Origin of the sequence: Roseibium aquae (assembly GCF_008711285.1) — a bacterium.
Lineage (GTDB): Bacteria > Pseudomonadota > Alphaproteobacteria > Rhizobiales > Stappiaceae > Roseibium > Roseibium aquae.
Window position 1 is genome coordinate 1 of the sequence record NZ_VXDC01000021.1, and the last position, 41,716, is coordinate 41,716.

The 41,716-nt window shown below is 63.1% G+C and carries 33 protein-coding genes; 26 read left to right on the top strand and 7 right to left on the bottom strand.

The genetic code is table 11. From position 1 onward, the window contains the following. Positions 1 to 130 precede the first annotated feature (130 nt). From F0184_RS19625 to F0184_RS19640, 4 genes are all read left to right on the top strand, one after another. Positions 131 to 982, top strand: a complete 852-nt coding sequence (locus F0184_RS19625) for a peptidoglycan-binding protein (protein WP_208998577.1) — start codon at positions 131 to 133, stop codon at positions 980 to 982. Positions 983 to 1,025: 43 nt separating this feature from the next. Then, complete coding sequence (locus F0184_RS19630; RefSeq protein ID WP_150497851.1) at positions 1,026 to 1,238, top strand: hypothetical protein; 213 nt, start codon at positions 1,026 to 1,028, stop codon at positions 1,236 to 1,238. Between the two features lie 127 nt (positions 1,239 to 1,365). Continuing rightward, positions 1,366 to 1,740 carry a VOC family protein gene (locus F0184_RS19635; RefSeq protein ID WP_150497852.1) on the top strand — a complete coding sequence of 125 codons (375 nt, stop codon included), beginning with the start codon at positions 1,366 to 1,368 and terminating at the stop codon, positions 1,738 to 1,740. A 33-nt stretch (positions 1,741 to 1,773) separates the two neighbouring features. Further along, the gene (locus F0184_RS19640; protein ID WP_150497853.1) at positions 1,774 to 2,469 is read left to right on the top strand and encodes a helix-turn-helix transcriptional regulator; all 696 of its coding nucleotides are present in this window, start codon (positions 1,774 to 1,776) and stop codon (positions 2,467 to 2,469) included. A gap of 57 nt (positions 2,470 to 2,526) precedes the next feature. On the opposite strand, the gene F0184_RS19645 is transcribed toward F0184_RS19640, so the two are convergent. Continuing rightward, on the bottom strand, positions 2,527 to 3,207 hold the full coding sequence (locus F0184_RS19645) for a DUF1194 domain-containing protein (protein WP_150497854.1): 681 nt from the start codon (positions 3,205 to 3,207) through the stop codon (positions 2,527 to 2,529). A gap of 201 nt (positions 3,208 to 3,408) precedes the next feature. On the opposite strand from F0184_RS19645, the gene F0184_RS19650 reads away from it, so the two are divergent. The 10 genes from F0184_RS19650 (at position 3,409) to F0184_RS19695 (ending at position 13,653) form a co-directional block, all read left to right on the top strand. Beyond that, positions 3,409 to 3,660 (top strand): PepSY domain-containing protein, encoded by a 252-nt coding sequence (locus tag F0184_RS19650; RefSeq protein WP_208998578.1) that lies wholly within the window; start codon positions 3,409 to 3,411, stop codon positions 3,658 to 3,660. Between the two features lie 33 nt (positions 3,661 to 3,693). Continuing rightward, a complete protein-coding gene (locus F0184_RS19655; protein WP_150497855.1) occupies positions 3,694 to 4,362 on the top strand; it encodes a response regulator transcription factor in 669 nt (222 codons plus the stop codon). Then, positions 4,352 to 5,764: an ATP-binding protein gene (locus tag F0184_RS19660; protein WP_150497856.1), complete on the top strand. Its 1,413-nt coding sequence runs from the start codon at positions 4,352 to 4,354 to the stop codon at positions 5,762 to 5,764. Before F0184_RS19655 ends, F0184_RS19660 begins: the two co-directional genes overlap by 11 nt. Before the next feature lie 122 nt (positions 5,765 to 5,886). After that, entirely contained in the window at positions 5,887 to 6,327 is a 441-nt protein-coding gene (locus tag F0184_RS19665) for an RT0821/Lpp0805 family surface protein (RefSeq protein ID WP_150497857.1), read from the top strand. Positions 6,328 to 6,505: 178 nt separating this feature from the next. Continuing rightward, complete coding sequence (locus F0184_RS19670) at positions 6,506 to 7,990, top strand: hypothetical protein (RefSeq protein ID WP_150497858.1); 1,485 nt, start codon at positions 6,506 to 6,508, stop codon at positions 7,988 to 7,990. Positions 7,991 to 8,144: 154 nt separating this feature from the next. After that, positions 8,145 to 9,284 (top strand): c-type cytochrome biogenesis protein CcmI, encoded by a 1,140-nt coding sequence (ccmI, locus tag F0184_RS19675; RefSeq protein ID WP_150497859.1) that lies wholly within the window; start codon positions 8,145 to 8,147, stop codon positions 9,282 to 9,284. Positions 9,285 to 9,348: 64 nt separating this feature from the next. After that, positions 9,349 to 9,789: a cytochrome c maturation protein CcmE gene (ccmE, locus tag F0184_RS19680; protein ID WP_150497860.1), complete on the top strand. Its 441-nt coding sequence runs from the start codon at positions 9,349 to 9,351 to the stop codon at positions 9,787 to 9,789. A 45-nt stretch (positions 9,790 to 9,834) separates the two neighbouring features. Beyond that, the gene (locus F0184_RS19685; RefSeq protein ID WP_150497861.1) at positions 9,835 to 11,832 is read left to right on the top strand and encodes a heme lyase CcmF/NrfE family subunit; all 1,998 of its coding nucleotides are present in this window, start codon (positions 9,835 to 9,837) and stop codon (positions 11,830 to 11,832) included. 4 nt (positions 11,833 to 11,836) lie between these two features. Next, positions 11,837 to 12,310, top strand: coding sequence for a cytochrome c-type biogenesis protein (locus F0184_RS19690; RefSeq protein WP_150497862.1), 474 nt, complete (start codon positions 11,837 to 11,839; stop codon positions 12,308 to 12,310). Positions 12,311 to 12,405: 95 nt separating this feature from the next. Continuing rightward, positions 12,406 to 13,653: a bifunctional alpha/beta hydrolase/OsmC family protein gene (locus tag F0184_RS19695; protein ID WP_150497863.1), complete on the top strand. Its 1,248-nt coding sequence runs from the start codon at positions 12,406 to 12,408 to the stop codon at positions 13,651 to 13,653. 11 nt (positions 13,654 to 13,664) lie between these two features. Here F0184_RS19695 and F0184_RS19700 read toward each other — a convergent pair whose 3' ends face one another. The 3 genes from F0184_RS19700 to F0184_RS19710 form a co-directional block, all read right to left on the bottom strand. After that, positions 13,665 to 14,669, bottom strand: coding sequence for a DUF2336 domain-containing protein (locus F0184_RS19700; RefSeq protein WP_150497864.1), 1,005 nt, complete (start codon positions 14,667 to 14,669; stop codon positions 13,665 to 13,667). 72 nt (positions 14,670 to 14,741) lie between these two features. Beyond that, the gene (locus F0184_RS19705) at positions 14,742 to 15,821 is read right to left on the bottom strand and encodes a DUF2336 domain-containing protein (RefSeq protein WP_172972172.1); all 1,080 of its coding nucleotides are present in this window, start codon (positions 15,819 to 15,821) and stop codon (positions 14,742 to 14,744) included. 170 nt (positions 15,822 to 15,991) lie between these two features. After that, complete coding sequence (locus F0184_RS19710) at positions 15,992 to 16,198, bottom strand: hypothetical protein (protein WP_150497866.1); 207 nt, start codon at positions 16,196 to 16,198, stop codon at positions 15,992 to 15,994. Between the two features lie 207 nt (positions 16,199 to 16,405). On the opposite strand from F0184_RS19710, the gene F0184_RS19715 reads away from it, so the two are divergent. The 5 genes from F0184_RS19715 to F0184_RS19735 all read left to right on the top strand — a co-directional run bounded on the left by F0184_RS19715 (position 16,406) and on the right by F0184_RS19735 (position 23,962). Beyond that, positions 16,406 to 17,068, top strand: coding sequence for a glutathione S-transferase (locus tag F0184_RS19715; RefSeq protein WP_208998579.1), 663 nt, complete (start codon positions 16,406 to 16,408; stop codon positions 17,066 to 17,068). A gap of 131 nt (positions 17,069 to 17,199) precedes the next feature. Next, positions 17,200 to 18,732, top strand: coding sequence for a Do family serine endopeptidase (locus F0184_RS19720; RefSeq protein WP_150497867.1), 1,533 nt, complete (start codon positions 17,200 to 17,202; stop codon positions 18,730 to 18,732). A 143-nt stretch (positions 18,733 to 18,875) separates the two neighbouring features. Beyond that, complete coding sequence (locus F0184_RS19725) at positions 18,876 to 19,562, top strand: response regulator transcription factor (protein WP_150497868.1); 687 nt, start codon at positions 18,876 to 18,878, stop codon at positions 19,560 to 19,562. Then, complete coding sequence (locus F0184_RS19730; RefSeq protein WP_150497869.1) at positions 19,546 to 21,000, top strand: sensor histidine kinase; 1,455 nt, start codon at positions 19,546 to 19,548, stop codon at positions 20,998 to 21,000. The genes F0184_RS19725 and F0184_RS19730 overlap by 17 nt, the downstream gene beginning before the upstream one ends. Next, positions 20,957 to 23,962, top strand: coding sequence for a bifunctional [glutamine synthetase] adenylyltransferase/[glutamine synthetase]-adenylyl-L-tyrosine phosphorylase (locus F0184_RS19735; protein ID WP_150497870.1), 3,006 nt, complete (start codon positions 20,957 to 20,959; stop codon positions 23,960 to 23,962). Before F0184_RS19730 ends, F0184_RS19735 begins: the two co-directional genes overlap by 44 nt. Before the next feature lie 383 nt (positions 23,963 to 24,345). On the opposite strand, the gene F0184_RS19740 is transcribed toward F0184_RS19735, so the two are convergent. The 3 genes from F0184_RS19740 to F0184_RS19750 all read right to left on the bottom strand — a co-directional run bounded on the left by F0184_RS19740 (position 24,346) and on the right by F0184_RS19750 (position 30,433). Then, a complete protein-coding gene (locus F0184_RS19740) occupies positions 24,346 to 26,718 on the bottom strand; it encodes a sensor histidine kinase (RefSeq protein WP_150497871.1) in 2,373 nt (790 codons plus the stop codon). Between the two features lie 165 nt (positions 26,719 to 26,883). After that, entirely contained in the window at positions 26,884 to 29,526 is a 2,643-nt protein-coding gene (gene pepN / locus F0184_RS19745; RefSeq protein ID WP_150497872.1) for an aminopeptidase N, read from the bottom strand. Between the two features lie 70 nt (positions 29,527 to 29,596). Next, positions 29,597 to 30,433, bottom strand: coding sequence for an alpha/beta hydrolase (locus tag F0184_RS19750; protein WP_172972173.1), 837 nt, complete (start codon positions 30,431 to 30,433; stop codon positions 29,597 to 29,599). 234 nt (positions 30,434 to 30,667) lie between these two features. Between F0184_RS19750 and F0184_RS19755 the strand changes: the two genes are divergently transcribed. The 7 genes from F0184_RS19755 to F0184_RS19785 all read left to right on the top strand — a co-directional run bounded on the left by F0184_RS19755 (position 30,668) and on the right by F0184_RS19785 (position 41,148). Beyond that, positions 30,668 to 31,864, top strand: coding sequence for a CaiB/BaiF CoA transferase family protein (locus F0184_RS19755; protein WP_150497874.1), 1,197 nt, complete (start codon positions 30,668 to 30,670; stop codon positions 31,862 to 31,864). 254 nt (positions 31,865 to 32,118) lie between these two features. Beyond that, complete coding sequence (locus F0184_RS19760) at positions 32,119 to 33,954, top strand: adenylate/guanylate cyclase domain-containing protein (protein WP_150497875.1); 1,836 nt, start codon at positions 32,119 to 32,121, stop codon at positions 33,952 to 33,954. Positions 33,955 to 34,036: 82 nt separating this feature from the next. Further along, entirely contained in the window at positions 34,037 to 34,801 is a 765-nt protein-coding gene (locus tag F0184_RS19765; RefSeq protein ID WP_150497876.1) for a substrate-binding periplasmic protein, read from the top strand. A 154-nt stretch (positions 34,802 to 34,955) separates the two neighbouring features. Then, the gene (locus F0184_RS19770) at positions 34,956 to 36,842 is read left to right on the top strand and encodes an ABC transporter ATP-binding protein (RefSeq protein WP_150497877.1); all 1,887 of its coding nucleotides are present in this window, start codon (positions 34,956 to 34,958) and stop codon (positions 36,840 to 36,842) included. Next, entirely contained in the window at positions 36,839 to 38,731 is a 1,893-nt protein-coding gene (locus tag F0184_RS19775) for an ABC transporter substrate-binding protein (protein ID WP_150497878.1), read from the top strand. The genes F0184_RS19770 and F0184_RS19775 overlap by 4 nt, the downstream gene beginning before the upstream one ends. Before the next feature lie 201 nt (positions 38,732 to 38,932). Next, positions 38,933 to 39,958 (top strand): ABC transporter permease, encoded by a 1,026-nt coding sequence (locus F0184_RS19780; protein ID WP_150497879.1) that lies wholly within the window; start codon positions 38,933 to 38,935, stop codon positions 39,956 to 39,958. After that, positions 39,955 to 41,148 (top strand): ABC transporter permease, encoded by a 1,194-nt coding sequence (locus F0184_RS19785; protein WP_150497880.1) that lies wholly within the window; start codon positions 39,955 to 39,957, stop codon positions 41,146 to 41,148. Before F0184_RS19780 ends, F0184_RS19785 begins: the two co-directional genes overlap by 4 nt. The last annotated feature ends 568 nt before the right edge of the window (positions 41,149 to 41,716 follow it).

The following is a 41,716-nucleotide window of genomic DNA, read 5'->3' on the forward strand; positions in this document are numbered from 1 at the left end:
CATCGATCCGGATCACGTTGCTCATCTCTTTGCCGTCGTCGTCATCAGTCATGCCATGCTCCCTTCAATCAGAATAAAGGGAACCGTACCAACCTGAAAATGTGCGAAAAATTTTGTACGTTATCGATTTGTGAGCCGGGCCTATCGGGATCCAGCCGGTGTGATCACCATCGGGTACGGGTTCACCATGGGAAGCCGGATTTTCAGCGAGTGGTGGCGCGGCCGGCACCGCGCCCCGCTGCGCATGGGCGGGAAGATCCCGCGTTCGGCGGCGAACGGGCTATTGCGCACGCTGCTCGACCATGAATACGGCCCGCCGGTGGCCCGCGCCCTGCCGGGGCTCAGCCAGAGCCAGTTCGATGCCTGTGTGTCGGTCGTCTACAATCTCGGTCCCCGGGCGCTGGATTGGAAATGGGCCCGGGCCCTGAAGGGGGGTGAAATCGCGCGGGCGGCCGCGTTGCTGCAATCGACGGGCGTGACGGCGGGTGGCCGGCGCCTTTCGGGGCTGGTCAAGCGGCGGGCGGCGGAGGCCCGGCTTCTGGCCCATGGGGTTTATGGCGCGCCGCGCACAGCGGCGATGGTTGTCGATCCGGATGTCCGGGCCCTGCAGGAGACGCTGAAACGGCTGGGCCACGATCCCGGCCCGCTCGACGGCTTGTTTGGCCCGAAGACACGGGCGGCGGTCAAAGCGTTTCAGCGGACCATCCGAGGCTTGAAGGTCGATGGCGTGCCGGGGCCGGCCACGCGGGCGGCGCTTGCCCGCGCGCGCCAGGACCGGCTGACACAAGTCCTGACGGCGATTGCCGCCCTGTTGACGGCGGCAGGGACCGGCGGTGCGGGTTTCCCGCTCGGCGCGGTCTTGAGCGCATCTTGCGCCGTCTTCGCTCTCGGCTGGCTTTCCGCCATCGTCTGGGCCCATCGCGGCCGCCTGTTGTGCGGAAAAACACAGGGCGGGCGCGCCGGACCGAAATGGCCCGGCTGATCCGCTTCCTTCTCCCACCACACTCGAAAATGGAGCCAGTGCAATGACAGGATGGAAAACGGCCGCGGTGAATGGCGGCGTCGTGGTGACAATGGTTCTTGGCGAAATCCTGAGCCGGTTGTCGTCCGTGGACTGGCATCAGGTCCTGCCGGAAGGATCAGCCGGTTACATGGTCGCCGCGCTGGGCATCGCCAATCTGGTTTTGCGGCATGTGACCTCCGGTCCGGCCGGCTGGCGCAAACAGGCCTGGCGCTGAGGCCAGCAGGTGCGCGCGGCAGACGGGAAGGGGGCATGGCGGATCCCCCGCCAACGCTCCTGACACAAGGCTGGCAGGAGGCGTATCGTAGGCTGACCTTGTCGCATACCAGTCAAGGAGACCATCCATGCCCTTTCAACCCGAGCATTTTGCCGTTTGGTTCGAGCTTCCCGTAACCGACATGACCCGCGCCACCACCTTTTATGAAAAGGTTTTCCAGACCGAATTGAAGCTGGTGGAGGACATGGGCCCCAACCCGTTCGCCATGTTTCCGGTGAAGGCCGACAGCGGGGTCTCCGGCCACATCTATCCGGGCAAGCCGCCTGCCCGGGGAAGCGGGCCGACGATCCACCTGGCGTGTCCGGATGGATTGGAGGCTACGATGTACCGTTTCATCGAGGCGGGCGGGGAAATCGTCTCGGACCCGATCGGAATTCCGGCTGGGCGGTTCGTCTATGCGCTTGATCCCGACGGCAATTCCATCGGATTGTTCAGCGCCTGAGGCGCTGGACCCAACGAAAGATCGACTTTGGCCATGAGGCGTGCCGACCGTCTTTTCCAGATCATTCAATATATGCGCGGCGGGCGGCTTGTCCGGGCCCGTCAGCTGAGCGAGTGGCTGGAAGTGTCGGAGCGGACCATCTATCGGGACATCGCCGACCTTCAGGCCAGTGGGGTTCCGATCGATGGTGCGGCGGGCGTCGGGTACATCCTGCGCGGCGGCTACGACTTGCCGCCGCTGATGTTTTCCCGCGATGAGATCGTGGCCCTGGTGGCGGGCGCCCGGCTGATCCGGGCATGGGGCGGGGCGTCGATGGCCCTGGCCGCCGAGGAGGCTCTCGTCAAGATCAATGCGGTCCTGCCAGATGCGGTCAGAACCCGGACGGAAGATATCGAGATCCACGCGTTCGCGCCTGAAATGACACCCGACGTGCGGTCCCGGATCGATTTTTTCGAAAGCGCTGCAGCGGCCCGGAAATCCGTCTCGATCGCTTATGCCGATGCGGCCGGAAGCCCCACGACCCGGGTGGTGCGGCCGTTGGGCTTGTGGTTCTGGGGCAAGGTCTGGACGCTGGTCGGGTGGTGCGAATTGCGCCGCGACTTTCGCATGTTCCGCCTGGACAGGATGTCGGCGATCGCGGAGACGGGAGACATCTTCCGCGCCGAGCCCGGCAAGACCCTGACCGATTTCTACCGGCTGATGGAGGCCGAAGGGCATGGACGCCCATGACCGGACCCCCATGACCTCACGTGCGTGACCTGACGTGCGTGACCGCCCGCCCGTGATCTAAGGCTTGGCCGCCGCGAATTGATTGCCTCGGATTTCCCGCAGAAGTTTTCGTGTCATGGCCGTCTTGTAGTCGTCGAAATCCCGCGTGACCTCCATGAAGGCGGCGGGCCCGTGCAACACTTCGCGGGCATAGTAGTCGGTGGTGCCCTCAACCTCGCTGACCACGAGCGCGTTGACGGTGATGCCGGCAAAGTCGAAGGCGCTGTAGGCATTTTGCGGGCCGAAGCCTTCATTGTTGATGCCATCACCCGCGACGTCGATGACCCGGCGCCTGCACTGTTCGGGTGCCTGTTTGAGCACGACCGATGCATGGCCGAGTGCATAGCCGAGCGCGGTGGGAAACTCGGTCTCCGATCTTGAGGTTGCGGCCAGGGCAGTGGCAGCCGCCCGCGCGCTGCCCGCATCCGTGAGGAACGTCCAGTCAACCTGTGTCTTTTGCTTGTGCCGCCCGCTCCACTCAAAACTGTGAAACCAGATCCCGCCGACGCTTTCGATGGCTGAGATGACCTCGGGGTCGTTCAGTGCACCGGCCACACCGTCCAGCTGAAGCCGGTGCTCGCGGGCGTCGACGCTGGCGGACACGTCCATCGCCATGACCAGCGCAAGACTGCAGGCGGTTGCCGGAACCGCGCTCAAGCCGGCGCCCAGGGCGAAAACCATGATACCAAGCGCCCGCATGCCCTGTCTCCTCCACTGTGCCACCGCAGCAAAGATAGAGCTTTGACCGTGATCGGACAAATCCACGGGCCTGGCGCGGGCATCTGGTGGCCAAACGCCCTTGGCAAATCATCGCCGTTCAGGTCATGTTCAGGCAGGAACCGATAGAACGGGCCGACAACGTACCAGTCTCATCGGACCCGCAACCTTGGAAGTCATCACGTGACACGTCTGCTTGTTCTTTTCTGCTCGGCTTTTCTGATCTCGACCGCCGCCGGAGCGGCCTGCCTGTCCCAGGCGGAGGCGCGCGCGGCGGTGGCCAGTGGTCAAGCCAGGTCCCTTGCATCCGTTCAAGGCCAGGCTGGCGGGGAGATCGTGAAGGCGCAGCTGTGCCTCGAGGGCGGACGCTACGTCTACCGCCTGTCGGTTCTGGTGAATGGCAAGGTGACCACGAAGGTGATCAGTGCCAACTGAGCCCGCCACATCCTGAAGGAGGCCGAGCCGCCCATGCGCCTGCTTGTTGTCGAAGACGACGCCGACCTGAACCGCCAGCTGACAACCGCCCTCCAGGAGGCCGGATATGCGGTGGATACCGCCCTGGACGGCGAGGAAGGCCACTTTCTGGGCGATACCGAACCGTATGACGCCGTCGTGCTCGATATCGGCCTGCCGAAAATGGACGGACTTTCGGTCCTGGAAAGCTGGCGCCGGGAAGGCCGGTCGATGCCCGTTCTGATCCTGACGGCGCGCGACCGGTGGTCGGACAAGGTCGCCGGCATCGACGCGGGCGCGGACGATTATGTCGCCAAGCCCTTCCACATGGAGGAGGTGCTGGCGCGGGTCCGCGCGCTGGTGCGCCGCGCCGCCGGTCACGCCTCCAACGAGCTGACCTGCGGTCCCGTGCGGCTGGACTTGAGGGCCGGACGGGTGACCCTCGACGGTCATCCGGTGAAACTGACGTCTCATGAATACCGTCTGTTGTCCTACCTGCTGCACCATCAGGGAAAGGTCATTTCCCGGACGGAACTGACGGAACACCTGTACGAACAGGATTTCGACCGGGATTCGAACACGGTCGAGGTGTTCGTCGGACGGCTGCGCAAGAAGATCGGGCCGGACATGATCGAGACCATCCGCGGGCTGGGCTACCGGCTGGGGGCCGAACGTGACGGATAGCACCGGAGCCGCCCCGGGGGATGCCCCTCGCGGCAAGCCGGCGCGGCAACCGTCTCTGGCAACCCGTCTGGTCGCAGTCGCGGCCATCTGGTCCGCGCTGACGCTGATTGCCGCCGCCTTTGTCCTTGTCGAGCTCTACCGGACCGCGGGCGAGCGGGCCTTCGATGCCCAGCTCGATGTCTATGTGAAATCTCTGCTCTCCGATCTTGTCGCGGAAGGCGAGACGGCTGCCGCGCCCACCACCCTTGAGGCGCCGCGGATGCTGGGCGAACCCAGATTCTCGCTTCCCTTGTCCGGCTGGTACTGGACGATCCGTGATGCTGGAACGGACGCTGTGACTTTCGCCTCGCCCTCGCTGGTCGGGGATCCGCTGGTCCTGCCCGCGCCGGACGGGGAGGGGACCCAAAGCGGGTTCACGCCTGGTCCCACCGGCGATGAGGTCAGATTCATGCAGACGGTGATCGAGGTCGGCGGTGAGCCCAGAATCATTGCGGTCGCCATCGCGACCGAGGATTTCCGGGCGGAAGTCGCGGGCTTTGCCCGGCAGGTTGCCATCACGCTGTTTGTTATCGGCCTCGGCCTCGTGGGCGCGGTTTTCTTGCAGGTGCGGGTCGGTCTTCGGCCGCTGGGGCGGCTGCGGGAGTCGTTGTCCAGGGTGCGGCTTGGCGAAGCGGAGCGCATTGATCAGGACCTGCCGCTTGAGATCGCCCCCCTGGCCATTGAACTGAACGCCCTGATCACGTCGAACCGGGAGATCGTCGAGCGGGCGCGGACCCATGTGGGCAATCTGGCCCATGGCCTGAAGACCCCGCTCAGCGTGATCGCCAACGAAGCCCGTGCCCATCCCGGGCCGTTCGCGGACAAGGTCGGCGAGCAGGCCGGGATCATGCAGACCCAGATCCAGCATCATCTGGACCGGGCGCGCATGGCCGCCCAAAGGCGCGTGATCGGTGTTTCGTGTGTTGTTGATCCGGTGATGGAACGGCTCGTTCGCGCGATGTCGAAGATTTACCGCGATAAGGTCGAAACCCTGGAGTGGAGCGGTGCGCAAGCCCTGAAATTCCGCGGCGAGCAGCAGGATCTTGAGGAAATGGCCGGAAACCTTCTCGACAACGCCTGCAAGTGGTCCGCGGGAACGGTCCGGGTTTCCGCCCGGGCCCTGACCGACGAGGGCGGCCGCGACATGGCGGAGATCCGGGTCGAGGACGATGGTCCAGGATTGAGCGAAGAGGAGTGCCGCGAAGCGGTCAAACGGGGGCGGCGGCTGGACGAGACGGTGCCTGGAACCGGACTGGGGCTTGCGATCGTGGCCGATCTGGCCGCCCTTTATGGCGGGCGGCTGGATCTGGGCCGGTCGGAGCTTGGCGGCCTTGAAGCGCGTTTGCGCATCCCCGCGTTGTGACGGCGTTTCGCGGTTTCACTGTTTGAAGGCCTTCCCCGAAACTTTGTGAATAAAGCGGCTCAGTTCAGCCACAAATGCGGTTTACAAGCCATTATCGACGCAACGCGCTTTTGGAGATTCGCATGCCGGCCCGCACTGTCCAGGCCATTCTGCTCTTGGCAACGCTCACGGGGTGTTCCGCCCTTTCCGCGTCCGACCGCAGCGCCGCCGGCTATGGCACCTCGTTCGGCGCGCAAGGAATGACTGTGGCCGATGAAGAGGCAAGCACGGCGATTGCCGTGCTTCAGAACGGAGAGCTGGGAGCGGCGTTGACGGAAACCGACTGGCGCGCGGCGGCGCAAGCCCAGAAACAGGCGCTGCGCGCCGACGGCGTCGGGGCCGCGATTTCCTGGCGCAATGCGCGCACCGGGCGTAGCGGCGAAGTGCGGCCGGGACCTGTTTATGTGGTCAACGACACGACTTGCCGCGAATTCACGCATGAGATGCAGATCGACGGGCGGCAGATGCGCGCGCGCGGGACGGCCTGCCGGGGGGACAATGGGGTTTGGCAGACCCTGTCATGATTGCCGAGCTTCGGCGGTAGGCGACCGGGCAGCCGTCCATCCGCCTCAATACCCTAACGCCTTCCGCGCGTTTTGAAAATCGGGACCGGCCACACCTGCTGCAACCGAAACGTCAACACTTGATTAAGCAAGATTGCGGTATCGTCTGCAAGTTTTTTCAGCAGATCGAAAAATCGGCATGACGGCATCCGGAGTTATTGCGCACAAGATCCAGTCCTATTTGAGCGGGCTCAGCCCCCGGGCCGTGGCAAGTCTTGTTCGCAAACTTGAAAGTGCGCGTGCGGCGGGGTCCCAGGATCCTCATCTCGACCTCATTCTGGCGGCGTCCGCCAAGTTTTTGCGCGCAACGGAGGTCAAGGAAACGCTCTCTCACGACGGAACGCTGCGGCGCGACCAGGTCCAGCGGCTGTTTTTCGAGCCGATCGAGGAATTCCTGATCAACGAAAACCTGCCCAACCGCCAGGAAGGCCGGATCTACCGCCCGATCCTGCCGCGCATTTGGACCTGGCTGACCCGCGACCTTCTGCCCGGAGACGTGAAGACGGTGCTGGCGGCGGCCGAGAACAGCAGCGTGACCGACGATCGGCTGCACGCACTGGTGCAGGCGCTTCGGGCGAGGTCGGTCGATGCGATCGGGACGGCGCTGCATGGCCAGAACGCGAGCGACAAGGAGCGGCGGCGCATCGTGATGGAGATGGGCGGAGAGCGGGGCCTGTCCGAACTGCGCGACACGTTCAAGATCCTGGAGGCGGAAAAATGGCTGGTGCCATTCCTGAAGACCGTGCCCAAATCCTTGAACCACAATCGCTTCAAAGGCGACATGGACGTCCTGAAACTGGTGTCGTGCTGCGCGGAGCGGTATCCCGATCACCTTGCCCTGGTCGCTGCCGCGCTGCTTGAGCGCTCCGAGCAACCGGCGGCCCTGTGCCGGTTCGCGGGACGCCTGGCCCATACGGACGATCCGCGGGTGATCGCGGAGTCGAAATTCGCCCCGTTCGTGGATGTGGTCCTGTCCGAGGCCGAGCGGCTGAATGTCCTGGCCCTCAACCACCGGCAGAACAATCCGGACCCGGTGGCCTTTTCACAGGCCTTGACCGACTTCCACCAGCTTGTTCATCAGGTCGAACTCGATATCGATCTGACGCAAACCCTGGCATGGCGCAAACGGCTGTCCGGCAGCAAACGGGCGCTGTCGGATGTGGTCGCCCGCGAGCTCAGCGGCGCGCCGGGCGCCGTTCGTAGGGCCTTGCAGGTTCCCATGCTGGATCCTGACGGCAGCTTCCAGGAGGACCAAGACACCATCGACGATGCGGTCCGGGCCCTCCGAGTGGTGGTGATGGTCAAACAGGCACCCGATACGTTTGCCATGAACGAAATGGGCAAGCGCACCCGGCAGGCGGTCGAGCAGACTCTCGAGATCATGACGCGCTCGCTTCTCAACGACCTGCCTATGACATCCGGCGGGCAACGCGAGGCCCATGTATCGGCGGTCGACGCCGCGATCATGCTGTCCGAGATTTTCTACGGCAGTGACTTTGCCGCGCAGTTGCGCAGGCGCCGCCACAACGCGCTGCGCCAGGCCGACGATTTGCAGAGCGGCGCGATTCTGCCAGCCAAATCCGGACAGCCGGCCCGGCACCCGGCGTTTGCCGCGCGCCCCTAGAGTGGCGGTTCTGTTTAAAAAAGACCAACAGCGTCAACGGTCCTTGTAGATCCGGGCTTTTCCTTAGACCGGCTGTTTTCCGGGGCCGCGACCTGCCGTCACAGCCGGATTTTCTTGCCTTTCCCATCCGGTCAATGTCTATATTGCACTCATTATGATGCTTTGGATTTTGATCGCGGCGATGACGGCCGCTGCCGCCCTCTCGATCTTGCTCCCGCTGTCGCGGCGGCACGGGGCCGGGGAAGGTGTGCCGAAAGTGGCGGCTGACGAAGCCGTGTACCGGGAACAGCTTGATGAGGTCGAGCGCGATCTGGATCGCTGCCTGATCGATCCGCCGGCCGCCGAGGCCGCCCGCACCGAGATTGCCCGAAGACTGCTGGCGGCGAACGAGCGCAGAAAGTCCGGCAGCGGCAAACCGGGATCTCCGATAGGTGTGCGAGTCGGCAAGGTTATCGCCATTGTCGCGCTGCCGGTTTTCACACTTGGCCTGTATATGGTGTTGGGCTCGCCGGGCATGCCGGACCAGCCGCTCGCCGCCCGTCTTGCGGAACCGCCGGACGGTCAATCGGTCGAGGAACTCGTGGCGCGAGTGGAGCGCCATCTGGCGCAAAACCCGCAAGACGGCCAGGGATGGGCCGTGATCGCGCCAGTCCTGATGCGCATGGGAGATCCGCAAGGAGCCGCGCGGGCCTATGCCAATGCTGTTCGTCTTCTGGGTCCGACGCCCGAGCGGGTCACCGATATGGGCGAAGCCATGACCATGGCGAATGACGGAATTATCAGCGCCTCTGCGCGTGCCGCCTTTGAGCAGGCTGTCGAACTGGACCCCGCGGCGGTGAAACCGCGCTTCTTTCTCGCGCTTGCGCTCGGGCAGGAAGGGCGGACCGAGGACGCCATCGCGGCCTGGCAGTCCCTTTTGGACGGGGCGAACCCGGATGCCTTGTGGGTGCCGGCCGCGCTCGATGAACTGGCCAAGCTCGGCGGCGACATGCCCGAATTCGCCGACCAGCTTAGCGGGCCCACGCAGGAGCAGGTCGAGGCCGCCTCCAATATGGCGCCTGAGGATCAGGCAAGCATGATCGCCGGAATGGTGCAGGGGCTTGCGGACCGTCTGTCCAGCGAGGGGGGAAGTCCGGATGAATGGATCCGGCTCATGCGTGCCTACAGTGTGCTGGGCGACAGCTCCAAAGGACGGCAGGCTTACGAAAGCGCCGTCCTGGCCTACGGCGATCAGCCTGCGGATTTGGCAAAAATCAATGCGGCGGCGCGTGAGCTTGGCTTAGGTGAATCCTGACCGGGGCTCTGCCACGGACAGAACACGGGCGGAGAGGCCCGTTAGCGGACGGACGTGAGATAGGATGACACGGAAACAACGGCGTTTAACGATTATTGGCGGTGCAGGGGCCGTTCTAGCGGCCGCGCTGGCGCTGATCATGGTCGCGTTGAACGACCAGATCGTCTTCTTCCAGAGCCCGACTGACATCGCCCAGGAAGCTGTTCCCCATGGCCAGCGGATCAGGCTCGGTGGCCTCGTGGAGGCTGGAACGATCGAGCGGCATGAGAATGCGACCGTCTATTTCCGGGTCACGGACACCGAAAACACGGTCACGGTCACTTATACGGGCATTCTTCCGGACTTGTTTCGCGAGGGGCAGGGTGTGGTCACCGAGGGTGTGATCCGGCCCGATGGCGTGTTTGAAGCCGACACCGTGCTGGCCAAACATGACGAGAACTACATCCCCGTGGAGGTCGCGGAGGCCTTGAAGGACAAGGGCCATTGGCAAGGCGAAGCGCAATAATCGCCTGTCATCCGGAGGGAAACAACAGGAACGCGAGACATCATCATGATCGTTGAAATCGGCCACTATGCACTGGTCCTTACCTTTGCACTGACCCTTATCCAGTCTGTCGTTCCCGTCTACGGCGCGATCAAGGAGGACGAACGGCTCATGGCGATCGCCTCGCCCGTGTCCATGGCCATGTTCCTTTTGGTCCTGCTGTCCTTCATCGCGCTAACATATGCTTACCTTGCGTCCGATTTCTCGGTTCAGAACGTTTGGGAAAACTCCCATTCAGCCAAGCCGCTGATCTACAAGATCACCGGAGTGTGGGGCAATCACGAAGGGTCGCTGCTGCTCTGGGTGCTGATCCTGGTGTTTTTCGGGGCCCTGGTCGGCTTTTTCGGAGCCAACCTCCCGGCGCCCTTGCGGGCCGCGACGCTTGGTGTTCAGGGGTGGGTGACGGCCGGCTTCGTGCTGTTCATGCTGGCGACGTCCAACCCGTTCAACCGCATTCCGAATGCACCGATGGAGGGCAACGACCTCAATCCGTTGTTGCAGGATATCGGCCTCGCGATCCATCCGCCGCTCCTGTATATCGGCTATGTGGGCTTTTCCATTACCTTCTCCTTCGCGGTCGCGGCCTTGATTCTTGGCCGGATCGACGCGGCCTGGGCCCGCTGGGTGCGTCCGTGGACGCTGTTGGCCTGGTGCTTTCTGACGCTCGGCATCTCGATGGGGTCCTACTGGGCCTATTATGAGCTGGGCTGGGGGGGCTGGTGGTTCTGGGATCCGGTGGAGAACGCCAGCTTCATGCCGTGGCTCGCGGGTACCGCGATGCTGCACTCCGCCATCGTCATGGAAAAGCGGGACGCACTGAAGGTCTGGACCGTTCTGCTTGCCATCTTCACCTTTTCGCTCTCGCTGCTCGGCACGTTCCTGGTGCGTTCGGGCGTGTTGACCAGCGTTCATGCCTTCGCGGTCGATCCGGCGCGCGGCGTGTTCATCCTCGTGCTGCTCTGCCTGTTCATCGGCGGTTCGCTTTCCCTGTATGCCTGGCGCGCGCCGCTCTTGAAGCAGGGCGGCCTGTTCGCGCCGATGAGCCGCGAGGGCGCGCTTGTCTTCAACAATCTGTTCTTGACCGCGGCCACGGTTGCGGTTCTCGTGGGCACGCTTTACCCGCTGGCGCTCGATGCGGTCACCGGCGAGAAGATCTCTGTCGGTCCGCCCTTCTTCAACCTGACCTTCGGACCGTTGATGATCCCGCTTCTGATGGCCGTGCCCTATGGCCCGATTCTCGCCTGGAAGCGCGGGGACCTGCTCGCCGCGACCCAGCGTCTTTACGCAGCGTTCGGTCTGGCGATCCTGTTCACCCTCGTCACCTTCTGGATGTGGGGCATGGACCGGGTTCTGGCGCCGCTCGGTGTGGGCCTTGCCGTGTGGGTCATGGCCGGGTCGATCGCGGAAATCGTCACCCGGGTGAAAGTCGCCGAAATCGGGTTCGGCCGCGGTTTTGCACGGTTGAAAGGTCTTCCCGGATCGGCCTGGGGCACCGCGACCGCCCATTTCGGGATCGGCGTGACGGTGCTCGGTATCGTGACCTCCACCGCTTTTCAGGATGAGAAGGTTCTGACCATGGCCCCGGGCGACACGGTGGACGTGTCCGGATACGCCCTCACATTCGACGGTCTCGCTCCGAGCCGGGGCGCGAACTATGTCGAAGACGTCGGCCATTTCACGGTTCGCAAGGGCGGTGTGGTGATTGCCGAACTCGAGCCTTCCAAGCGGCTTTACACAGCCCGGCAGTTCCCGACGACGGAAGCGGGCATTCACACGCTGGTTTTGTCGCAGATCTATGTGTCCCTCGGCGAGCCGCGCGACAATGGATCGATTGATGTCCGGGCCTATTACAAGCCGCTCATTACCCTGATCTGGATCGGGACCTTGTTCATGGCTCTCGGCGCGGTCTTCTCCATGGCGGACCGGCGTTTGCGGGTGGGCGCGCCCAAACCGGCCGCAAGGCGGGACCGGACAGACGGCGCCGCGCCAGCGCCGGCGGAGTGACACCATGCTGCGATCGATCTTCGCCTTGCTCTTGTGTGCCGCCGTCGGGCTGGGGTCCGCGCTTGCCGTGACCCCGGACGAGGTGCTGGACGACCCGGTTCTTGAAGAGCGGGCGCGGGACCTGTCGCGCAACCTGCGTTGCATGGTGTGCCAGAACGAGTCGATCGACGAAAGCAATGCACCGCTGGCCAAAGACCTGCGCGTTCTCGTGCGCGAACGGCTGGTGGCTGGCGACAGCAATGACCAGGTGATCGACTTTCTGGTCGGCCGGTATGGGGAATATGTTCTGCTGAAGCCGCGTTTCGCAGCCCATACGCTTGTCTTGTGGGCCGCCGCGCCCGTGGCGCTACTGGCCGGCATTGGCGGGCTGATCATGGTCGTGCGCCGCCGCCGGGACAGGTTCAACCCTGTCTCAGCGCCGCCTTTGGATGCGGACGAACAGGCCCGGCTGGACGCGCTGCTCAAGACCAAGGACTGACGGCGCTCACACCGGCAACACCATCGTGTGAGTTGAAGGTCCGGCCTGGCCGGCCTACGTCAGGGGCGCTTCGAGACAAAGCCGGGAGAACCGCCATGGCGCATCGCCGCCCCCTGAAAGTCGAATTCGATGGCGCCCACGGCGCCAAACTCGCCGCGCGGCTCGACCTTCCCGCCGGGAGCATCCGTGCGTTTGCCCTTTTCGCGCATTGCTTTACCTGCTCCAAGGATATTGCCGCCGCGCGCCATATCGCAGAGGCATTGTCGGCCGAGGGCCTTGCGGTCCTCAGATTTGACTTTACCGGACTTGGCGGCAGCGGCGGGGATTTCTCCTCCACGGATTTTTCCTCGAATGTCGAGGACCTCAAACGGGCGGCCGATTATCTGCGCGGCAGCTTTGCCGCACCGCAATTGCTGATCGGACACTCTCTTGGCGGCGCGGCCGTGCTGGCGGCGGCCGGTGACATCCCCGAGGTGCGGGCAGTGGCGACCATCGGCGCGCCGTCGGATGCCGACCACGTTCTTCACAATTTCCACGGTCACATTGACGAAATCAGGGACAAGGGCATCGGCCAAGTGGATCTCGCCGGGCGGGTCTTCACCATTCGCAAGGAGCTTCTCGAAGACCTTGAGAAACAGAAGGTTCGCGAACGCGTGTCCCATCTCAAGAAGGCCTTGCTTGTCTTGCACGCCCCGCTCGACGAGACGGTCGGGATCGACAACGCAACCGAGATCTTTGTGGCTGCCAAACATCCCAAGAGTTTCGTGTCCCTGGACAAGGCCGATCATCTGCTCAGCCGGGAAGCGGATGCGGCCTATGCCGCCCGTGTGATCGCCAGTTGGGCGTCGGGATATCTGGATGAGGAAGCCGTGGCCACGCAGGATCCTGTCCTTGAGGGTGTCGAGGTGGTTGAAACCGGGCTTGGCAGGTTCCAGGCCATGGTGGCCACCGGCAGTCACAGGCTGATCGCCGACGAGCCGGAAAAGGTGGGCGGGTTCGACAGCGGACCGTCGCCCTACGATTATCTGTCCGCGGCGCTGGGCGCGTGCACGGTCATGACCTTGCGCATGTATGCCGAGCGAAAGCAACTGCCCGTCACGCGCATCGCCACCACGGTCAATCACGGCAAGGTGCATGCCGCCGATTGCGCGGACTGCGCGCAAACGCTCCGTGACAGGGGCGGGCGTATCGACCGGTTCGAACGGGTGATCACGCTGGAAGGGGACCTCGATGAGGAGACCCGCGCCCGGATGCTGGAGATCGCCGACAAATGCCCGGTTCATCGCACGCTTGAGGCCGGCGCCGCCGTGGTTACCCGGGAAAGGCGTCCGGACGAGACCTGACCCGGCTGCGGTCAGGCCGCTTCCTTCGGGCTTTCCTTGCGGGCATTGAGCTTGATCTTCATGAGCGACACCAGCCGCCGCGCGTCCGTCTGGTCGAGCATGTGATAGTTGGTCACCCATTTGGTTCCCGTGCTTTCGGGAAACCGCAGGTGCTTGCAGCGCGCCTTGCACACGGCGGCATATTCGGTGTCGTTGATGCCCACGGACCGGCATATGCTTGCGACCCCGGTCGCATCGTACCGGATCATGAGCTCGTGGACGTATTTCAGCTCCAGCCCTGAAAAGACGGACAGCAGGCGGACCACTTCGAGAAGGTTCTTTTCCTGGGCGAGGGCGGAGATCGCTTGGCCAAGCGTCGCCCGCTTCAGACGGATCCCCGCGAGCCATCCCTTGGCATCCATGCGGGTCGGTTTTTTCTGCAAGGGTTCGCCCGAGGCCGCCTGCTTGTCATCCCGGAACAGATCCTCGATCAGCTCCTGGTTCGATTTGCGCAGATGGCGGATCCGGTCGCCAAGCTGGGTGGGAAATTCCCTGACAATCCGTTCGAAATCCGTTTCGCCGATTTCCGCGCCGAGGTTGGAGGCGACCGCCTGGTGAACCTCCTTGTTGCCGCGACTCAACAGAACCTTGGTGACGTTCGCGCTCAAATATTCCCGCTTCGACAGGGCCAGAAGATGTTCCTGGCCCATTGTTTCGGCGATGTCGACCATCATCTCCTGGCTCAGGGACTGCGACTGTTCCAGAATCGCCCGGGCAATCGGCAACTCGTCCCGCGCCATTTTGCCAACAAGGCTGGCCGAAGTGGATTTGACGGTCGCCAGTCTGTCGGACACGAGCTGCCGGTCCGACGGCTTGAGCGAGTTGTAGATCCCGTCCAGAACGCCGTTGTAAACCTTGATCTCGTCCTGCCGCTCGGTTTCCGATCTTTGCTGATACAGCCGGGTCACGTGCTCGACCAGTTCACTGCGCTTTTCAGGCGATGTGTCCTTGGCAAGATTGATAAGGTGATCGAGCATGTGATGGTGCCGCCGTGTTGGGTCGCCTCACCTTACGCCAAAGCTCTAAAATGAAGGTAAAGCGCGCAGCGGTCAGGCGGCCTGGCTTTCCATCGACTTGAGCTGGAGCTTGATGATGGCCAGTGCCCGCCGCGCGTCGGCCTCCTTCAGGACGCGAAAATCGGCAAGCCATTTCTCACCGGCCGATTCCGGGAGTTTCATTTGCCGGCATCGCGCCCTGCACAACGCGCTGTAACCCAGGTCTCCAAGTCCGCAGGCCTTGGAGATGATCGCCAGTGCCTCGCCGTTCCTCCGGCTCATCCCGTTTTTGATGTAAGCCCGGTGGATCCCGGACATCTCGGACAGAAGATGGACGACATCCTCCAGCGCATTCGAGAGCGCCAGGCGCGTGATCACCTTGTCGAGCGAGCGCTGTCCACGGCGGATATCCTGCAGATAGGCTTTTGCCGCCACACTGCGTCCACGGGTCTTGACCTTGTGCTCAGCGATGATGGCACCGGCGCTGCGGAAAAGATCCTCGACGATCTGTGCGTTGGTGTCGAGCAGGCTGCGCAGCTTGCTGGCCGCCTCGTCGGACATCTGCTCGAAAAGGCCTTCGCGCTGTTTTTCATCAAAATCGGGGCGCACGCACAAGGTCTCGCGCAAGGTCGGATCGGATTCGGCGCGTTTGACCAGCATCCGTTCCCCCCATTTGGAGAAGGCCGCGCCCGGATTCGCCGCAAGCGACTGGTGAACCGGAAGATCGCCGCGCTCAATGAGAACATCGGACACTCTTGGCTGCACCTGATCCCGTTGGGAAATCGCGAGCAGGTGCCCTTGGCCTTTGGTCTTGGCGATTTTCAAAAGATCCGCGTCGGTCAGCGCTGTCGCGTGTCTCAGGATGTTTTCCGCTACCGTTTCCTGATCGCTGGCAAGGGCGAAGGCAAGGTCCCGGGAGATTTGATCGATCTTGGCGATCTTTTGCGACAGGCGGCATTTATCGCTGACGCACATGGTTTCCAGGAGCCCCTCCAGCACTTTGTTGAACAGATGGAGCTCGTCATCCTTGTAGATCTCCGCGCCTTCGACGAAGAGTTCGGACACGTGGTCCATGATTTTGCGGCGCTTCTCAGGGCTCTTGGATTGCGCGAGTGCTATAATGGATTCGATCATGGCGGTCCCGTTTGTCGTCCGGGCCATCCGATAATTTGAAAACCTTTCGTTCGAATGAAAATGATCGTCAGTTTCCGCAGTTGTTAAAATGAAAGCAGCGCCGCGCTTCCCGGATTCCGCTTGGTCAGATTTCTATCGGGAAACACCGGACATGTCGGGTCTTCTTCCGTTTATCGCCGGAAAAAAGCGAGAACGAGTTGAAGCAACAGATAGAAAAACACGGGTACGGAGACGAGAATGCCGCCCAGCATGAAGGGGATCCCGATGCTCTCCGGCAGCAGGCTCGGGATGAGGAACACCGTCGCACTGGCAAACACGGCAAAGATGGTGACCCGTTGCGACAGCGTCTTGATGATCTCTTGCCGGTCGTTGTTCATGTCCACGTCCTGTCAATCTCTCTGTCATCCATCCATTTAGGCACCCAACCACGAACCGCCATGCGGTCGAGGCTATTTCAGCGACGTGCGGCGGGTGAAAAGCCGGCGCCCGGTTCGCGCCGGCTTGGGGGTCTTGCGCCGCTCGGGTCGCTGGCCTAGGAAGCCTCGATATCCATTTCTGCCCGCCGATGGGAGCGGAAAAGCCGCGTGACCACCGCCAGCCTGCCGATCCTCTACAGTTTTCGACGGTGTCCGTATGCGATGCGCGCCCGGCTTGCCATCGGTGCGGCCGGGCTGCGGGTCGAGTTGCGCGAGATCGTTCTGCGGGACAAGGCGCCCGAATTTCTGGAGGTGTCGCCATCGGCCACGGTTCCCTGTCTTGTCGACGTGGATGGCACCGTGTTCGACGAAAGCCTCGATATCATGACCTGGGCGCTGGAACGGGACGACCCGGAACGGTGGCTGTCTCCGGAAGGCGGGGACCGGGACGCGATGATCCGGCTGATCGGGGACATCGACGGCCCTTTCAAGCGGCATCTGGACCGCTACAAATACGACACCCGTTACCCGGATGCCGATCGCGTCGGCGAGCGCAGCGCCGCTGCCGATATCCTGCGCAAGCTCGATGCAATGCTTGCCGGGCGCGATTGGCTCTTCGGCACCCGCGCCAGTCTTGCCGATTTCGCGATCCTGCCGTTCGTGCGCCAGTTCGCCAATGCGGACCGGGCCTGGTTCGACGGCGAGGACTGGGACAGTTTGAAACGCTGGCTCGTGGCCTTCGAAACATCGCCCCGGTTCGAGGCGATCATGCGCAAATCGGGCCGATGGTCGCCCGAAGATCCGCCCGTCATTTTCGGTGGTGACCTCTGACGCCGACCTTACCAATCCTTAATCCGCCCGACAGGCGGCGGTAAGATGACCCTTCCTATCTTGGATGGTGAAGCGAGGCCCGGCCCTCCCGCCGGGTTCGCCCCGACATCGCCACAAGAGGATAGCGATCGATGCAAGACCGTCCGTTTCAAACACAGACCCGCTCCTTTTTAAAAACCCGGCGGGGCCGCCTGCTGGCCGGCGCCATGGCGCTTGGCCTTGCGGGTGTTATGACCGCCCAGACTGTCGTCCCTTCCCAACTCGCGCAGGCCGCCCCGGTCCGGGTCGACCGCGCTGCGCCGGCCGATTTCTCCGACGTCGTGCAGGCTGTCCAGCCCGCGGTTGTGAGCGTACGTGTCAAGCAGACCGTCGAGCCGCGCATGATGAACTATCGCGGCGAAGGGTTCGAAGACTTTTTCGGCGACCTGCCGCGTGACCATCCTTTCCAGCGGTTTTTCCGCGAGTTCGGCGGGGGAGAGCCGGACGGACGTGATCGCCGCTCGCCGCGCCAATACGGCCTGTCACAAGGGTCCGGTTTCTTCATTTCCGGCGACGGCTACGTGGTGACCAACCATCACGTGATCGAAAAGGGCACGGAGTTCACCGTCATCACCCAGGAGGGCGAAGAGCTCAACGCCGAGCTGATCGGCGCCGATCCGCGCACCGATCTGGCGCTCTTGAAGGTTCAGCCGCAGGCGGAGGACTTCACCTATGTCCGCTTCGCCGACGATGCGCCGATGGTGGGCGAATGGGTGGTCGCGATCGGCAACCCGTTCGGCCTGGGCGGTTCGGTGACGGCCGGGATCGTCTCGGCCCGTGGCCGCGATATCGGCGCGGGTCCCTATGATGACTTCATCCAGATCGATGCACCGGTCAACCGCGGCAATTCCGGTGGCCCCGCCTTCAACATGAACGGCGAGGTGATCGGTGTGAATGCCGCAATCTTCTCACCCTCCGGTGGAAACGTGGGCATTGCCTTTGCGATTCCCGCCTCGACGGCGACCGATGTGATCATGGACCTGAAGGACGGTGGAACCGTCACGCGCGGTTGGCTGGGCGTGCAGATCCAGGGCGTGACCGACGACATCGCCGAAAGCGTCGGGCTCAGCGAAGCCCGGGGTGCCATCATCGCCGTTCCGCAGGAAGGCAGCCCGGCCGAGGCGGCGGGCTTGCGCGCGGGCGACATTGTTCTGGAAGTCGATGGCCGGGAAATCGAATCCCCGCGCGAACTGTCCCGGGTGATCGCCGCTTTCGAACCCGACACACGGGTCGACATCACCGTCTGGCGTGACGGGCGGGAGCGCGACGTGGAAGTCCGGCTCGGACGGCTGGAAGACAGCGCCGGCGAGGTTGCGGTCAGCCGGGCTCCGGCGGCCGATACCAGCCTTGAAGACCTTGGCCTGCGGCTGACTACCGCCGAACAGGCCGGGCTCGAAGGCGCGGGTGTGGTCATCGCCGATGTCGATCCCGGCAGCCCGGCTGCCGAGAAGCGCCTTCGCCGGGGTGACCGGATCGTCGAGGTCGCCGGGACGCAGGTTCGCACGCCGCAGGATGTGCTGGCGGCCATCGCCAAGGCGGAGGAAGAGGGCCGCAAGGCGGTGTTGTTCCGGATCGAAAGCAACGAAAACGTTCGGTTCGTGGCCCTGCCGACGAACGCGGCCTGACGCAAACCCCACTGCCAGCAGGGACGGGTCCCGACAAGCCCCCCGCACGCCTGTCCTTGTTGCGGCTGCTGGCGGTGACCGGTACAACGGTCGCCGCCAGTACATTTTCCGGGCGCACTTCAAACACCAAAAGACCCGCCGCCATGTTGAAGATCCTGATCATCGAAGACGACCTTGAAGCCGCCGCCTACATGGCGAAAGGACTGAACGAAGCCGGACACTCGGCAGACCGGGCCGCGGATGGCGAGACCGGTCTCGAACAGGCCCAGTCGGGCCGTTACGATGCCCTGATCGTGGACAGGATGCTGCCCAAGCGCGACGGGTTGTCGGTGATCGAGGCCTTGCGGTCATCCGGCAACTACACACCCGTCTTGATCCTGTCGGCTCTCGGCCAGGTGGATGACCGGGTGAAAGGCTTGAAGGCCGGGGGGGACGACTATCTGCCCAAGCCTTATGCCTTTACCGAACTGCTGGCCCGGATCGAGGCGCTGGCCCGCCGGCCCAAGGCCGGAGGCGACGTTGAGACAACCTACCGGGTGGGCGATCTGGTGCTCGACCGGCTGGCCCATTCGTGTTCCCGGGATGGCAAGGAAATCCCGCTGCAGCCGCGCGAATTCCGCCTGCTGGAATATCTCATGCAAAATGCCGGGCAGGTGGTCACGCGCACCATGCTGCTCGAGCATGTCTGGGAATACCACTTCGATCCGCAGACAAATGTCATCGATGTGCATATCTCGCGGCTGAGGGGCAAGATCGACAAGGGTTTCGACAAGGCGCTGCTGCATACGATCCGTGGTGCGGGGTACACGATCCGTGAACCGGCTGGCTAGACTTGCGCGGACCACCGCCTTCAAGCTGTCGATCCTGTATTTCGCGGTCTTCACGGGTTTGACCGGGTTCCTGCTGGTCTACATTTCCCAGAACACCAACCGGCTGATGCTGGCACAGGTCACCCAGACCTTGAACGCCGAAATCACGGGCCTTCCGGAGGAATACGCCCGCGGCGGGGTCCGGGCGCTTGTGGCCAGCATCGACAGCCGGGCCCGGCGGCCCGATGCCAGCCTCTATCTTCTGACCGATTTCGCGGGCAATCTGATCGCGGGCAACATCCGCCAGATGCCGCGGATCTTTCTGGATGAACAGGAGGGCGGCTTCCAGCGCGTCCATTACCTGCGGCTGACCGCCGATGGGGCCGAGGAGCAGCGCGAGGCTCTGGTCCGGATCTTTGACCTGCGTGGAGGCTACCGGCTTCTGGTCGGCCGCGACCTTGGGGAAACCCGGATCCTCGTCAACATCCTGTCCGAAGCGCGCATCCTGTGGATCGGCGTCGTCGTGATCATGGCCCTTGTCACCTGGGTGTTCGTCAACCGGCGCGTGATGCGCCGCATCGATGACATCGCCGACACCAGCCGGACAATCATGCAAGGGGACTTGTCCGGCCGCCTGCCGATGGCGGGCACGGATGACGAATTCGACCGCCTGGCAGGCAACCTCAACCGGATGCTGGAACGTATCGAGGTGCTGATGCAGGGCATGAAGGATGTCACCGACAACATCGCCCATGACCTGAAAACGCCGCTGACCCGGCTGCGCACCCGGGTCGAGACCGCCCTGCGGGACGCAAAGACGGATGCCGAATACCGCGAGGCCTTGGAGGCGACGCTGGACGAGTCCGACAATCTCATCCGCATCTTCAACAGCCTCCTGCACATCGCCCGGATCGAGGCGATGGCGTCGGGCGACGCGATGGAACCGGTCGATCTCAAGCCGTTGATCGAGGAACTGGCCGATCTGTATGCGCCGCTCGCCGAGGATTGTGGCGGGGCGTTGGAGATCCGGGTCGAGCCCGGCCTGGCCGCCCGGTGCAACGCTGGCCTGATCACGCAGGTTCTGGTCAACCTGATCGAGAACGCCTTGAAATATGCCGGCCGGGCCGGAACGCCCCTGAAGATCGAGGTGTCCGCGCAACGGCGGGCAGGACGCGCCTGGATCAGCGTGTCGGACAACGGACCTGGAATCCCCGCCGACATGCGCGGCTCTGTCACCGACCGGTTCGTGCGTCTGGACGAAAGCCGCAGCGAACCGGGACACGGTTTGGGATTGAGCCTTGTGCGGGCCGTTGCGCGCTTGCATGGCGGGGAGGTGGAGTTGCAAGATGCCGCTCCGGGCCTGACGGTGAGTTTCGATCTGGCCCTTGAGAATCTGGAAGAGGACAGGGCGAGGGATGAGCGAGACGGCCGCAACGGAGCTGGCAGGAGAGACCGGTAGGCCGGGTGACGAAAAGGAGGCCTTGAACGCCCGGATAAAGACACTGCCCGTCAATCCCGAACCGGAGCGCAGCAACCTTTTCTTGAAGGACCTGTGCGACCGGCCGTCGTCATCCGGGCGGGAAGCCCTCAGCGATGTCTTCTCGCGTGATCCCGGATGCGAAGCATTCGTGGGCGCGGTTCTGGCGAATTCGGCTTATTTGCGGGACCTGATGATGGCGGACGCCGACCGGTTGGCGGGCGTTTTGACCGAAGCGCCAGAAGCCCGTTTGACACGGTTGATCGAAGCGGCGCGCGACACCCAGGCCGGCACGGAAGCCGAGCTGATGGCCGCCTTGCGCAAGCTCAAGCAGGATCTGGCTCTGACCCTCGGACTGTCCGACATCGCCGGCGCGGTGGATCTTGACGTGGTGACCGGGGCGCTTGCCCGCTTTGCCGATGCGGCGCTGACGGCGGCGATCCGCTTTTGCCTCACCGATCTCGCGAACAAGAACAAATTCAAGCCGGCCGATCCCGACCGGCCCGAGATCGGCTCGGGTCTCATTGTTCTGGCCATGGGCAAGCACGGGGCCAATGAACTCAATTATTCTTCCGATATCGATCTGATCGTCCTGTACGACCCGCAAACGGCGCCGATGGCCGGATCCGCCGAAGCGCCGGTCGAATTCGTCCGCCTCACCCGGCGGCTGGTCAAGATTATGCAGGACCGGACCGCCGACGGCTATATCTTCCGGACCGACCTGCGCTTGCGCCCCGACCCTGGCGCCACGCCGCTGGCGATGTCGGTGCCAGCCGCGCTCTCCTACTATGAATCGCTGGGTCAGAACTGGGAACGGGCGGCGCTGATCAAGGCGCGCCCGTGCGCCGGTGACATTCCGGCGGGCGAGGCCTTTCTGCGCGAGATCGTCCCCTTTATCTGGCGCAAGTATCTGGACTTCGCCGCCATTGCCGATGTCCAGGCGATCAAGCGCCAGATCCATATGCACAAGGGCCACGGCGCGATTGCCGTGGCCGGTCACAACGTCAAGCTCGGGCGGGGCGGAATCCGGGAAGTAGAGTTCTTCGTCCAGACGCAGCAGCTCATCGCGGGAGGCCGCAATCCTGCGCTGAGGGGACGGCGCACGCTGGACATGCTGGACGGGCTTTTGGAGGCCGGCTGGATCAAGCAGGATGCGCGGGATGACCTGCGGGCGGCCTACACCTTCCTCCGTGCCGTGGAACACCGCATCCAGATGCTCAACGACGAGCAAACCCAGCTCCTGCCAAAGGACGCGGAGGGGTTGACACGGGTCGCCAACCTCATGGGCTTTTCCGATCTGTCCAGCTTCGAAACCGCCTTTGTCGGCCATTTGAAACGGGTCCAGGGGCACTATGCCGAGCTTTTCGAGGACGAACCGGCTCTGTCCTCCGAAATCGGCAATCTGGTCTTTACCGGTGACGACCACGATCCGGACACGCTGGAAACGCTGTCCCGGCTCGGGTTCAAACACCCGGCGGAGGCGGCGAACATCATCAAGGCCTGGCATTTCGGCCGCTATCCGGCCATGCGCTCGACCAAGGCCCGCGAACGGCTGACCGAACTGCATCCCGCCCTCATCGGAGCCCTGGCGGCGACAGACAACGCGGACGCGGCCTTGCGCGCGTTCGACGGGTTTCTGGCCAAGCTTCCGGCCGGCGTTCAGCTCTTCGCGCTCCTGCGCTCCAATCCGCATCTGTTGCATTTGCTGGCGACCGCCATGGGCGCGGCTCCCCGCCTTGCGGAGACCGTCTCGCGCCGGGTGCATGTGCTGGACAGTGTGCTCGATCCTGCGTTCTTCGGCGCCATGCCCAGCGTGGACGAGTTCCGGTCCGGTCTCGACCGCACGCTGGCCCAGGCCCGGTTTTACGAAGAGGCGTTGGACCGTGCCCGGATTTTCGCCCAGGAGCAGCAGTTCCTGATCGGGTTGCGTCTGATTTCGGACACGCTGACCGCCGACAAGGTGGGGTTCGCGCTCGCCCGGCTGGCCGAAGTGGTGGTCGACCGGATCTTGCACCGGGTCGTCGATCATGTCGGCGATTCCCATGGATTTGTCCCCGGGGGGGAGTATGCGGTGCTGGCGATGGGCAAGCTCGGCGGGCGGGAAATGACCGCCTCCTCCGATCTCGACCTGATCCTGCTGTACCACCCGCCCGATGGCGTCAAGCAATCCGACAGCAAGCGCCCGCTTGCCATCACCCAATACTACACGCGCCTCACACAGCGGTTGGTCACCGCGCTGTCTGCACCCACCGCGGAAGGAAGCCTCTACGAGGTGGATTTCCGTTTGCGCCCTTCGGGCAATGCCGGGCCGCTTGCCACCAATCTGGATGGGTTCATCGCCTATCAGAAATCCGAGGCCTGGACGTGGGAACACATGGCGCTCACCCGGGCCCGTGTGATCGCCGCGTCTTCGCCCCGGTTCGAGGCGCGGATCCGGTCGGTCTTGTGCGAAACGCTGGCGCAGCCCCGTGAAAGGCCTGCCCTCGCCGACAGCGTGCGCTCGATGCGGGCGCGGATCGAAAAGGAAAAGGGCAGCAAGGACATTTGGGATCTCAAACAAGTCGCGGGCGGACTTGTCGATATCGAGTTCATCGCCCAGTTCCTGCAACTGGCCCATTGCGCGGACCAGCCCGGGCTGCTTGAGCAGAGCACCGAAGGGGCGCTAACGAAACTGCGCGATGCCAGCGTCCTGGCGCCTGCGGATGCCGACAGCCTGTTGAATGCGCTGCGCCTTTACCACCGTCTCACGCAGGTGCTGCGGATGGTCCTGTCCGGCCGGTTCGTGCCCGCCGAAGCGCCGGGCGGGGTTCTCGATCTTCTGATCCGGGCGGCGGGCGCGCCGAACCTCCAACATCTGGAACTGGAGCTGGTGGAAACCCAGGCGGCTGTCCGCGATTGTTTCATCCGCCTCGTCGGGCCTGTGGAGGCGGTGGAGGGAAAGTAGGCGCGCAAGTTGGCGGCGGCCCTGTCTGGCCCGTTTCCCACGGATTGCCATCCTTCGCGACGCGGCGGTGCCGCTCCTCAGGATGAGGCTGGGTCGTGCGCCTTGGGGAGGCTCGCCGTGCACCCCCTCATCCTGAAAGGTTTTGTCCGGCCTTGCATGGTGCTCATCGTGAAAGTGTTGACCAGCCTCGCTTGCCCTCATCCTGAGAAGGGCCGGCAGGCCCGTCTCGAAGGATCGCGCTCCGCTCCAAACCTCATCCTGAGGAGGGCCGGCAGGCCCGTCTCGAAGGATGGCGGCACATGAGGTGCGGGCGCCATTGGCGGCGGACACGTTGCAAGCCCGGTGCTGTCCGTCTTCCGGGGCGGCACGTGAGGGGCGTGCGATTAAAGCAGATCCGGCTGAAGTTCGGCGTCCTCGCCTGCGGTCGGCAAGGTGAAACTGACCTTGGTGCCTTCGCCGAGTGTGGAGGTAATGTCCAGCTTGCCGCCATGCAGCTCGACCAGGGAGCGGGCGATGGCAAGGCCGAGACCGGAACCCTGGTGTGTCTTGGTGAACTGGTTTTCCACCTGCACGAAGGGCTGGGCAAGACGCTTGATATCCTTGGCCGAGATGCCGATGCCGGTGTCCGAAATGTCGAAGCGGATGCGGTTGTCGCTCGCCTGCGCCTTCAGGCGGACCGATCCGCTGTCCGGCGTAAATTTCACGGCGTTGGCAAGGAGGTTCAGCAGAATCTGCTTCAAGGCCCGCTTGTCGGCCCGCACGGCCAGACCGTCCTCGACCTCGCAATCCACCCGGATGTCCTTTTCCCGCGCGGCGGCCGACATGATGCGGGCGGCATCGCGGGCGGCTTCATCCGCCGACAGGATTTCCGTTTCGATCGCCATCCGGCCGGCCTCGATCTTCGACATGTCGAGAATGTCGTTGATCACGTTGAGCAAATAGGTGCCGGAATTGTGGATGTCCTTGCTGTAGTCGGCGTAGCGTTCCGTGCCCAGGGGGCCGAACATTTCCTTGGTCATGATGTCGGAAAAGCCGATGATGGCGTTCAGCGGCGTGCGCAGCTCGTGGGAAATGTTGGCGAGGAACTCGGATTTGGCCTTGTTGGCGTTCTCCGCCCGGGTCTTTTCCTCGGAGTATTTGTCGGCCAGCTCCTCCAGCTGCTTTGCCTGCAGTTCCAGCGTCCTGCGGGAGGCGGTGAGATCGGCGACGGTCGCCATCAGGCGCTTTTCGCTGTCCATGAGGTTTTCCTCATGGCGCTTGAGGGCGGTGATGTCGGTGCCGACGGACACGAACCCGCCATCCTTGGTGCGGCGCTCGGAAATCTGCAGCCAGCGGCCATCGTCGAGCTGGGCTTCATAGCTGCCTTCGGGCGCGTCGGTGCGCTGGCTGATCTTGACCGGCTGCGGCGAGACCTGGGTGTTCTCCGCCGCTGCCATGACGGCCTTGTAGGGCGTTCCGGGTTTCACTGCATGGGCCGGCAGGCCATGAAGCCGCTGATAATTGGAATTGCAGATCACCAGTTCATTGTTGGCATTCCACAGAACGAACGCTTCGGAGATCGTTTCAATGGCATCGCGCAGGCGCAGATCGGCGGTGCGGCTCATTTCCGCGAGCCGGTGCTGCTCGGTAACATCGATGCAGATACCGATCAGGTGAGGTTCCCCCCTTCCGGGCTCGGTCTGGATTTCCCCGCGCGTGCGCAGCCAAACCCAGTGGCCATCGGCATGGCGCATGCGGAACATCTGGTCCACGATCCCGCCACCGGCTTCCAGCAGGTCCTCGGCAAGTGCAAGGAGATCCACATCGTCCGGGTGGGTCATCGCCGATATTTCGGAAAAGCTCAGGACATCGTCCTTGGGCGTGCGCCCGAGCATCTCGTAGAGCGAGGACGACCAGAAAAACCGGCCGCGCGCCAGGTCCCAATCGAACAGGCCGCAGCGGCCCAGTGTCAGGGCGGTGTCGATCCGGCCGCGGCTGGCGGCATAGGTCTCGTCCGCCTGCTCGACCCGGTTCGCCTGGGTGTAAAAGGCATAGACCAGCATCAGCAGGATGGAGGCGGTCCCGACGAACAGGGTCACATTGACCGACAGGTCGCTGCGCCAGTCCTCAAATATCGCGGTTTTCGGCTGGAGGACGGCGATCATGCCGAGCCGGCCGTCGAGGTGGTGCACGGTCGCAAATGCCGCTTCGGGCGTATCGCTGCCATTCAGATCCGCTTTGACGGGCATGACGCCGGCCCTGGCGCCAAAAACAAGCAGGGGCTGGGTGGCGCCGAACACATCGCTGAGCGGCAAGCCGTTCAAGGATGTTTGAAGCGGCGCGCTGGCAATGATGAAGCCATCGGGATCGCTGACAAGCAGGGTTCTGCCGTTGCCCGTTGCCCTGGGGGGCATGCTTTCGGCCAGAATGCGCTGCACCACGGTTTCATGGCCCTGGTCGGGCAAGCCCGGCTCGCCGGCGTTGAGCTGGGTGGCGATGGTGGTGGCAATCAGCGCCAAATCCACCCGGCTTTCCTCTTCCGTGGCCTCATAGGCGCTATGCAGTTCGACGCTGCGAATGGTGGCCAGAACAGCGATGAAAATGAGGCACATGGCCGGCACGAGGTGGCGCAGGACCGTTTCGGACCGCGAGACCCGCCGGAAGGCGGCCGCCGCGTTCTCGCGCAGCGTGACCGGCAGCGAGAAGCCGCGCCCGTCGTTGTGTGTAGAGCGGCCAGCACGTCGCAGTGACGCACGGCCGGCAAACGCCCGCGCCATCGGATAATCCCGAAGTTTCTGGTGGTTCCGAAGGCGCGCCGCGCGCCCCGAATCACTTTCATTTGAATCGAGGCGCCTGCTTTTGTCCAGTCGTTCGCAGGAAAAAAATGGTTAACGCGCACAGCAAGAGGGCACTGTCCCGTTAACACTTGCAAGTAGTACCCGCTATTGCAGGCAACGCTCGACAATATCCGCGCTGTCGCGGGACAGATTTCCCGTTTCGAACACGCGTTTCAAGATGGATTCGGCGGCTTTTGCCCGGGCGGTTTCGAGCGATCTCCAGGAGCGGAAGCTGGTCAGGAGCATGGAGGCGACCTGCGGGTTGCGGCCATCGATCGCAAGCGCGCTGTCGGCGACAAATGCGAATCCAGCCCCGTCTTTGCGGGCAAATTGTGTCGGATTGCCCATGGCGAAGGATTGCACCAGCGCGCGGATCCGGTTCGGGTTCGACGCATCGTAGAGCGGATCCCGCGTCAGGGCCCTGAGACGGGCCAAGGTTGCGCCGGACGGGGCGGTTGCTTGCACCTGGAACCATTTGTCCATCGCGAGCGGGGAGCCTGCATGCCTCTTGCGGAATGCGTCCAGCGCCTTGGGGGCATCTGCCAGATCGTGATGGACCAGCAGCGTGAGCGCGGCGATGCGGTCGGTCATGTTGTCAGCCTGTTCGAACCGCCGGGCAATTAGGCGCGCTGTCTCCTCTCCTCCGGTCAAGGCCAGGTACCCCAATGCCTTGTTGACCAGGGCCCGTTGGCCGGCGGCCTTGGCGTCGGGGGAATAGGGACCCGGGACAGGGCTCGCCGCCGCCGTCTCAAACGCGGTGGAATGCGCTGTGGCGATTGCCTTCAAAAGCAACCGTTGCGCGGCGTGGATGGCATCGGGATCGACCGATTGCCCGAGTTCGCGCGCGATATCCAACTCGGTCGGCAGGGTCAGCGCAAGCGCGCGAAACGCCGGTTCAAGCGCATCATCACCCAGCACGCCGCCGAAGGCCTGCACCAGGTCCCGGTCCGGTTCCGCCGGTTCCCCGGCGCGGATATGTCCGGTCAGACGGATGAGTTCCCGCGTCGACAGGGTCTGAAGGGACTGCCAGCGGTTGAATGGGTCGGCGTCGTGGCTTGCCAGAAACAGGAAGTCCTGTGTGTTCTGATCGAGTTCGAGCTGAACGGGCGCTGAGAACCCGCGTCCGAGCGACGGCAGAACCGGGCGGTCGATGCCGTGGAAAGTGACGGTTTGCCGGGCGCGGTCAAGTGTCAGGACATCACCGCGAACCTCCGCGCCATCGATCCGGGCGGGGATGACCTCCTGCCCCCTCTCATCCAGAAGCGCAAAGCGCAGGGGAATGACCGCCGGCTGCGCCGAAGGTTGGCCCGGCAGGGGCGGGATCGTCTGGTTCAGGTGCAATGTCAGCGTCATTGCCTTCCGGTCGTAGGCGGACCGGACCGTGACCTTAGGGGTGCCGGCCTGTTCGTACCACCGGAAGAACTGGGTCAGGTCCTTGCCGGAAGCCTCCTGAAAGCACGCGATGAACGCCTCAATCGTCGTCGCCTCGCCGTCGTGCCGCCTGAAATAAAGGTTCATGCCGTCTCGAAACGCCCCGTCGCCTAGCCAGGTCTTCAGCATACGCACGATCTCAGCCCCTTTCTCATAGACCGTGGCGGTGTAAAAATTATTGATTTCCTTGTATTTTCGAGGCCGGACAGGATGCGCGAGGGGCCCCGCGTCCTCGGGAAACTGGTGGGTCTTCAAAAGCCGGACATCCGAAATCCGTTTGACCGCGCGCGACCGCATGTCGCCAGAGAACTCCTGATCCCGGAAGACGGTCAGGCCTTCCTTGAGGCACAGCTGAAACCAGTCCCGGCACGTGATCCGGTTGCCGGTCCAGTTGTGGAAGTACTCATGGGCGATCACCGCTTCAATATTGGCGTAATCCTGGTCGGTCGCGGTCTCCGGATCGGCAAGGATATACTTGTCGTTGAAGATGTTCAGTCCCTTGTTCTCCATCGCACCCATGTTGAAATCCGACACGGCGACGATGTTGAAGACCTCGAGGTCATATTCCCGGCCAAACACCGTCTCGTCCCAGCGCATGGATCGTTTCAGGGAATCCATGGCCCAGTCGCATAGCCCCTCGCGCCCGTGTTCCACATAGATGTTGAGTGCGACCGGACGACCCGACATGGTTGTGAAACTGTCCGTCACCCTGGCGAGGTCCCCCGCGACAAGGGCGAACAAGTAGGAGGGCTTCGGATGCGGGTCGTGCCAGACGGCGAAATGCCGGTCCGTTCCGGCGATCTTGCCGTGATCCAGCAGATTGCCATTGGACAGCAGGACCGGCGCTTCGCTGGCGCGGGCCTCGATCCGGGTGGTGTAGACGGAAAGCACATCCGGCCGGTCGAGGAAATAGGTGATGCGCCGGAAGCCCTCCGCTTCGCATTGGGTGCAATAGGTGCCCGAGGACCGGTAAAGCCCCATCAGGGCCGTGTTGTTCTCAGGGTCAAGCTGGGTCGTGATCTTGAGCGTGAAGGGTCCGGAGGGCGGGTCCTTGATGTCCAGGCGCGCGGGCGTGGCCATGAAGGCGTTTTGAAGCAGCGGCAGTCCGTTCAACTCCAGCCCGGTGAGGGTCAGTGCGTCGCCATCCAGGACCAGTGGCGTTCCGGCAGTGGTATGGTCCGCGGCCCGGACCCACAATTTGGCTTCCACGCTCGTCGCTGTGGGGGCGAGCTTCACGGTCAGATGGACGCGGTCGATCCGGTAGGGCGAGGGAGTATAGTCTTCGAGACGGATTGCGGGGGCCGCATCTGGACGCATGAAAAACTCCTTGCAGGGCCGCAAGGACGCGGCCGGGGAAACGCTGGTCGTGCCTATGGATTAAGGGGCGCTAACCCATTTCGGCAAGCCGGGCGGTCAGCCGGCTGCCCGGATCTTCGAACGGGTCAAGGATCGTGAAGTGGTTGGCGCCATCGACGATGTGCAGGGTGGAAGTCTGCGCGGCCGCGCCCCAAAGGCTGCTCAGCCTCTGGTTTTGCTCGAGGAACGGAGGCAGCTCGGCGCCGCCGACAACAACGGCCAGATCGTTCAACCGGGGCACGGGGCCGAGCAGGGGGGAGGCTGTCAAGACGGTCGCGGATGTGAGCTTGAGATCGGCATTCACGCTGATTTCAGCAAGCGGCCGCAAATCATAAAGCCCCGAGACAACCATGCCCGCCGCTGTGAGATCCGCTGGCAAATCGAGTGCGCTCCAGTCGGTGGTCAGCAGGTGGCTGACAAGATGCCCGCCGGCGGAGTGGCCAAAGGGCAGCAGCGGACGGTCAAAGGCCCGGGCCAAATGTTCGGCTGCGGCCCGCGCATCTGCCATGATGTCCGGGATCTCAACGCCGGGGCACAGCCGGTAGTTCATCAACGCAACGTCATAGCCATGGGCGTTCAGACCCGCTGCCATGTGGGAAAAGTAGCTCTTGTCGAGGGCGCGCCAGTAGCCGCCGTGAATGAACAGGGCCGTCCTGGGCCGGGGGGTGCCGTCCGGAGGAGCGTGAAAGATGTCGTAGGTGTGGCGGGGATCCGGGCCATAAGCGACGTCGAGGCGGGTTTCACCAAGCGCGGTTTTCCGTGCGCGGTAGTCCGCCGCCGCAGCCTGCCAGCGAAGGAATATATCCGCATAGTCCGGCACTGCGGCGCGGTTGTCATAGTCGGCTTCCCGATGCTGATCGATGCTCATGCCCAAGTCCCTGCGACTGCCGTTCCGGGGCGCACCATAAAGCCCCTTTGGCCCGGTTGCAAAAGCTTCGGCGGGAGGGGCAAGACCGGTTTTGACCTTCTCGCTGGCCCGGTCTATGCAGGGCCGATCGCCACCTGGACCCGGCCGAGACCCGGCGAACCGGTCCGGTGTGCCTGCCTTCCTCATCACAGCCTGCCCAAGCGAGGGACAGGCCGCCAGCAAGGAGCCCTGCCAATGTCCACACCGCTTGAAGGCGTCAAGGTTGTCGAATTTGCCCGTATCCTGGCGGGTCCGTGGATCGGCCAGACGCTTTCGGATCTCGGCGCCGATGTCATCAAGGTCGAAAGCCCCGTCGGCGACGACACGCGCGGCTGGGGGCCCCCGTTCGTCCAGGCGGAAGACGGCAGCGATCTCGACGCGGCCTATTTCCACTCGTGCAACCGGGGGAAACGGTCGATCACTGTGGATTTCCGCACGCCCGAGGGGCAGGAAACAGCCCGCAAGCTGGTCGCGCAGGCCGACATTCTGGTGGAGAACTTCAAGGTCGGCGGATTGGCGAAATATGGGCTCGATTACGACAGTCTCAAACAGGTCAACCCGCGGCTGATCTATTGCTCGGTCACCGGCTTCGGCCAGGACGGGCCTTATGCCCACCGGGCCGGATATGATTTCATGATTCAGGGCATGGGCGGCATCATGGACCTGACGGGCGACCCGAATGGCGAGCCCCAGAAGATCGGCGTGGCCTTCGCCGATATTTTCACCGGCCTTTACGGCGTGATCGGCATCCTTGCGGCGCTGCGGCGCCGGGATTGCACCGGGGAGGGAGAGCAGGTCGACATGGCGCTTCTGGATGCGCAGGTCGGCGTTCTGGCCAATCAGGCCCTGAACTACTTCGTCAGCGGAACATCGCCGCGCCGCCTGGGCAACGCCCATCCTAACATTGTGCCTTACCAGGTCTTCGCGGTCCGCGACGGACACTTGATCATCGCGGTTGGAAATGACGGTCAGTTCGCCAGACTGTGCGGCGTTCTGGGGCGGCCGGACCTTCCCGGACTTCCGGACTATGCGACCAACAAGGCGCGGGTGGCGAACCGGGACAAGCTGGTGGCGATCCTGTCCGAGGAGCTTTTGAGATTTGACCGGTCGGCCCTTCTTGAACTTCTGGAGGCGCAGGGTGTTCCGGCCGGTCCGATCAACAGCGTCGCGGACGTGTTCCATGATCCGCAGGTCTTGCACCGGAACCTCAAGGTGGACCTGCCGGCGACCGGTGCCGCCAGCGGCGGTGTTGCCTCCATCCGCACGCCGATCCGATTTTCAAGCAGCGAGCTCAAACTGACATCCGCCGCCCCGCGTCTTGGCGAGCATACCGAAGAAATCCTGGCCGAATTGGCCGCCATCCCGCCGGCGGAGAACGGGGGGGCGGACTGAACGGCCACCATGCCGCCGTGCCCGCGTGCCGCCGCCCCTGGCGCGGGCAACCCGGCACTGGGCACTGGGCATGCGCAAAACCGGTGAATTTGCAGGTGGCGGTCAATACGGGCATAATTTGGCCTCGGAATCCCGGCATGAGCCGCGGTCCCAGACGCCCGTGATCCGCATGGCGCCCGCGGCACGCGTGTCGTGCGCGGCCGCCCCGTACCAGAGAGCCACCAGCCTTGCTGTTCAATCGATCCGAACATCGCATGAACCTGCCTTTCACCCGGTTGATCGGGTTGGGATTCGGGGCCTTTGTGGCCTGCGCGCTGGCCTTGGTGCTCGGGCTGTCCGTGATGGCGAACTTTCGCAACACGTTCTCTCTTCTCAACGACAAGGCCATCCTAACCGCCCGGTCGATGGAGACCCAGATTCGGACCTATTTCGACGGGGTCGAGGAGTCGGTGATCAATCTGAAGCCGTATTTCGACACGGGCGATCTGGGCTTTGGCAGCGGCGGCGACACCTTGTCGAACATGACCTATGCGATGGCGTCCAACAGCGTGCTGACCGTCCTCGTGGCCACCGATCCGCTTGGACGTCAATTGGGCGTTTACCGCGATCCGGAGGGCAACCTGTTTCCGTTCACGGACAATGCGCCGGATGGCGCAGATCCCAGTTCCCTGCCCGAATTGACCCCGGAGAGCGGCGCGACGTGGGGGAAGCTGCTGCGCAATGAATTCGGTTTGTTCGCCAATGTTTCTGTCCCGCTCGTGCGCGAGGGACAGCTCTACGCCACCCTGACAGCCGCCGTCGCGCTTGAAGAGGTCGCGCTTTCGATTTCAAATCTGGATGAAGGCCCGGATATGACCACCTTCATTCTCGCGGACGGCGATCAGGTTATCATGCATTCCGATGCCACCTGGCTTCAAACGGGCGGGCGCCCGCTGGCTGCGCTGCCCAGTGACAGGCTGGCCTACGGAGATCCGGTGCTGAATGCGATCTACGAAGGTGAGCCGTTGTCCGAGTTCCACAAGGCGGCGGATCTTGGTGTCAAGCTTTCCATGATCGAAGCGGCTGACGATGAATTTCTGATGATGCAGGTGGTGATCCCTGGATACAGCGCCGAGCCCTGGATTCTCGGGCAGTACATCCGCAGCGTCACCTTCTCGAGGGAGGTGCGGCGTCTGGCGGGTTCGGCTTTTGTCGGGTTTATGGCGTTGGTAGTCGCGGTTCTTGCGGCGGTCTGGATTGGCCGGCGGGTGGCCCGTCCCTTGCGGGACCTCGCCAAACAGTCGGCGCGCGTGGGGACCTTGTCCCTGGACGAGGTCGAGCCTTTGCCGCGCAGCCGGGTCGCCGAACTGGATCAGGTGGCTCTCGCTTTCAACGCGATGGTCGAAGGTCTGAAGGCCATGAACATCTATGTGCCGCACTCGCTGTTCATCAAGCTGATGCGGCTGGGCGGCAGCAAGGCCGCCGAAGCGCGCGAAGCGGAACTGACCGTCCTGTTTACCGATATTGTCGGTTTCACGGCTCTGTCACAGAACATGAGCGCCCCGGAGACCGCGCGCGAACTGAACGATCATTTCGCCATCCTGGTCCGTGCCGTGGAAGAGGAGGGCGGGACGGTCGACAAGTTCATTGGCGATGGAATGCTCGCCTTTTGGGGTGCGCCGGATGCCCAGCCCGATCATGCGGCGGCCGCGATACGCGCGGCGCGCAAGATCGCCGAGGGCCTCAGGCAGCGGAACGCGCAGGCTGCAAGGACGGGAGAGCCTGTCATGCACATGCGCATCGGGATTCATACCGGCAGCGCGGTCGTGGGGAATGTCGGGGCCCTTGACCGCTGGAACTACACCGTGGTGGGCGACACGGTGAATGCCGCCGACCGTCTTCAGTCGCTCGGCCGCGAGGTGGAGGCCGATGCGGAAATTCTGATTCTCGCGAGTGCTCAAACGGTCGCCCGGCTGCCAGGCGAGGCCGGCGCCCATCCCGTGGGGGCCGTGGAACTGCGGGGCCGGGCCGGAAACATGGAAGTCTGGCGCATCGACCCGTGTCCGGCACAAGAAGCACTGCACCTCGCCCGGGAGCCCGCCGCCGAGTAGATACGGGAAATAAGCATTTGTTAGGTTTGCGCTCTTACGGTGTGATCCGGCCGAACCACAGCTCCCGGGAGGCGGTGCTTCGATGATAGTTCGCAGCCACTTTCAAGGCGGGTTGGCGGCCGTTGTGGTCTTGGCTGTGGTCCTGTTTTCGTGGCCAGGTCCCCGCGCTGCCGATGACCCTCCGCAGGCGGTCACAATTCTTGCCGTCGACTATCCGCCCTTCGAGATGGCCGACCCGATCGGCGGGCTGCACGGGTTCGATCACGAGGTCGTGGTCGCGGCCTTTGAACGCCGGGGAATAGAGGCCGGCATTCTCTACGTTCCATGGAAACGCGCCTTGTCCGACGTGGAAAAAGGGATGGCTCCGGGCTTGCTGAGTTGTGCGGAAACACCCGAAAGAAGGGCGGTGTTTCATTTCTCCGATCCGCTCAGCCACGACCGCTACGGCGTGGTGACCCGCAGGGAACACCCTGTCGGTGATATTCGGAGCCTGTCGGATCTCAGCGGAAAACTGGTGGCGGTGGTCGCTGGCTATTCGGCGCAGCAGGAACTCGAAACAGTCGGTGCGCGGGTTGTCATTGTGCCCGGTGAATTGAACGGGTTGCGCATGATCATGCGCAACCGGGTTGACTACCTGTATTCCGGGCTCGAAACCATGCAATTCATCGCCTTGCGAAACGATTATCGCCACGAGTTTACCTATATCGAATTGCAGCGGTACACCTACCACTTGTGCTTTTCCAAAGCCCACAAACACAGTCTGGCGCTGCTACGGGAATTCAACGCGGGACTGGTGGAGGTCCGGGCCGATGGCACTTACGACAAGATCCACGCCCGCTATCGCTAGGATCGTCGCCGGTGGCGCGCCCCCTGGTTGGAGCTGAACCTGTTTATCTCTTGCTATCCACCCTGCGCATTGCGGTTCGATGTATAAATATGTTTGTCTTCTCGTGCGATTACGGGATTAAGTATCGACAGTCGTGCGCAGGAAGGATGCCATCTTGAACGTTCTCTCCGTTGAGGAGCTTTCGGTCGACTTTCACACCGCGGAGGGACGGTCCCGGGCGGTGGACCGTGTGTCTTTCGCGGTTCCCGAAAACCGCACGGTCGCTTTGGTCGGCGAATCGGGGTCCGGGAAAACCGTCATTTCCCAGACGATCATGGGCCTTTTGCCGCCGGTTGCCGAAATCAGTTCGGGAAAGGTGGTCCTGTCCGATCCCTCGGGTGAAATCGAACCTGTCGATATCGCGACCTTGGACCGCAAGGGGGCGAAGATGCGCCACCTGCGCGGCAACCGGGTGGCGATCATCTTCCAGGAGCCGATGACATCGCTGTCGCCGCTGCATACGATCGGCGACCAGATCGGTGAGGCTGCCGAGCTTCACCGCGGGGTCGGGCGCGCGGAAGCCCGCGAACTCACCCGCGAGATGCTGCGGCTGGTTCGCTTCCCGGATCCGCAGCGCGGGCTCGATGCCTACCCGTTCGAATTGTCCGGCGGCTTGCGGCAGCGGGCCATGATCGCGATGGCCATGATCTGTCATCCGGCGCTGCTCATCGCCGATGAGCCCACGACCGCGCTCGATGTCACGATCCAGGCGGAAATCCTCAAACTCATCAAGGACGTGCAGTCCGAGTTGCGCATGTCCGTTTTGATGATCACCCACGATTTCGGGGTGGTTGCGAACATGGCCGACGAGGTGGTGGTGATCTATCACGGCCGGATCATGGAACGGGGGACGGCGGAACAGCTTTTCTCCAACCCGCAGCATGACTACCTCAAAGCGCTGTTGAATGCGGTGCCGAGCTTCGACATGGACCGGTCCGAACGTCTCGTGCCGATCCGGCCGATCACGGTAAAGGCCGAGGATCTGAAGAAAAGCCGTCCCGATTGCCGGGTTGCGCCCGGAGAACCGCTCGTTCAGGTCAAGGACGTCACCAAGCGTTTCACCTTGCGCAAGGGCGGCCTGCTGGGTGCGCGCACCGCGACCATGACGGCGCTCGATCAGGTCAACCTGACCATCCGGCGGGGGGAATGTCTTGGGGTTGTCGGGGAATCGGGGTCCGGAAAGACCACGGTGGCCAAGACGATCCTTCGGGCGCTAGACATCAATGAAGGGGAAATCCTCTACAACAAGGGCGAGGGCCTGTCGGATGTATCTCATCTGAGAGGGGACGCCTTGATGGACTACCGGCGCCGGGTCCAGCTCATCTTCCAGGACCCGTTCTCCTCTCTCAATCCGCGCATGACGGTGAACGACATCCTGACCGAGCCGCTGGAGATCCATGGCATCGGCACGGCGGAAGAACGGGCGGAGCGGGCGCGCAGCCTGATGAGCCTGGTCGGGCTCGATGCGCGCTATTTGCGGCGCTATCCGCATTCGTTTTCCGGCGGGCAGCGGCAGCGGATCGGGATCGCGCGGGCTCTGGCGCTCAATCCGGAATTCATCTTGTGCGACGAGCCGACCTCGGCGCTGGATGTGTCGGTTCAGGCCCAGATCCTCAACCTCCTTCAGGACCTGAAGCGCGACCTCGGCCTGACCTACCTGTTCGTGAGCCACAACCTTGCCGTCGTCGACTACATCGCCGACCGGATCGTTGTCATGTGCCGGGGCCGCGTCGTCGAGGTCGGCGAAACGCGCGAGGTGGTCTCCAACCCGCTTCATCCCTACACGAGGGCGCTGTTGTCGGCGGTGCCGGAGCCGGACCTCAACGAGAAACTGGATTTCGCGGCGCTCGACGCCGGACGGGCTTCCGAGCCCGGGGACTGGCCGGAGCCGTTCCGTTTGGGCGACGGCACGGTACCGCACCTCATCGAAATGAAACCGGATCACTTTGTCTGTGCGCCGGGCCTTTACGGGCGGCACGCACAAGAAGGGACTGCAGCATGAAACCGTTCAAATGGATGCGTCCGGCCCTATGCACGGCGGCGCTGACGTTGTTCGCATGGCCGGTAACGGCTCTGGAATTGAAGGAGACAAGCGGGATCGATCCCTCCCTGCCACCGGTCGCGGAGCGGGTGCCGAGCGAACCGCTCGTGGTCGATCTGGCGGAAAAGGGCCGGGTGACCGGGACGCAAGGCGGCGCGTTGAACACCTTGATCGGCCGGTCGAGAGATGTGCGGCTGATCAATGTGTGGGGCTATGCCCGCCTGGTCGGTTACACCGAGGATCTTGATCTGGTTCCCGACATCCTGAAGTCCGTTGAGGTCGAGGATGGCCGCATCTTTACCTTCGAGCTTCGCGAAGGCCACAAATGGTCTGACGGACATCCGTTCACCGCCGAGGATTTCCGCTATTTCTTCGAAGATATCGCGTCCAACGAAGAACTGATGCCGTCCGGAATTCCGAAGTTCCTGCTGGTCGACGGCCAGCCGCCCAAATTCGAGGTTCTTGACGAAACCACGGTCCGCTATTCGTGGGACAAGCCAAATCCGCTCTTTTTGCCAGAACTTGGGAAAGCCCGCCCGCCGTTCATCTACCGGCCGGCGCATTACCTGCGCCAGTTCCACGAGAAATACGGCGAGACGGCTTTCATCGAGGAGCAGGCCGGTGATGTGAAGGCCAGGGGCTGGGCCTCGCTGCACAACAAGAAGGACGACATGTACAATGCGCGTAACATTGACATGCCCAGCCTGCAGCCATGGATCCGCCTGAACGACGACAGTGACCGCCGGTTCAAGCTGGTGCGCAACCCCTATTATCATCGGGTCGACAGCACGGGGCAGCAGCTTCCCTATATCGATGAAGTCATCATGACGGTCGCCGATGGCAAGCTGATCCCGGCCAAGACCCAGGCAGGTGAGACCAATCTGCAAGCACGCAACCTGAGCTTCGCCGACATCACCGTTCTGAAGCAGGGCGAGCCGCAGCAAGGTTACTCGACCAATCTGTGGCTCAACACCAAGGGCTCGGAAATCTCGCTTCTGCCCAACCTGACGGTCAAGGATCCGGTGTGGCGGGAACTCAACCGGGACCGGCGGTTCCGCCAGGCCCTGTCGCTGGGCATCGACCGGGAGTTGATCAACAAGGTGCTGTTCTTCGGTCTCGGCCGGGCAGGCAACGACACGGTGTTGCAGGCAAGCCCGCTGTTCGAGCCCCACTATGTCACTCAGAATGCCCAATACGATCCGGACAAGGCCAATGCGCTTCTGGATGAGATCGGCCTGGTCGAGCGCCGCGGCGACGGCATCCGTCTGTTGCCGGACGGGCGTCCGCTGGAGATTATTGTCGAGACCGCGGGCGAGAGTGACACGGAGATCGATGCGCTGGAACTGATCGGGGAAACCTGGCGGGAAATCGGCGTCAAACTGTTCGCCAAGCCCAGCCAGCGCGACATCCTGCGCGAGCGGGCGATCACCGGCGATCTGGTGATGGCCGTTTGGAGCGGGTTTGAAAACGGGATCCCCACCTCCGAAATGCCGCCCGACGATTATGTCCCGGTGTGGAGCGACCGGCTCAACTGGCACGAGTGGGGCAACTATTTCGAGACCAGCGGCGCGCGCGGCGAAAAGCCGGATTGGGAACCGGCCGCGCGGCTGACCGAGCTGTATAATCAGTGGTTGTCTTCCCGGACGGCCGCGGAACGCTCGGAAATCTGGACCGAGATTCTCGAGATCCACGCACAGGAGACGATCCATATCGGCTTGGTATCGGCGGTGCGCCAGCCGGTCGTGGTTCATGGCGTCGGCAACGTGCCGTCCGAGGCTTTCTACGGCTGGGATCCCGGAGCGCATTTCGGCGTGCACCGGATGGATGAGTTCTTCTTGAAGGGCAAATGACATTGGCCATCACGGCGGTTTGGCGCAGGCCGGGCCGCCGTGATGGCCGGGCACCAGGGAGTTGCCGGGAAGGGCGACCGGGTGGTGCAGGAGCGATGCCAGGTCGAGGCTGTCACACTTTGGAAATACGAAACCCGTTATGCCGGGAAGGCCGACGACTCGGTCAGGGGTTTCATGCACACGTACCTGGGGGAGCTATAGGTGCTGTCTTACATCATCCGCCGTATCCTGCTGATGATCCCGACCATGCTGGCGATCAGCTTCTTGATCTTCTTCATCATCGAGCTGCCGGCGGGAGACTACATCACGAACCAGATCGCGGCCTTGCGCGCGTCCGGCGAAACGGCGTCCATCGCCAAGCTGGAATTCCTGCGCGCGGAGTTCGCGCTGGACCGGCCGTTTTTCGAGCGTTACCTGATCTGGCTGGGGTGCTGGCCCGGGCCGAACGGATTTGATGGCCTGATCCAGGGCAACTGGGGCTGGTCGTTCGAGTTCGACCGTCCGGTCTCGGAGGTGGTCGGACCGACCCTGCCGCTGACCATCGTGTTGAATTTCGCCACGATCCTGTTCGTCTATATCGTGTCGTTCCCCATCGGCATGTATTCGGCGACCCGCCAGTATTCGTGGGGCGACTATGGCTTCACCTTTCTCGGCTATATCGGGCTGGCCACACCCAATTTCCTTCTGGGTCTGATCCTGCTGTATCTGTTCAACCGGTGGTTCGGGCTGTCGGTGGGCGGCTTGATGGCCCCTGAATACATCGATCAGCCCTGGAGTGTCGACAAGGCGCTGTCGGTGCTTGCGCATCTCATCGTCCCGACCATCGTCATCGGCACGGCCGGAACAGCCGCGATGATCCGCCGGTTGCGAGCCAACCTGCTGGACGAATTGCACAAGCAATATGTCACCACGGGCCGGGCCAAGGGGCTTACCGAGGGCCGGCTCCTGTACAAGTATCCGCTGCGGATGGCGCTGAACCCCTTCATCGCGGACATCGGCAACCTGATCCCGTCGCTTGTCTCCGGCTCGGTGATCGTGTCGGTCGTCCTGAACCTGCCGACCGTGGGGCCCGTGCTGCTGTCGTCCCTGCAGAGCCAGGACCAGTTCCTGGCGGGTTTCATCCTTTTGTTCGTCGCGGTCCTGACGCTGATCGGCATGCTGGTTTCCGACCTGCTGCTGGCCGTCCTTGACCCGCGTATCCGTCTTGGCGGGAGGGCCACCCGATGACCGGCGAGCGTTCGGATTTGACCCATGCCCCCGCAGGCAAGCGGGAGGTGGAGCACTATGTCGATCCCCAGCCCTTCGATCCGGGCTCCGTTGAGGAACTGACGCCGGAGCAGGAGCGCTTCTATCAGGCCTCGCAATGGCAGATCATGTGGTGGAAGTTCAAGCGGCACAAACTGGCCGTCTGGTCGGGCGTGGTGCTCATCCTGTTCTATCTGTGTGTGCCGTTCGCGGAGGTGATCGCGCCCTATACGGCCAACACCCGCGACAGCAATCACCTCTACGCCCCGCCCCAACCGCTTCATCTGTTCCACGAAGGCCGGTTCGTCGGGCCGTTCGTTTACGGCATGAAGTCCGAACTGGACATGACCAACCTGAAATGGGTCTTTTCCGAGGACCGCACGGACGTTCAGCCGGTCCGCTTCTTCTGTTCCGGTGATCCCTATAAGTTCTGGGGACTGCTCGACGCGGATTTCCATCTGTTCTGCCCGGCGGAAGGGGGAACCTTGTTCCTTCTGGGCACGGACCGGCTCGGCCGCGACATGCTCTCCGGGCTGATCTACGGCGCCCGGATCTCGCTCACGGTCGGATTGGTCGGAGTGGCGATATCCATCGTTCTGGGGCTCTTTTTCGGCGGCATCGCCGGATATTTCGGGGGGATCGCGGACAACGTGATCCAGCGGATCATCGAGATCATGCGCTCGCTGCCGGAGCTTCCGCTCTGGATGGCGCTTTCCGCCGCCTTGCCGGTGACCTGGAACCCGGTCTGGATCTATTTCGGCCTGACCATCATTCTCGGTCTTCTGGACTGGCCGGGGCTGGCGCGGGCGGTGCGTTCGAAACTTCTGTCCCTGCGCGAGGAGGAATATGCGCAGGCGGCGGTCTTGATGGGCGCAAAGCCCAAGCGGGTGATCACCCGGCATCTGCTACCGGGGTTTTCGAGCCATGTCATCGCGTCCGCGAGCCTGTCGATCCCGAGCATGATCCTCGGCGAAACGGCGCTGTCCTTCCTCAATCTCGGCCTGCGGCGGCCCGCCGTTTCCTGGGGTGTGTTGCTCAACGAGGCGCAGAACATTTCTGTCGTGACGGTCTATCCATGGCTGATGGCACCCGTCATCCCGATTATCATCGTGGTCCTGGCCTTCAACTTCCTCGGCGATGGCCTGCGGGACGCGGCCGACCCGTACAAGTGAGTTAATCAGATATCCGGATCCTGTTTTGCCGGGATAAGGCGGGGCTATCAAGGATTACCAAGGTAATGGGCAAACGGCGCCATGATCCGGGCATGGTAGAAAACAGTGTCCAAAGGATCGCGCAGGGGGCTGTCACTGGTGCACGGAAGCCGTCTCCCACGCACTGAGCGGCGTTTGTTTGGTGAGCCAGGGGGTTGGTGCGATCCGATCCGCCCGGCGATAATTGGTCCGAGGGGGGCATCGTCCAGTTAAATGCCATCGAGATCCCCCTCGATGTCCTTATCGAAATCTAACTTCGAACTCTTGCCAGCACACCTGCTTATAAGATGGGCGGGAAATACCGCAGCACCGTCTATCTGTTCGCCGAAGCCGGTCGGGCGGCTGTTGAGTGCGCGCTCCACCGCTTGCAAGAGGGTTTCGCGCAACCCCTTGTGACCCAAGGGTAGTGTCAAATATCTTTCGCACTTTCGTTTTCAGGCGACGGCTCCGTGTGCTTGGTTCTGCTCTTGGTAGAGCGGCGCCATGTTGATGTATTTTTGCGCTGACCATTTACCGGCCGCGATGTGCC

Excerpts from the sequence above, each read along its gene's own strand:
- F0184_RS19630 (WP_150497851.1), top strand. The coding sequence starts at position 1,026 with ATGACAGGATGGAAAACGGCCGCGGTGAATGGCGGCGTCGTGGTGACA.
- F0184_RS19635 (WP_150497852.1), top strand. The coding sequence starts at position 1,366 with ATGCCCTTTCAACCCGAGCATTTTGCCGTTTGGTTCGAGCTTCCCGTA.
- F0184_RS19640 (WP_150497853.1), top strand. The coding sequence starts at position 1,774 with ATGAGGCGTGCCGACCGTCTTTTCCAGATCATTCAATATATGCGCGGC.
- F0184_RS19645 (WP_150497854.1), bottom strand. The coding sequence starts at position 3,207 with ATGCGGGCGCTTGGTATCATGGTTTTCGCCCTGGGCGCCGGCTTGAGC.
- F0184_RS19655 (WP_150497855.1), top strand. The coding sequence starts at position 3,694 with ATGCGCCTGCTTGTTGTCGAAGACGACGCCGACCTGAACCGCCAGCTG.
- F0184_RS19665 (WP_150497857.1), top strand. The coding sequence starts at position 5,887 with ATGCCGGCCCGCACTGTCCAGGCCATTCTGCTCTTGGCAACGCTCACG.
- F0184_RS19670 (WP_150497858.1), top strand. The coding sequence starts at position 6,506 with ATGACGGCATCCGGAGTTATTGCGCACAAGATCCAGTCCTATTTGAGC.
- ccmI (WP_150497859.1), top strand. The coding sequence starts at position 8,145 with ATGATGCTTTGGATTTTGATCGCGGCGATGACGGCCGCTGCCGCCCTC.
- ccmE (WP_150497860.1), top strand. The coding sequence starts at position 9,349 with ATGACACGGAAACAACGGCGTTTAACGATTATTGGCGGTGCAGGGGCC.
- F0184_RS19685 (WP_150497861.1), top strand. The coding sequence starts at position 9,835 with ATGATCGTTGAAATCGGCCACTATGCACTGGTCCTTACCTTTGCACTG.
- F0184_RS19690 (WP_150497862.1), top strand. The coding sequence starts at position 11,837 with ATGCTGCGATCGATCTTCGCCTTGCTCTTGTGTGCCGCCGTCGGGCTG.
- F0184_RS19695 (WP_150497863.1), top strand. The coding sequence starts at position 12,406 with ATGGCGCATCGCCGCCCCCTGAAAGTCGAATTCGATGGCGCCCACGGC.
- F0184_RS19700 (WP_150497864.1), bottom strand. The coding sequence starts at position 14,669 with ATGCTCGATCACCTTATCAATCTTGCCAAGGACACATCGCCTGAAAAG.
- F0184_RS19705 (WP_172972172.1), bottom strand. The coding sequence starts at position 15,821 with ATGATCGAATCCATTATAGCACTCGCGCAATCCAAGAGCCCTGAGAAG.
- F0184_RS19710 (WP_150497866.1), bottom strand. The coding sequence starts at position 16,198 with ATGAACAACGACCGGCAAGAGATCATCAAGACGCTGTCGCAACGGGTC.
- F0184_RS19720 (WP_150497867.1), top strand. The coding sequence starts at position 17,200 with ATGCAAGACCGTCCGTTTCAAACACAGACCCGCTCCTTTTTAAAAACC.
- F0184_RS19725 (WP_150497868.1), top strand. The coding sequence starts at position 18,876 with ATGTTGAAGATCCTGATCATCGAAGACGACCTTGAAGCCGCCGCCTAC.
- F0184_RS19735 (WP_150497870.1), top strand. The coding sequence starts at position 20,957 with ATGAGCGAGACGGCCGCAACGGAGCTGGCAGGAGAGACCGGTAGGCCG.
- F0184_RS19740 (WP_150497871.1), bottom strand. The coding sequence starts at position 26,718 with ATGGCGCGGGCGTTTGCCGGCCGTGCGTCACTGCGACGTGCTGGCCGC.
- pepN (WP_150497872.1), bottom strand. The coding sequence starts at position 29,526 with ATGCGTCCAGATGCGGCCCCCGCAATCCGTCTCGAAGACTATACTCCC.
- F0184_RS19750 (WP_172972173.1), bottom strand. The coding sequence starts at position 30,433 with ATGAGCATCGATCAGCATCGGGAAGCCGACTATGACAACCGCGCCGCA.
- F0184_RS19755 (WP_150497874.1), top strand. The coding sequence starts at position 30,668 with ATGTCCACACCGCTTGAAGGCGTCAAGGTTGTCGAATTTGCCCGTATC.
- F0184_RS19760 (WP_150497875.1), top strand. The coding sequence starts at position 32,119 with ATGAACCTGCCTTTCACCCGGTTGATCGGGTTGGGATTCGGGGCCTTT.
- F0184_RS19765 (WP_150497876.1), top strand. The coding sequence starts at position 34,037 with ATGATAGTTCGCAGCCACTTTCAAGGCGGGTTGGCGGCCGTTGTGGTC.
- F0184_RS19775 (WP_150497878.1), top strand. The coding sequence starts at position 36,839 with ATGAAACCGTTCAAATGGATGCGTCCGGCCCTATGCACGGCGGCGCTG.
- F0184_RS19785 (WP_150497880.1), top strand. The coding sequence starts at position 39,955 with ATGACCGGCGAGCGTTCGGATTTGACCCATGCCCCCGCAGGCAAGCGG.